Annotated in this window: 60 protein-coding genes and 2 tRNA genes; 50 read left to right on the top strand and 12 right to left on the bottom strand. The window is 66.9% G+C overall.

Annotated features, from left to right (window positions below; all coding sequences use genetic code 11):
* From AS93_RS0114430 to AS93_RS0114400, 7 genes are all read left to right on the top strand, one after another.
* On the top strand, positions 1–651 hold a 651-nt coding region (locus AS93_RS0114430), incomplete at its 5' end, for a chemotaxis protein CheB (protein WP_027591269.1).
* Positions 651–1,391, top strand: a complete 741-nt coding sequence (locus tag AS93_RS0114425; RefSeq protein WP_027591268.1) for a flagellar motor protein — start codon at positions 651–653, stop codon at positions 1,389–1,391. The genes AS93_RS0114430 and AS93_RS0114425, both read left to right, overlap by 1 nt.
* A 9-nt stretch (positions 1,392–1,400) precedes the next feature.
* On the top strand, positions 1,401–2,279 hold the full coding sequence (gene motD / locus AS93_RS0114420; RefSeq protein WP_027591267.1) for a flagellar motor protein MotD: 879 nt from the start codon (positions 1,401–1,403) through the stop codon (positions 2,277–2,279).
* Between the two features lie 24 nt (positions 2,280–2,303).
* Complete coding sequence (locus AS93_RS0114415) at positions 2,304–3,089, top strand: ParA family protein (protein WP_027591266.1); 786 nt, start codon at positions 2,304–2,306, stop codon at positions 3,087–3,089.
* Positions 3,090–3,158: 69 nt separating this feature from the next.
* A complete protein-coding gene (locus AS93_RS0114410; RefSeq protein WP_081798313.1) occupies positions 3,159–4,277 on the top strand; it encodes a chemotaxis protein CheW in 1,119 nt (372 codons plus the stop codon).
* 74 nt (positions 4,278–4,351) lie between these two features.
* Positions 4,352–4,831, top strand: a complete 480-nt coding sequence (locus AS93_RS0114405) for a chemotaxis protein CheW (RefSeq protein WP_027591264.1) — start codon at positions 4,352–4,354, stop codon at positions 4,829–4,831.
* A 2-nt stretch (positions 4,832–4,833) separates the two neighbouring features.
* Positions 4,834–5,271, top strand: a complete 438-nt coding sequence (locus AS93_RS0114400) for a DUF2802 domain-containing protein (RefSeq protein ID WP_027591263.1) — start codon at positions 4,834–4,836, stop codon at positions 5,269–5,271.
* A gap of 12 nt (positions 5,272–5,283) precedes the next feature.
* Here the strand turns inward: AS93_RS0114400 and AS93_RS19450 are convergent, their stop codons facing one another.
* Positions 5,284–5,580: an EscU/YscU/HrcU family type III secretion system export apparatus switch protein gene (locus tag AS93_RS19450; RefSeq protein ID WP_037009418.1), complete on the bottom strand. Its 297-nt coding sequence runs from the start codon at positions 5,578–5,580 to the stop codon at positions 5,284–5,286.
* Positions 5,577–7,070 carry a flagellar hook-length control protein FliK gene (locus AS93_RS0114390; protein ID WP_027591262.1) on the bottom strand — a complete coding sequence of 498 codons (1,494 nt, stop codon included), beginning with the start codon at positions 7,068–7,070 and terminating at the stop codon, positions 5,577–5,579. Before AS93_RS0114390 ends, AS93_RS19450 begins: the two co-directional genes overlap by 4 nt.
* 168 nt (positions 7,071–7,238) lie before the next feature.
* Between AS93_RS0114390 and ccmA the strand changes: the two genes are divergently transcribed.
* From ccmA to AS93_RS0114340, 10 genes are all read left to right on the top strand, one after another.
* On the top strand, positions 7,239–7,901 hold the full coding sequence (ccmA, locus tag AS93_RS0114385) for a cytochrome c biogenesis heme-transporting ATPase CcmA (protein WP_234702668.1): 663 nt from the start codon (positions 7,239–7,241) through the stop codon (positions 7,899–7,901).
* Entirely contained in the window at positions 7,898–8,569 is a 672-nt protein-coding gene (gene ccmB, locus AS93_RS0114380) for a heme exporter protein CcmB (RefSeq protein ID WP_027591260.1), read from the top strand. Before ccmA ends, ccmB begins: the two co-directional genes overlap by 4 nt.
* A gap of 85 nt (positions 8,570–8,654) precedes the next feature.
* On the top strand, positions 8,655–9,410 hold the full coding sequence (locus AS93_RS0114375) for a heme ABC transporter permease (protein ID WP_027591259.1): 756 nt from the start codon (positions 8,655–8,657) through the stop codon (positions 9,408–9,410).
* Positions 9,407–9,583, top strand: a complete 177-nt coding sequence (gene ccmD / locus AS93_RS0114370) for a heme exporter protein CcmD (protein ID WP_027591258.1) — start codon at positions 9,407–9,409, stop codon at positions 9,581–9,583. The genes AS93_RS0114375 and ccmD overlap by 4 nt, the downstream gene beginning before the upstream one ends.
* Entirely contained in the window at positions 9,580–10,029 is a 450-nt protein-coding gene (ccmE, locus tag AS93_RS0114365) for a cytochrome c maturation protein CcmE (RefSeq protein WP_027591257.1), read from the top strand. Before ccmD ends, ccmE begins: the two co-directional genes overlap by 4 nt.
* Positions 10,026–12,002, top strand: coding sequence for a heme lyase CcmF/NrfE family subunit (locus tag AS93_RS0114360; RefSeq protein WP_027591256.1), 1,977 nt, complete (start codon positions 10,026–10,028; stop codon positions 12,000–12,002). The genes ccmE and AS93_RS0114360 overlap by 4 nt, the downstream gene beginning before the upstream one ends.
* Positions 11,999–12,529 (top strand): DsbE family thiol:disulfide interchange protein, encoded by a 531-nt coding sequence (locus tag AS93_RS0114355; RefSeq protein WP_027591255.1) that lies wholly within the window; start codon positions 11,999–12,001, stop codon positions 12,527–12,529. The genes AS93_RS0114360 and AS93_RS0114355 overlap by 4 nt, the downstream gene beginning before the upstream one ends.
* Positions 12,526–12,999, top strand: coding sequence for a cytochrome c-type biogenesis protein (locus tag AS93_RS0114350; protein ID WP_027591254.1), 474 nt, complete (start codon positions 12,526–12,528; stop codon positions 12,997–12,999). Before AS93_RS0114355 ends, AS93_RS0114350 begins: the two co-directional genes overlap by 4 nt.
* Positions 12,996–14,189 carry a c-type cytochrome biogenesis protein CcmI gene (gene ccmI / locus AS93_RS0114345; protein WP_027591253.1) on the top strand — a complete coding sequence of 398 codons (1,194 nt, stop codon included), beginning with the start codon at positions 12,996–12,998 and terminating at the stop codon, positions 14,187–14,189. The genes AS93_RS0114350 and ccmI overlap by 4 nt, the downstream gene beginning before the upstream one ends.
* Before the next feature lie 32 nt (positions 14,190–14,221).
* Positions 14,222–14,638 (top strand): hypothetical protein, encoded by a 417-nt coding sequence (locus AS93_RS0114340; protein ID WP_027591252.1) that lies wholly within the window; start codon positions 14,222–14,224, stop codon positions 14,636–14,638.
* A 141-nt stretch (positions 14,639–14,779) separates the two neighbouring features.
* On the opposite strand, the gene AS93_RS0114335 is transcribed toward AS93_RS0114340, so the two are convergent.
* The 3 genes from AS93_RS0114335 to mobA all read right to left on the bottom strand — a co-directional run bounded on the left by AS93_RS0114335 (position 14,780) and on the right by mobA (position 16,122).
* Entirely contained in the window at positions 14,780–15,001 is a 222-nt protein-coding gene (locus AS93_RS0114335; protein WP_027591251.1) for a hypothetical protein, read from the bottom strand.
* Between the two features lie 350 nt (positions 15,002–15,351).
* Positions 15,352–15,428, bottom strand: a tRNA-Pro gene (locus AS93_RS0114330).
* 118 nt (positions 15,429–15,546) lie between these two features.
* Positions 15,547–16,122: a molybdenum cofactor guanylyltransferase MobA gene (gene mobA, locus AS93_RS0114325; RefSeq protein WP_027591250.1), complete on the bottom strand. Its 576-nt coding sequence runs from the start codon at positions 16,120–16,122 to the stop codon at positions 15,547–15,549.
* A 75-nt stretch (positions 16,123–16,197) separates the two neighbouring features.
* On the opposite strand from mobA, the gene moaB reads away from it, so the two are divergent.
* The 5 genes from moaB to AS93_RS0114300 all read left to right on the top strand — a co-directional run bounded on the left by moaB (position 16,198) and on the right by AS93_RS0114300 (position 20,981).
* The gene (gene moaB / locus AS93_RS0114320) at positions 16,198–16,737 is read left to right on the top strand and encodes a molybdenum cofactor biosynthesis protein B (RefSeq protein ID WP_027591249.1); all 540 of its coding nucleotides are present in this window, start codon (positions 16,198–16,200) and stop codon (positions 16,735–16,737) included.
* On the top strand, positions 16,734–17,930 hold the full coding sequence (gene glp, locus AS93_RS0114315; RefSeq protein ID WP_027591248.1) for a gephyrin-like molybdotransferase Glp: 1,197 nt from the start codon (positions 16,734–16,736) through the stop codon (positions 17,928–17,930). Before moaB ends, glp begins: the two co-directional genes overlap by 4 nt.
* Before the next feature lie 224 nt (positions 17,931–18,154).
* A complete protein-coding gene (yegS, locus tag AS93_RS0114310; RefSeq protein WP_027591247.1) occupies positions 18,155–19,060 on the top strand; it encodes a lipid kinase YegS in 906 nt (301 codons plus the stop codon).
* Between the two features lie 126 nt (positions 19,061–19,186).
* On the top strand, positions 19,187–20,110 hold the full coding sequence (locus AS93_RS0114305) for a chemotaxis protein CheV (protein WP_027591246.1): 924 nt from the start codon (positions 19,187–19,189) through the stop codon (positions 20,108–20,110).
* Between the two features lie 67 nt (positions 20,111–20,177).
* Positions 20,178–20,981, top strand: a complete 804-nt coding sequence (locus AS93_RS0114300; protein ID WP_027591245.1) for an MOSC domain-containing protein — start codon at positions 20,178–20,180, stop codon at positions 20,979–20,981.
* 174 nt (positions 20,982–21,155) lie between these two features.
* Here AS93_RS0114300 and AS93_RS0114295 read toward each other — a convergent pair whose 3' ends face one another.
* Complete coding sequence (locus AS93_RS0114295; protein WP_027591244.1) at positions 21,156–22,028, bottom strand: WYL domain-containing protein; 873 nt, start codon at positions 22,026–22,028, stop codon at positions 21,156–21,158.
* A gap of 120 nt (positions 22,029–22,148) precedes the next feature.
* On the opposite strand from AS93_RS0114295, the gene AS93_RS0114290 reads away from it, so the two are divergent.
* The 6 genes from AS93_RS0114290 (at position 22,149) to thrC (ending at position 27,767) form a co-directional block, all read left to right on the top strand.
* Positions 22,149–22,553, top strand: coding sequence for a hypothetical protein (locus AS93_RS0114290; protein ID WP_027591243.1), 405 nt, complete (start codon positions 22,149–22,151; stop codon positions 22,551–22,553).
* 40 nt (positions 22,554–22,593) lie between these two features.
* Positions 22,594–23,490: a site-specific tyrosine recombinase XerD gene (xerD, locus tag AS93_RS0114285; RefSeq protein WP_027591242.1), complete on the top strand. Its 897-nt coding sequence runs from the start codon at positions 22,594–22,596 to the stop codon at positions 23,488–23,490.
* Between the two features lie 44 nt (positions 23,491–23,534).
* On the top strand, positions 23,535–24,260 hold the full coding sequence (locus AS93_RS0114280) for a DsbC family protein (RefSeq protein WP_027591241.1): 726 nt from the start codon (positions 23,535–23,537) through the stop codon (positions 24,258–24,260).
* 160 nt (positions 24,261–24,420) lie between these two features.
* Positions 24,421–24,894 (top strand): GFA family protein, encoded by a 474-nt coding sequence (locus AS93_RS0114275; protein WP_027591240.1) that lies wholly within the window; start codon positions 24,421–24,423, stop codon positions 24,892–24,894.
* 107 nt (positions 24,895–25,001) lie between these two features.
* Positions 25,002–26,306, top strand: coding sequence for a homoserine dehydrogenase (locus tag AS93_RS0114270; RefSeq protein WP_027591239.1), 1,305 nt, complete (start codon positions 25,002–25,004; stop codon positions 26,304–26,306).
* Between the two features lie 51 nt (positions 26,307–26,357).
* Complete coding sequence (gene thrC, locus AS93_RS0114265) at positions 26,358–27,767, top strand: threonine synthase (protein WP_027591238.1); 1,410 nt, start codon at positions 26,358–26,360, stop codon at positions 27,765–27,767.
* 246 nt (positions 27,768–28,013) lie between these two features.
* Here thrC and AS93_RS0114260 read toward each other — a convergent pair whose 3' ends face one another.
* On the bottom strand, positions 28,014–29,450 hold the full coding sequence (locus AS93_RS0114260; protein WP_027591237.1) for a M48 family metalloprotease: 1,437 nt from the start codon (positions 29,448–29,450) through the stop codon (positions 28,014–28,016).
* A 110-nt stretch (positions 29,451–29,560) separates the two neighbouring features.
* Between AS93_RS0114260 and AS93_RS0114255 the strand changes: the two genes are divergently transcribed.
* Positions 29,561–29,809 (top strand): sulfurtransferase TusA family protein, encoded by a 249-nt coding sequence (locus AS93_RS0114255; protein ID WP_027591236.1) that lies wholly within the window; start codon positions 29,561–29,563, stop codon positions 29,807–29,809.
* Positions 29,810–30,016: 207 nt separating this feature from the next.
* Here the strand turns inward: AS93_RS0114255 and AS93_RS0114250 are convergent, their stop codons facing one another.
* Together AS93_RS0114250 and AS93_RS0114245 are read right to left on the bottom strand one after the other, a co-directional pair.
* The gene (locus AS93_RS0114250; protein WP_027591235.1) at positions 30,017–30,493 is read right to left on the bottom strand and encodes a peroxiredoxin; all 477 of its coding nucleotides are present in this window, start codon (positions 30,491–30,493) and stop codon (positions 30,017–30,019) included.
* A gap of 10 nt (positions 30,494–30,503) precedes the next feature.
* Complete coding sequence (locus AS93_RS0114245; protein WP_027591234.1) at positions 30,504–31,061, bottom strand: glycine cleavage system protein R; 558 nt, start codon at positions 31,059–31,061, stop codon at positions 30,504–30,506.
* 169 nt (positions 31,062–31,230) lie between these two features.
* Here AS93_RS0114245 and dapA point away from each other — a divergent pair, with 169 nt between their 5' ends.
* The 18 genes from dapA (at position 31,231) to AS93_RS0114155 (ending at position 48,693) form a co-directional block, all read left to right on the top strand.
* Entirely contained in the window at positions 31,231–32,109 is an 879-nt protein-coding gene (gene dapA, locus AS93_RS0114240) for a 4-hydroxy-tetrahydrodipicolinate synthase (RefSeq protein WP_027591233.1), read from the top strand.
* Positions 32,110–32,130: 21 nt separating this feature from the next.
* A complete protein-coding gene (bamC, locus tag AS93_RS0114235; RefSeq protein ID WP_027591232.1) occupies positions 32,131–33,216 on the top strand; it encodes an outer membrane protein assembly factor BamC in 1,086 nt (361 codons plus the stop codon).
* An 86-nt stretch (positions 33,217–33,302) separates the two neighbouring features.
* The gene (locus AS93_RS0114230; RefSeq protein WP_027591231.1) at positions 33,303–34,178 is read left to right on the top strand and encodes a phosphoribosylaminoimidazolesuccinocarboxamide synthase; all 876 of its coding nucleotides are present in this window, start codon (positions 33,303–33,305) and stop codon (positions 34,176–34,178) included.
* 100 nt (positions 34,179–34,278) lie between these two features.
* Positions 34,279–34,368: transfer RNA gene (locus tag AS93_RS0114225), tRNA-Ser, on the top strand.
* A 692-nt stretch (positions 34,369–35,060) separates the two neighbouring features.
* A complete protein-coding gene (locus AS93_RS0114220; protein WP_256214780.1) occupies positions 35,061–35,936 on the top strand; it encodes an MSHA biogenesis protein MshI in 876 nt (291 codons plus the stop codon).
* Positions 35,936–36,538 carry a PilN domain-containing protein gene (locus tag AS93_RS0114215; protein WP_027591229.1) on the top strand — a complete coding sequence of 201 codons (603 nt, stop codon included), beginning with the start codon at positions 35,936–35,938 and terminating at the stop codon, positions 36,536–36,538. The genes AS93_RS0114220 and AS93_RS0114215 overlap by 1 nt, the downstream gene beginning before the upstream one ends.
* A complete protein-coding gene (gene gspM / locus AS93_RS0114210) occupies positions 36,531–37,172 on the top strand; it encodes a type II secretion system protein GspM (protein WP_027591228.1) in 642 nt (213 codons plus the stop codon). The genes AS93_RS0114215 and gspM overlap by 8 nt, the downstream gene beginning before the upstream one ends.
* Positions 37,173–37,200: 28 nt before the next feature.
* Positions 37,201–37,494, top strand: coding sequence for a hypothetical protein (locus tag AS93_RS0114205; protein ID WP_037009406.1), 294 nt, complete (start codon positions 37,201–37,203; stop codon positions 37,492–37,494).
* Positions 37,491–39,098 (top strand): pilus (MSHA type) biogenesis protein MshL, encoded by a 1,608-nt coding sequence (gene mshL, locus AS93_RS0114200; RefSeq protein ID WP_027591226.1) that lies wholly within the window; start codon positions 37,491–37,493, stop codon positions 39,096–39,098. Before AS93_RS0114205 ends, mshL begins: the two co-directional genes overlap by 4 nt.
* A complete protein-coding gene (locus tag AS93_RS0114195) occupies positions 39,095–40,810 on the top strand; it encodes a GspE/PulE family protein (protein ID WP_027591225.1) in 1,716 nt (571 codons plus the stop codon). Before mshL ends, AS93_RS0114195 begins: the two co-directional genes overlap by 4 nt.
* Complete coding sequence (locus AS93_RS0114190) at positions 40,810–42,054, top strand: type II secretion system F family protein (RefSeq protein ID WP_027591224.1); 1,245 nt, start codon at positions 40,810–40,812, stop codon at positions 42,052–42,054. The genes AS93_RS0114195 and AS93_RS0114190 overlap by 1 nt, the downstream gene beginning before the upstream one ends.
* On the top strand, positions 42,051–42,533 hold the full coding sequence (locus AS93_RS0114185; RefSeq protein WP_027591223.1) for a type II secretion system protein: 483 nt from the start codon (positions 42,051–42,053) through the stop codon (positions 42,531–42,533). The genes AS93_RS0114190 and AS93_RS0114185 overlap by 4 nt, the downstream gene beginning before the upstream one ends.
* A 36-nt stretch (positions 42,534–42,569) precedes the next feature.
* A complete protein-coding gene (locus AS93_RS0114180) occupies positions 42,570–43,007 on the top strand; it encodes a prepilin-type N-terminal cleavage/methylation domain-containing protein (protein WP_027591222.1) in 438 nt (145 codons plus the stop codon).
* A gap of 118 nt (positions 43,008–43,125) precedes the next feature.
* Complete coding sequence (locus AS93_RS21200; RefSeq protein WP_027591221.1) at positions 43,126–43,569, top strand: GspH/FimT family pseudopilin; 444 nt, start codon at positions 43,126–43,128, stop codon at positions 43,567–43,569.
* Between the two features lie 170 nt (positions 43,570–43,739).
* Positions 43,740–44,177 carry a type II secretion system protein gene (locus AS93_RS19445; RefSeq protein WP_037009422.1) on the top strand — a complete coding sequence of 146 codons (438 nt, stop codon included), beginning with the start codon at positions 43,740–43,742 and terminating at the stop codon, positions 44,175–44,177.
* A gap of 82 nt (positions 44,178–44,259) precedes the next feature.
* On the top strand, positions 44,260–45,084 hold the full coding sequence (locus AS93_RS0114165) for a type II secretion system protein (RefSeq protein WP_027591220.1): 825 nt from the start codon (positions 44,260–44,262) through the stop codon (positions 45,082–45,084).
* A complete protein-coding gene (locus AS93_RS0114160; RefSeq protein WP_027591219.1) occupies positions 45,074–45,472 on the top strand; it encodes a hypothetical protein in 399 nt (132 codons plus the stop codon). Before AS93_RS0114165 ends, AS93_RS0114160 begins: the two co-directional genes overlap by 11 nt.
* On the top strand, positions 45,469–48,693 hold the full coding sequence (locus AS93_RS0114155) for a DUF6701 domain-containing protein (RefSeq protein WP_155956153.1): 3,225 nt from the start codon (positions 45,469–45,471) through the stop codon (positions 48,691–48,693). Before AS93_RS0114160 ends, AS93_RS0114155 begins: the two co-directional genes overlap by 4 nt.
* A 135-nt stretch (positions 48,694–48,828) precedes the next feature.
* Here the strand turns inward: AS93_RS0114155 and AS93_RS0114150 are convergent, their stop codons facing one another.
* The 3 genes from AS93_RS0114150 to AS93_RS0114140 all read right to left on the bottom strand — a co-directional run bounded on the left by AS93_RS0114150 (position 48,829) and on the right by AS93_RS0114140 (position 50,475).
* The gene (locus tag AS93_RS0114150; RefSeq protein WP_027591217.1) at positions 48,829–49,254 is read right to left on the bottom strand and encodes a DUF2141 domain-containing protein; all 426 of its coding nucleotides are present in this window, start codon (positions 49,252–49,254) and stop codon (positions 48,829–48,831) included.
* Between the two features lie 13 nt (positions 49,255–49,267).
* Entirely contained in the window at positions 49,268–49,627 is a 360-nt protein-coding gene (locus AS93_RS0114145; protein WP_027591216.1) for a VanZ family protein, read from the bottom strand.
* Positions 49,628–49,752: 125 nt separating this feature from the next.
* Positions 49,753–50,475, bottom strand: coding sequence for an SIMPL domain-containing protein (locus AS93_RS0114140; protein WP_027591215.1), 723 nt, complete (start codon positions 50,473–50,475; stop codon positions 49,753–49,755).
* Between the two features lie 65 nt (positions 50,476–50,540).
* Between AS93_RS0114140 and AS93_RS0114135 the strand changes: the two genes are divergently transcribed.
* The 3 genes from AS93_RS0114135 to AS93_RS0114125 form a co-directional block, all read left to right on the top strand.
* Positions 50,541–51,482, top strand: coding sequence for a class I SAM-dependent methyltransferase (locus tag AS93_RS0114135; protein ID WP_027591214.1), 942 nt, complete (start codon positions 50,541–50,543; stop codon positions 51,480–51,482).
* 83 nt (positions 51,483–51,565) lie between these two features.
* Positions 51,566–53,194 (top strand): methyl-accepting chemotaxis protein, encoded by a 1,629-nt coding sequence (locus AS93_RS19980; RefSeq protein WP_027591213.1) that lies wholly within the window; start codon positions 51,566–51,568, stop codon positions 53,192–53,194.
* A gap of 197 nt (positions 53,195–53,391) precedes the next feature.
* Positions 53,392–54,576, top strand: a 1,185-nt coding sequence (locus AS93_RS0114125) for a methyl-accepting chemotaxis protein (protein ID WP_037009403.1), incomplete at its 3' end; no start/stop codon positions are given.

The following is a 54,576-nucleotide window of genomic DNA, read 5'->3' as shown; positions in this document are numbered from 1 at the left end:
CCCGCGCGTCGACCGCTGCGCGGCGCAGCGCCCGCCGAGGCGGAGCCGACGCCGAGCGTGAGCGAGCGCTGGCCGGCCCCCAAGCGCAAGGCCTACAAGCTGGTAGCGATCGGCACCTCGACCGGCGGTCCGGTGGCGTTGCAGCGCGTGCTCACCCAGCTGCCGGCCAGCTTCCCGGCGCCGCTGGTGCTGATCCAGCACATGCCGGCAGCCTTCACCGGCGCCTTTGCCGAGCGCCTGGACAAGCTGTGCAAGATCCGCGTCAAGGAAGCCGAGGACGGCGACCTGCTGCGCCCGGGCCTGGCCCTGCTGGCGCCCGGCGGCAAACAGATGATGGTGGACGGCCGCGGCGTGGTGAAGATCCTGCCCGGCGATGACCGCCTGAACTACAAGCCCTGCGTGGACGTTACCTTCGGCTCGGCCGCCAAGGCCTACGGCGACAAGGTGCTGGCCGTGGTGCTGACCGGCATGGGTGCCGACGGCCGCGAAGGCGCGCGCATGCTCAAGCAGGCCGGCAGCCAGGTGTGGGCCCAGGATGAGGCGAGCAGCGTCATCTACGGCATGCCCATGGCGGTGGCCAAGGCCAACCTGGCCGACGGCATCTACGACCTGGACGAGATCGGGCGTCACCTGAGCGAGGCTTGCCAGTAATGGATGTCTTGAGCCTGATCGGCATTCTGCTGGCGTTTATCGCCATCCTGGGCGGCAACTTCCTGGAGGGCGGCAGCCTTGCGGTGCTGCTCAACGCGCCGGCCGCGTTGATCGTCATCGGTGGCACGCTGGCCGCCTGCCTGCTGCAGACGCCGCTGCAGACGCTCAAGCGGGCGGTGGCGGTGGCGCATTGGGTGTTCTTCCCGCCGGCGATCCGCATGGAGGAGGGCATCGAGAAGGTCACCCGCTGGAGCCTGGTGGCGCGCAAGGAAGGCCTGCTCGGCCTGGAGCCGATGGCCGAGCGCGAGCCCGACCCCTATGCCCGCAAGGCCATGCAGCTGCTGGCCGATGGCGTGGAGAGCGAGAACATCCGCACCATCCTGGAAGTGGAGATGTACAGCCACGAGGAGCGCGACTTGCAGGCCGCCAAGGTGTACGAAGCGATGGGTGGCTATTCGCCGACCATCGGCATCATCGGCGCGGTGCTCGGCCTGATCCAGGTGATGGGCAACCTGACCGATCCCTCCCAGCTGGGTACCGGTATCGCCGTGGCCTTCGTCGCCACCATCTACGGTGTGGCCTTCGCCAACCTGCTGCTGCTGCCGCTGGCCAACAAGCTCAAGGCAGTGATCCGGGTGCAGACCCGTTATCGCGAGATGCTCATCGAAGGCGTGCTGTCCATCTCCGAAGGCGAAAACCCGCGCTCCATCGAACACAAGCTCAAAGGCTTCCTGGTGTAGGGCCCAGCCATGCGTCTACGCCGTAGCCGACAGCAGGACACCGAGCCCAGCCATGACCGCTGGCTGGTGTCCTTTGCGGACTTCATGACCCTGATGTTCGCCTTCTTCGTGGTGATGTATGCCACCTCGTCGATCAACGAGGGCAAGTACAAGGTCCTGGCCGACACCCTGGTGGGCATCTTCAACCAGAACGAGAAGGCGATCAAACCGATCCCGGTTGGCCAGGAGCGCCCGCGCACCCGCGACTACGACCTCAGCATGGAAGATGACGGCGGGCCCATGCCCATGGAGGACGGCGACCCGCTGGCGCAGATCACCCGCAACATCGAGCAGGCCTTCGCCGGCTTGATCGCTGAAGGACAGCTGATCGTGCGCGGCACCGAGTCCTGGGTGGAGATCGAACTCAAGTCCAGCCTGCTGTTCCCCAGCGGCGACGCCATCCCCAACGACCACGCGTTCGACATCATCGAGAAGATCGCCAGGATTCTGGCGCCCTTCGACAATCCGGTGCAGGTCGAGGGATTCACCGACAACCTGCCGATCAGCACGCCGCTCTATCCCACCAACTGGGAATTGTCCGCCGCCCGTGCCGCCAGCATCGTGCGCATGCTGAACATGGACGGCGTGGCGCCCGGACGCCTGGCCGCCGTCGGTTACGGCGAGTATCACCCGGTGGCCGACAACGCCACGCCCGACGGGCGTGCCAAGAACCGTCGCGTGGTGCTGGTGGTGTCGCGCTTCCTGGAAACCCGGCGCAGCGGGAGCACCCGTGTGGAAAATCGCCAGGCGGTCACTGGCACGCAATCTGCACTGGCGCCGCACACTGACGCCCGGATCGAAGGTGCTGTCAAAACGCCGGCATTGATGGCCGGTAGTGGTCCGCGCTGAGTCGCGGACGAGAAGGAGCAGTTGATGAAAATCTGGGCAGTAGCCAATCAGAAGGGCGGGGTCGGCAAGACCACCACGAGCGTGGCCCTGGCCGGCCTGCTGGCCGACGTCGGCAAGCGGGTACTGGTCGTTGACCTCGACCCCCATGGCTCGATGACCAGCTATTTCGGCTACAACCCCGACAACCTCGAACGCACCGGCTTCGAGCTGTTCCAGCATGGCGGCCAGGTGCCCGATGGGCTCGCCGCACAGCTTCTGCAGAAGACCAGTCATCCGCGCATCGCCCTGCTGCCGGCCAGCACCGCGCTGGCCACCCTGGAGCGCCAGACGCCCGGGAAGAGCGGCCTGGGGCTGGTGATTTCCAAGACGCTGGCGCAACTGTGGAACGATTTCGACCACGTGCTGATCGACAGCCCGCCGCTGCTCGGGGTGTTGATGGTCAACGCCCTGGCGGCCTGCCAGCAGTTGGTGGTGCCGGTGCAGACCGAGTTTCTCGCCGTGCAGGGCCTGGAGCGCATGGTTCACACCCTGACCATGATCAACCGCTCGCGCCGCCAGGCGCTGCCCTACCTGATCGTGCCGACCCTGTTCGATCGCCGCTCGCAGGCCTCGCTGTCGACGCTCAAATTGCTGCGCGACCGCCACAAGGAGCACATCTGGCCGGCTTATATCCCCACCGACGGGAGGCTGCGCGATGCCAGTCGCGCCGGTCTGGTGCCGTCGCAGTTCGATCCCGGCTGTCGCGGCGTGATCGCCTATCGGGCCTTGCTGAAATCCCTGCTGGCACGCCAGCCGGGACAGCCGGCGTGACGCCCGGCTATCAAGCTGTCGCCCCTGTCGGCCGATAGCAATCAGAGGAAAGACTTACGGATGCAGGATATGAGCACCCAGGACGCCCCTCGGATCGGACCGCAGCAGGCCCTGCAGTCCTATCTGGACGAGCTGTTGCAAGAGGCGACTGATGACCGGCCGGTACGTGCCGAGGATTTCTTGCGCCCGCAGGCGGTGCCTGCCAGCGCCAGGCCGGTGGCCGAGCCGCAGGTACTGGAACCGCGACCGCTGGTATTGCCGACCATCAAACTGACCGACATCAAACTGGTCGAGGCCCCCGTGGCGGTGATCAATGCGCCGGTGCCTGCCGCACCAGTCGCCGTGAGCACGCCGAGCGAGCCGGAGCCGCTGGCGCCGGTCGCGGTGCCTGTGGTCGAAGCCCCCGCCAAGGTCGAGGCACCGGTGGTTGCGGCCCCGCAGGTCGAAGCGCCTGTCGCGCTGCCGGCGGCCGAGGTGCCGGTGGTTGCGTCGCCAGTGGCCGAAAGCCCGGTCGTTGCGCAGCCTGTGGTTGAGGCGCCTGTCGCGCCGCCAGTGGTCGAGGTCCCGGTGGTTGCGGCACCCATGGTGTCCGCGCCTGTTGCTGAGGTCGCTGCGCCGGTGGCTCCGCCGCGTGTGCAGCCAGCCGAGGCGAAGGTCCAGGCACCGCTCGCCGAGCCTGTCGTTGCAGCCGCGGTGCCCCCGCTGCCACCGAAGGTGGTGGCTGGCCGTCCCGAGTGGGGTGAGCAGCGTTTCGAGTGCCTGCTGTTCGACGTGGCCGGGCTGACCCTGGCGGTGCCGCTGGTCTGCCTGGGCACCATCCATTCGCTGGAAGGCCAGACGCTGACCCCGCTGTTCGGGCAGCCGGACTGGTTCCTGGGCATGCTCAAGACCCACAGCGGCAACATCAAGGTGATCGATACCGCACGCTGGGTGATGCCAGAACGCTATCGCGACGAGTTTCGCGATAACCTGTCGTTCGTCATCACCATCCAGGGCTTCGACTGGGGACTGGCGGTGCACAAGGTGGACCGTTCCATCCACCTGCACCCGGACCAGGTCAAGTGGCGCAGCCTGCGCACCCAGCGCCCGTGGCTGGCGGGTACGGTGATCGAACACATGTGCGCGCTGCTCGACGTGGCGTCGCTGGCCGACCTGATTGAAAGCGGTGCGCTCAAGCGCGCGCGCTGAAAGGCGCCCGCCAAGGCGGGCAGAACGGATACGCGCCGCGGGCCGGGCCCGGGCGTTCGACGACGAGGTGGACAATGAAGAATTCGACAGCGCAAAGCTCCGACGATCCGATGCTGCAGTGGGTGACCTTCCGCCTGGACAACGAAACCTATGGCATCAATGTGATGCAGGTCCAGGAAGTGCTGCGCTACAGCGAAATCGCACCGGTGCCCGGTGCGCCGAGCTATGTGCTGGGCATCATCAACCTGCGCGGCAACGTGGTGACGGTGATCGACACCCGCCAGCGTTTCGGCCTGGACTCGGCGGAGATCACCGACAACACCCGCATCGTCATCATCGAGGCGGACAAGCAGGTGGTCGGTATCCTGGTCGACAGCGTGGCTGAAGTGGTTTATTTGCGGCAGTCCGAGATCGAGACCGCGCCGAACGTCGGCAATGACGAGTCGGCGAAGTTCATCCAGGGCGTATGCAACAAGAACGGCGAGCTGTTGATTCTTGTCGAGCTGGACAAGATGATGACCGAGGAAGAATGGTCGGAACTTGAGAACTACTGAAGATGGGACACGGAATCGCCCTGATCGTACTGGCAGGGGTCTGCCTGGCGCTGATCATGACCTGCGTCTGGCTGGCCACTCGCCTGCAGCGCCTGAACAAGAGCATGGAATATCAGTTCAGGCAGCATGCCGAGCGTCACCTCAAGCGTGACCAGAGCATGCAGGAGCTGACCCGTCGGGTGGATACCTACATCGGCGTGTGCGTGAAGATGGGCGATGAACTGCAGGCGCTGCAGCAGCTTGCCGCGCCGCTTCCCGAGCGGCTCAGCAAGCTGGAGCAGAGTGACCCGGCGATGATTTCCTACATCCAGGCCTCGCGGCTGGTGACCCTGGGCGCGAGTGTCGAGGATCTCACCCAGTCCTGCGGCCTGACCAAGGGCGAAGCGGAACTGGTCAGCAAGCTGCACAAGGCCCGCGGCGCCACGCCACCGGCCAACTGAGCGCCACGCCGCTCAGTCCGCCATTGGCAGCGAGTCGTCCTGCCGGGTGAATCCCTCGGGCGCCTTGCCTTTCAGGTACCAGGCGAAGGCGATGATTGCCGCCACGCTGCGGTACAGCGCCTCGGGGATCTCATCGCCGACCTCCAGTCCGGCCAGCAGGCGCAGCAGGTCGGCATTCTCGTAGATAGGCACTTCGTATTCGCGGGCCAGCTCGATGATCGCCTGGGCGATCTCGTCGTCGCCCTTGGCCACCAGGGTCGGGGCGTTCTGGCCGTCGTAGCGCAGGGCAATGGCGCGGGGCTCGTTCATGCGGTCACGTGTATCCAGTGGGTTTCCAGGGGCGTGCTCGGCGGCGCGGGGGGCGTGCCGCGATGGCAGTCGAGTTCGCCGATTTCCAGTCCGGCCTCGCTGAGCGTGCGACGCAGTTCACCCAGCTCCCGATCAATCAGCGCCGCGGTGGCGGGGCGCTCGGCCCACAGCTGGCCGCTGAACTGGTTGCGACATAGCTGGGCCTGCACCTGCAGGGGGCCTAGTGGTTCCAGATCGAAGGCCAGATCGATCTTCCATTGCCGTTGACGCTCAGAACCCTTGCGTTTGCGCGGTTCGCCGTCCTCGCTGCGGATGCGCAGTTGGATCGGGGTGGGCAGTTCGCGTACCGGTATCTCCATCTGCAGCACGGTGGCCGGCTGGCCTTCCGTGCTGCTGGCCTGGCCCTGCGCCAGGCTTGCCAGCTGGTGGCTCTGCACCCGGGCCACGGCGCCGGCGGCGAGCTTCAGCAGCGTCTGCAGGCTGGGGTTCTCCAGACCCTCCAGGCGCTGCGTGGGCAGCGGAAAGCTCAGCCCCGGCTGGCGCTCGGGCCGCTGGCCGAGTGCGCCTAGCACCTGGCGGGCCAGGGTTGGCAAGGTGGCCATCAGCAGGGTGCCGGCGGGGGATTGCAGGGTCGTGGCCGGATTGAAGCTCGACAGCTGGCCGAGCAGGCGCAGCAGGTTGGCCTTCAGGTCGCTGTCCAGTGCGCCGCCCTGGCCACTGAGTACGCGGTGCTCCAGTCCGACGCCGGCGTTGCGCAGAATGGCCGCCAGTTGGCGGGAGTCGCTGAGCTGCGCCGCGCTGGGCTGACTGTTCAACAGGCGTTCGATGCTCTGCTGCAGGCCCGATGGCAGGGGCTGGCCCTGCAGCGAGCGCAGCGCGGTGAACAGTGTGGACAATGGCGACTGGCGGGCGAACTGGCTGGCCAGTTGCTGCAGCAGGTCCAGTTGCTGGACGCGCGCGTCCGGGCTGATGGCTTGCAGGCTGCGATCGTCCAGCACGCGGGCATTGATCAGGCTGCCGACGGGCAGGGGCCTGGCGCTCTCCAGCAGCAGCTGACGGCCGTCCGGCAGCTGCGCGACGATCTGCTGCAGATTGCCGCTGGGCGTGCTGGACAGCACGCGGGCCTGCAACAGGCTGCCGGCGGGCAGGTCGAGGCGGGTCAGCGGGCGGGCCGCGTCGGGCTGAGTAATCAGCAGGCGGTTGTCCGGCAGCGCGGTGAGTTGCAGGCGCGTGCCGGCCGGCAGCTCGGGCTGTCGAGTGGCCAGGGCGTCCAGCGTCACGCTGCGCCCGTCGGCGAGGGTCAGGCGCAGGCTGATCTGCTGTCCCTGGGCAGCCTCGGCTCGGCCCAGCACCTGGGCCTGGGCCTGCTGGCCGGGAGCGAGCAGTCCCTCCAGGGTGGTGAGCGCCTTCAGTGTGTGGGGCGCCAGGCCGCCGGCGGCGCTGGTGGAGCCGGGCAGGGAAGGCGGAAGGGTAAAATTGATCTCGCTCATCAAAAAGGAATTGCCTTTACAACCTGTCGTAATTACCCGTCTTGATAGCCAAGTCACGCATGTATAATGCCGAGCCATTCGCCGGGGCGCCCGTTACTAGATAGCGGCTGCCGTTGGTCCGACTTAAGACGGATCGTCGATTTTCAGCGGCGGCCCGTCTGGCCCTGATTGCATACTGAAGTGGATACGCATGTCGTGAGCCGTCCATTCCTCGAAGCCGTTGCGTTGACCTGCGAGCGTGACTGGCGGCTGCTGTTCGAAGCGTTGGACCTGCGCCTGATGCCCGGTGACATGCTGCAGATCGTCGGCCCCAACGGCAGTGGCAAGACCAGCCTGCTGCGGTTGCTGTGCGGCCTGATGCAGCCGACCGCCGGCGAAGTGCGCCTGCAGGGCGAGCCGCTGGCGGCGCAGCGTGGCGAGCTGGCCCGCAACCTGCTGTGGATCGGCCACGCCGCCGGCATCAAGGGCCTGCTGACCCCCGAGGAGAACCTGGCCTGGCTGTGTGCGCTGCACCAGCCGGCCGAGCGCCAGGCGATCTGGCAGGCCCTGGCTGCCGTCGGCCTGCGCGGTTTCGAGGACGTGCCCAGTCACCGGCTGTCCGCCGGCCAGCAGCGCCGTGTGGCGCTGGCGCGCCTGTACCTGGATGCGCCGCCGCTGTGGATCCTGGATGAACCCTTCACCGCCCTGGACAAGCAGGGCGTGGCCCAGCTGGAAGCGCATCTGGCCGGGCATTGCGAGCGGGGCGGCATGGTAGTGCTGACCACCCACCACACACTGGAAAACAAGCCTTCCGGCTACCGCGAACTGGACCTTGGGCAGCGTGCCGCATGAGTAGTGTCTTTGCCCTGTTGCTGGCCCGCGAGAGCCGACTGCTGTTCCGCCGTCCGGCCGAGCTGGCCAACCCGCTGGTGTTCTTCGCCATCGTCATCGCCCTGTTCCCGCTGGCGGTGGGGCCGGAAAGCCAGCTGCTGCAGACCCTGTCGCCCGGCCTGGTCTGGGTCGCCGCACTGCTGGCGGTGCTGCTGTCGCTGGACGGCTTGTTCCGCAGCGATTTCGAGGACGGCTCGCTGGAGCAGTGGGTCGTTTCGCCGCAGCCGCTGGCGCTGCTGGTGCTGGCCAAGGTGCTGGCGCACTGGTTATTTACCGGCCTGGCGCTGGTGCTGCTGTCGCCGCTGCTGGCGCTGATGCTCGGCCTGCCGCCGCGCTGCCTGCCGGTGCTGCTGCTCTCGCTGCTGCTCGGCACGCCGGTGCTGAGCCTGCTGGGCGCGGTCGGCGCGGCGCTGACCGTGGGTCTCAAGCGCGGCGGCCTGCTGCTGGCGCTGCTGATTCTGCCGCTGTACATCCCGGTGCTGATTCTCGGCAGCGGGGCGCTGCAGGCGGACCTGCAAGGATTGCCCACGGCCGGCCACCTGCTGTGGCTGGCCACGCTGACCGCTCTGGCGGTGACGCTGACCCCCTTCGCCATCGCGGCGGGGCTGAAGATCAGCGTCGGCGAATAAGACATCAACGCGTCGGGTCCGCCCGGCGCCGGACGGTAAACGCACGGGGGCGGCGATCCGGCCCCGCGACACGAAGAGAGCTGCAATGAACTGGACATGGTTTCACAAGCTGGGTTCGCCCAAGTGGTTCTACGAAATCAGTGGTCGCTGGCTGCCCTGGCTGGGCGGCGCGGCGATTGTCCTGTTGCTGCTCGGCAGCGTCTGGGGACTGGCCTTCGCGCCGCAGGACTACCAGCAGGGCAACAGCTTCCGGATCATCTACCTGCATGTGCCCACGGCGATCCTCGCCCAGTCGATCTACGTGATGCTGGCAGTGGCCGGCGTGGTCGGCCTGGTGTGGAAGATGAAGCTGGCCGACGTGGCCCTGCAGCAGGCCGCGCCCATCGGCGCCTGGATGACCTTCCTGGCGCTGCTCACCGGCGCGGTGTGGGGCAAGCCCACCTGGGGTGCCTGGTGGGTGTGGGACGCGCGGCTGACCGCCATGCTGATCCTGCTGTTCCTTTACTTCGGCATCATTGCCCTGGGCAACGCCATCAGTAACCGTGACAGCGCCGCCAAGGCCTGCGCGGTGCTGGCCATCGTCGGCGTGGTGAACATCCCGATCATCAAGTACTCGGTGGAGTGGTGGAACACCCTGCACCAGCCCGCCACGTTCAAGCTCACCGAAAAGCCGGCCATGCCGGTGGAAATGTGGGCGCCGCTGCTGGTGATGGTCATCGGCTTCTACTGCTTCCTGGCCGCCGTGCTGCTGATGCGCATGCGCCTGGAAATTCTCAAGCGCGAGGCGCGCGCCAGCTGGGTGAAGACCGAGCTGCGTGCCCAGGTGGAGGGTCGTCCGTGAGCTTTGCCTCCTTCTCCGAATTCCTCGCCATGGGCAACCATGGCGTGTATGTCTGGACCAGTTACGGCATCGGCCTGCTGGTCGTGCTGATCAATGTCGCTCTGCCGCTGCTCGGACGCCGGCGTTACCTGCAAGATGAGGCGCGCCGTCTGCGCCGGGAGGAAATGAAGTGAATCCGGTCCGCAAGAAACGTCTGTACATCATCCTCGCCCTGCTCGTCGGGGTGGGTGCGACCGTCGGCCTGGCCCTCTCGGCCCTGCAGCAGAACATCAACCTGTTCTACACCCCGACCCAGATCGCCAATGGCGAGGTGCCGGACGGCGTGCGCATCCGCGCCGGCGGCATGGTCAAGGAAGGCTCGCTCCAGCGCACCGGGGATTCCCTTGATGTGGAGTTCGTGGTGCATGACGGCGCCTCCGAAGTGCGCATGCGCTACCGGGGCATCCTGCCGGACCTGTTCCGCGAAGGGCAGGGCATCGTCGCGCTGGGTCGCCTGAACGAAGAGAACGTGCTGGTGGCCGACGAAGTGCTGGCCAAGCACGATGAGAACTACATGCCGCCGGAAGTCGCCCAGGCGATGGACAAGGCGATCCAGGCGAAGGCGGAGAGCGCGCAATGATTCCCGAGATCGGCCATCTGGCCCTCATCCTGGCCCTGTGCCTGGCGCTGGTGCAGTCGACCCTGCCGCTGATCGGCGCCTGGCGCGGCGACCGTCTGTGGATGGGCATCGCCCGTCCGGCGGCCTGGGGCCAGTTCGCCTTCCTGCTGCTGTCGTTCGCCTGCCTGACCTACGCGTTCATGGTCGACGACTTCTCCGTAGCCTATGTGGCGCACAACTCCAACAGCGCACTGCCCTGGTACTACAAGTTCAGCGCCGTGTGGGGCGCCCACGAGGGCTCGCTGCTGCTGTGGGCGATGATCCTCGGTGGCTGGACCTTCGCCGTGGCGGTGCTGTCGCGGCAGTTGCCGGAGGAGATGCTCGCCCGCGTGCTGGCGGTGATGGGCATCATCAGCATCGGCTTCCTGCTGTTCCTGATCGTCACTTCCAACCCGTTCGAGCGCCTGCTGCCGCAGGTGCCCACCGACGGCCGTGACCTCAACCCGCTGCTGCAGGACTTCGGTCTGATCGTGCACCCGCCGATGCTGTACATGGGCTATGTAGGTTTCTCGGTGGCCTTCGCCTTTGCGGTCGCCGCGCTGCTCGGCGGCCGTCTTGACGCTGCCTGGGCGCGCTGGTCCCGCCCCTGGACGCTGGTGGCCTGGGCCAGCCTGGGCATCGGCATCGTGCTCGGTTCCTGGTGGGCCTACTACGAACTGGGCTGGGGCGGCTGGTGGTTCTGGGACCCGGTGGAAAACGCGTCCTTCATGCCCTGGCTGGTGGGCACCGCGCTGATCCACTCGCTGGCGGTCACCGAAAAGCGCGGCGTGTTCAAGAGCTGGACCGTGCTGCTGGCCATCGCCGCCTTCTCGCTGAGCCTGCTGGGTACCTTCCTGGTGCGTTCCGGCGTGCTGACCTCGGTGCACGCCTTCGCCGCCGACCCCGAGCGCGGCACCTTCATCCTGGCCTTCCTGCTCATCGTGGTTGGCGCTTCGCTGACCCTGTTCGCCCTGCGCGCGCCGGTGGTGAAGAGCAAGGTAGGCTTCGCCCTCTGGTCGCGGGAAACCCTGCTGCTGGCCAACAACCTGATCCTGGTGGTGGCCTGCGCAATGATCCTGCTCGGCACCCTGTATCCGCTGCTGCTGGACGCCATCTCCGGCGCCAAGCTGTCGGTCGGCCCGCCGTACTTCAATGCCCTGTTCCTGCCGTTGATGGCCATCCTGATGGGCGCGGTGGGTGTCGGTGTGCTGGTGCGCTGGAAGGACACCCCTGGCAAGTGGCTGGCCGGCATGCTGATGCCGGTGCTGATCGCCAGCGCGGTGCTCGGCGGCCTGGCCTCCGTGCTGCTGGGCGACTTCCACTGGGCGGTGCTGGCGGTGTGCATCCTGTCTGCCTGGGTGGTGCTCACCGGCGTGCGCGACCTGCTCGACAAGACCCGCCACACCGGCCTGCTCAAGGGCATCCCGCGCATGACCCGCAGCTACTGGGGCATGCAGCTCGGTCACCTGGGCATCGCCGTATGCGCCATCGGCATCGTGCTGTCCACCCAGCACAACGCCGAGCGCGACTTGCGCATGGCGCCGGGCGACATGCAGGAGCTGGGCGGCTATCAGTTCGTGTTCGAAGGCGCGCAGCACCATGAGGGTCCGAACTACACCTCCGACCGCGCCACCGTGCGTGTGCTGGAGGAAGGTCGCGAGATTGCCGTGCTGCATCCGGAGAAGCGCCTGTACACCGTGCAGATGATGCCGATGACCGAGGCCGGCATCGATCCGGGCCTGTTCCGCGATCTGTACGTGGCGCTGGGCGAGCCGCTGGAAGATGGCGCCTGGGCCGTGCGCCTGCACGTCAAGCCCTATGTGCGCTGGATCTGGCTGGGTGGCCTGCTGATGGCCTTCGGCGGCCTGCTGTCGACCCTCGACCGTCGCTACCGCATCAAGGTCAAGACCCGCGTCCGCGAGGCGCTGGGCATCTCTGGAGCACAACCGGCATGAAACGCGCATTGCTGCTGATTCCCCTGGCGATCTTCCTGGTGGTTGCCGGTTTCCTCTACAAGGGGCTGTTCCTCGACCCGCGCGACATTGGCACGACCATGATCGGCAAGCCGCTGCCCGCGTTCAGCCTGCCGTCCGTGGAAGACCCGGCGCGCACCCTGACCACCGCGGACTTCAATCCGGGCGAGCCGGCGCTGGTCAACGTGTGGGCCACCTGGTGCCCGACCTGCCGCGCCGAGCACGCGATGCTCAACCGCCTGGCCGGGCAGGGCGTGGCCATCTACGGCATCAACTACAAGGAAACCGGCGACGCGCGCCGCTGGCTCAGCGAGCTGGGCAATCCCTACCGGCTGAATGTCGCCGACCCGCAGGGCAGCCTGGGCTTCAACCTGGGCGTGTACGGCGCGCCGGAAACCTTCCTGATCGACAAGAACGGCATCATCCGCCACAAGTACGTGGGCGCCATCGACGAGCGTGTTTGGCGTCAACAACTGGCACCGCTCTACCAGGAGTTGCTCGAGCAATGAAACGCCTGCTAGCCGCCGTTTTCTGTAGCCTGGTCCTGGGCGGTTTCGCCCAGGCCGCCATCGACACCTACGAGTTCTCCAGCGAGACCGAGCGCCAGCGCTTCCGCCAACTGACCAGCGAACTGCGCTGCCCCAAGTGCCAGAACCAGAACATCGCCGACTCCGACGCGCCCATTGCCATGGACCTGCGCCGCGAGATCTTCCGCATGCTGGAAGATGGCCAGGCCGATGAGCAGATCGTCGAGCACCTGGTCGACCGTTACGGCGACTTCGTGCGCTACAACCCGCCGGTCGAGCTGCGCACCCTGCTGCTCTGGTATGGCCCGTGGGTGCTGCTGGGCGGTGGTCTGCTGGCCCTGGTGGTCATCGTGGTCCGCCGTCGCCGGGTCGAGAACGCCCCGCAGAATGCCCTGCTATCCGCCGAGGAGCAGGAGCGCCTTTCCCAATTGCTGGATAAGAAAGACCCATGATCGATCTCTGGCTTGTCGCCGGCCTGCTGTTGCTGGCCGCCCTGGCGTTCATCCTGGTTCCGGTGCTGCGCGGTCAGCGCGCCCAGGCCGAGGAAGACCGCACCGCCCTTAACGTGGCGCTCTACGAAGAGCGCGTGCGTGAACTGGAAACCCAGCACGCCGCTGGCACTCTGACGGATGAACAGCTGGCCGCCGGCAAGGCCGAGGCTGGTCGCGAGTTGTTGGTGGATACCGAGGGCGATGCGCAGCGCCGCGGCAACCTGGGCCGCGCCGTGCCGATCGCCGCCGCCGTGCTGGTGCCGGTGCTGGGCCTGGCGCTGTACCTGCACTGGGGCGCCAGCGACAAGCTGGAACTGGCCCGCCAGTTCGACCACCAGCCCGCCTCCATGGAGGAAATGGTCGCGCGTCTGGAGCAGGCCGTTAAGGCGCAACCCGATGGCGTGGAAGGCTGGTATTTCCTGGCTCGTGGCTACATGGCCATGGAGCGCCCGGCCGAGGCCGCCAACGCCTTCGAGCGCACCGTGGCGCTGGCCGGTCGCGATCCCTCGCTGCTCGGCCAGTGGGCGCAGGCGCTGTACTTTGCCAACGGCCAGCAGTGGAGCGAACAGATCCAGGGGCTGACCGACGAGGCGCTGCAGAGCGATCCGGGCGAAGTCACCAGCCGCGGCCTGCTGGGCATCGTTGCCTTCGAGGCCGGCCGTTACCGGGATGCCATCGAGCATTGGGAATTCCTGATGAATGGCCTGGATCCCCAGGATCCGAACCGCATGGCCATTGCCCAGGGCATTCAGCGCGCCCGCGAGATGCTCGGTGAAGCAGCCCCGGCCGCTTCGGCCGACGTGGCACCCGTGGAGATGCGCGTGCGTGTGGAGCTGGCGCCGAATGTCGCAGGCCAGGTGCAGCCCGAGGACAGCGTGTTCATCTTCGCCCGCCCGGCCGCTGGTGAGGCGATGCCCCTGGCGGTCAAGCGCCTCAAGGTCGCCGACCTGCCGGCGGAAGTGATCCTCAGCGACGCCGACGCCATGATGGAGCAGCTACGCTTGTCCAACTTCCCGCAGGTGGAGCTGGTAGCGCGCGTGTCGCGCAGCGGCAACGCCACCGCCGGCGAGTGGATCGGGCGCAGCGGTGCTGTCAGCAGCACGGAAGACCGGCTGCAGAGCTTGCGCATCGATCAGCCCGAGAAGCGCTGACGGCCGAACTGACCACCGGCCCTGGAGAGGATATGCAGCGTGCCGCAGGCCGGCTGCTGCTGCTCGGCAGCCTGCTGCTGAGCGGTTGCGCCAGTGATATCTACCAGCTGCCGGGTTCCCGGCAGACACCGCAGCCCTGGCCGGAACCCCGGCCAGCGCCCACGCCCGAGCCATCGCGCCCGGTGATCACCCCGGTGCCGCCGCGCCCGGAGGTTCCCTCGCAGCCGCAAAGCACTGGCACCCACCCACGCTACGCGCCGCCTCCGCATGTGGAAGCGCGCTGGGATGCGCGTCTGGGCGTCTATGTGGTGAGTGGGCGCGAGCTCTACTACCGCGAGCGGCTCTACTACCGCTGGGAAGACGGCTGGCTCTGTTCCGCGCAACCGGACGGTCCCTGGGAGTCGGTGGCCGAGGTCAGTGTGCCGATGGGGCTGCGTGGCCTGCATTGAGGCGTTGTGCCGGCAGAGTAGGGCGCGGTTGAGCGGCGGCTGTGGGAGCGGCGTCAGCCGCGATCAGGGCTGGGGTGGCTGTGAGCTCACCTGTGCGCTCCCACGCGTCGGAAAAGCAGATGGAACGGTGATGAATCAGCCTTACAGGGCCTTGTTGCGGGCGCGTTGAATGACTTGCTGCAGGCGTTCGCCCTGGCATTGCTCCGGATACAGGCGCTCGCTGTGGCGGGCGACACCGTGCTGGTCGACCAGGGTGAAGCTGAAGGTGCCCTTGCGGCCGGGGGCCACGATATAGCAGTGCAGTGGGGCGAAGGCTTCGCGCAATGCGCTGATGGCGTTCTGGGTATGCGAGTGGTTGCTCATGGTTCTTCCTTTTATTGTCTTGGTGGCGCCCGGTTCGCTTGGGGCGGGGGCCTGAAGAGGTCCGCCTGTATGGGAGCGACATCGGGGGCGATGGTTCCGTGCCTGATTTCAAGCAATTAATGGGCCGGAACAGCTGTCAGGGTGGCCCGTGCGGTGCCGTCGAGAGATCAGCTTAGCCGGGTTGCCAGGGTTTGCCGGGGTTCTGGCTGTGTCAGCGACCAGTGATCGCCTGCCAGAATGCTCGGAGAGTTTGACGACTTGATGACTGTTTTCCGGCGTCTCGTCAGGGCGGCGCGGAACAGTTTTCGGAATGACAAAACCCCGCCGTGAGGCGGGGTTTTGCGGGGATTTGGTCGGAGCGACTGGATTCGAACCAGCGACCTTCTCGTCCCGAACGAGACGCGCTACCAAGCTGCGCTACGCTCCGTTTGGATGGCGCGCATTCTACCGAAAAACTTTTGATGCACAAGGGGTTAGGCGAAAATTTTTTTGCAGGGCGGGATGCAGGCGTTTTGCCGCTGGGCACGGCATTCCGTCAAACGGACTCATTGCAGCAGCTCCGGACTGTTGAGATTGGCCAGCCGGTCATCGTCCTCGGTGCAGTCGAGCGCCACGGCGCCCATAGCGGTGAAGATATGCCGGGGGCTGCGCTGGCCTTCCTGCCAGGCGCGCTCCAGGTCGGGTAGCACGCGGGTCGGCAGTAGGCAGAACAGCGGTTGCCACTGCGCACCCTGGCGTAGCAGCAACGGACGGCCTGGCAGGGCGGCCTGCCGCATGCTCGTCAGTAGGGCACTGTCCACCCTGGGTGCATCGCAGGGCAGCACCAGCAGCCAGGGATGCCGTGCCACGGCGAGGCCGGCGCGAATGCCGGCCAGCGGGCCGGGGAAGTCCGGCTCGGCATCCGACACCAGTTGATCGGCAAAGGGCTGGTAGCACTCGGCGTTGCGGTTGCACGAGACGATCAGGTCATCGGTGAGCGGGCGCACGACATCATGCAGCCAGGCGATCATCGGTCGGCCGCGCCACGGCACCAGCCCCTTGTCGCGCCCACCCATGCGCTGACCGCGCCCACCGGCCAGCAGCAGCACGGAGCAGGGCGCAAGAGAGGGAAGCGTTGGCACGATGGGGCTCCTGGGACGAGTGGCGAAAGGCCTGTGATATAACACCGGCATTGTGAACCCTCAACAGGATCCTCCATGTCCCACAAGGCTGCCGTTCCCTTCACTCCGCTGAACATCGCCGTCCTGACCGTCAGCGACACCCGCACCCTGCAGACCGACACCTCCGGGCAATTGCTGGTCGAGCGCCTGACCGAAGCCGGCCACCGGCTGGCCGACCGCGTGCTGCTCAAGGACGACCTCTACCACATACGCGCGCTGGTGGCTGCCTGGATCGCCGATGCATCGGTGCAGGTGGTGCTGATCACCGGCGGCACCGGCTTCACCGCGCGCGACAGCACGCCGGAAGCCGTCACCTGCCTGCTGGACAAGCAGGTCGATGGCTTTGGTGAGCTGTTCCGGCAGATCTCCTACACGGACATCGGCACCTCCACGATGCAGTCGCGCGCCCTGGCCGGGCTGGCCAACGGTACGCTGGTGTGCTGCCTGCCGGGCTCCACCAACGCCTGTCGCACCGCCTGGGACGGCATCCTCGCGCAACAGCTGGACGCCAGCCACCGGCCCTGCAACTTCGTGCCGCACCTGCGCATGGCGGTGGCCTGCGAGAGTCGCGAATGAGCCTGATCAGCGTCGAGGACGCCCTGCAGCGTCTGCTGGCTTGGGCCGAGCAGGCGCCGCTCGATGGGCAGGAAACCGTGCCACTGGCACAGGCCGACGGCCGCGTGCTGGCGGCGCCGCTGCTGGCCGGGCTGGACCTGCCGCCCTGGGACAACAGCGCGATGGACGGCTACGCCTTGCGCCTGGCCGACGGGCAGGGCGAGCCGCTGCCGGTCAGCCAGCGCATCCTCGCCGGCAGCGCGCCGCAGCCGCTGAAACCGGGCACCTGCGCGCGCATCTTCACCGGCGCGCCGCTGCCGCCCGGCGCCGACTGCGTGGAGATGCAGGAAAACACCGAGGTGCTGGCGGACGGTCGCGTGCGCTTCCTCGAAGCCTTGCGCCCGGGACGGAATGTCCGCCCGCGCGGCCAGGAAGTCCGTACTGGCGAGACACTGCTGGCGGCCGGTTCACAGCTCGGCCCGATCGAACTGGCACTGGCCGCCAGCATCGGTATCGGCACCGTGACGGTGCGTCGTCGGCCCCGGGTGGCGCTGCTGTCCACCGGTGACGAGCTGGTCGAGCCCGGGCAGCCGCTGGGGCCGGGGCAGATCTACAACAGCAACCGTCGCCTGCTGGCCGCCTGGCTAATGCGGCTGGGCTGTGAGGTGCGCGACGCCGGCATCCTGGCGGACGACCTGCAGGCCACGCGCGCGGCACTGGCCGGAGTGGGCGAGGTGGACCTGATTCTCTCCACCGGCGGCGTGTCGGTCGGCGAAGCCGATTATCTCGGCCAAGTGCTGCGTGAAGCCGGCGACCTGGCGCTGTGGAAGCTCGCCATCAAGCCCGGCAAGCCGCTGACCTGCGGACATTACCGGGGCGTGCCGGTGCTCGGCCTGCCGGGCAACCCGGCCTCCACGCTGGTGACCTTCGGCCTGCTGGCGCGCCCCTATCTGCTGCGCCGCCTGGGTGTCGAGGCCGTCGAACCGCTGGGCGTCGAGGTGCCGGCCGGCTTCGCCTGGGAGCGCGCCGGCAACCGCCGCGAGTACTTGCGCGCCCGTCTGGAGCAGGGGCGCGCCGTGCCGCACCCGAACCAGAGCTCCGGCGTGTTGCGCAGCGCCGCCTGGGCCGATGGGCTGGTGGAAGTGCGCGAGGAACGCACCTTCGCCGAGGGAGCGCCGGTGCGCTTCATTCCGTTCAGCGAGCTGCTGGGCTAGCGCGGGATGCCGCGCGGCCCCGTTTTTTAGGAGCGGCTTCAGCCGCGATGTTTTCCGCGCAGGTTCAGCATGGCTGGACGGCCCTGGTCGGGCACCTCCCCCCCAAAAAAAAGCTCGCGACTGAAGTCGCTCCTACAGTCGCTCTTACAGGTCCATGCCTGCCTCGAACCATCCTCCCTGCGGTGCTTTCCAATGCTGCGGCAGCACGGAACCAGGAGGCATTCATGCAGCGGCGGGCGTGGCTGATTCTGCACGGCAAGCAGGCGCAGAACGAGGCGGTGCGCGAGGCGGTCCAGGCGTGTCGTGAGCGGGGCTGGGAACTCGCGGTGCGCCTGACCTGGGAAGCCGGCGACGCGCGGCGCCTGGTGGAGGAGGGGCTGCGGGCCGGTTACCCCTGCCTGATTGCCGGCGGCGGCGACGGCACTCTCAACGAGGTGGCCTCGGCGCTGATCGAGCTGCAGGGGGATGCCAGTCTGGCCCTGCTGCCGCTGGGGTCGGCCAACGATTTCGCCCGGGCCGCGCAGGTTCCCCTGGAGCCGGACGCCGCACTGGCGCTGCTGGAGCTGCAACCCACGCCGGTCGACGTGGGCATGGCCAATGAGCGCTTGTTCGTCAACATGGCCACCGGCGGCTTCGGCTCGCTGGTCACCGCCAATACCTCGGAGGAGCTGAAGAAGGTGCTCGGCGGTGGCGCTTACCTGCTCACCGGACTCACCCGCTTCGCCGAGGTGCGCAGCGCCTTCGGCCGTTTCCATGGTCCCGGCTTCGACTGGCAAGGTGATTTCCTGGCCATGGGCGTGGGCAATGGGCGCCAGGCCGGAGGCGGTCACGCCCTCTGCCCGCGCGCGACCATCACCGACGGGATGCTCGATCTCTGCCTGATTCCCGCGCCGCAGGATGTCGGCGAAACCCTGCGGGTAATGCTGAGCGGCGGCATGCTCGGGCTGGATACGGTCGCCGTGACCGCCCGCTTGCCCTGGCTGGAGGTCGAGGCGCCGGACGGGCTGGACCTGAACCTCGATGGGGAGCCTGTGCACAGCCCCCGGGTGCGTTTCGAAGTGCGCCCGCAGCTCCTGCGTCTGCATCTGCCAGTGGATTCGCCGCTGCTGACCGGGGCTGCGGCGGAGTGACGCGGTCGAGCGCTGCCTTTGGTCTGCATTCCTGCGTGATGCCGGTTTGATATTAAACTCGCTGGCGTCGCGGCCGATAACTTTTGAAACGTTGCGCCGCAACTCACTTCGACGTCAGGTAAGCACATGGCGAGTATTCTCGACTCGGTCGATCAGCGCACCCAGCTGGTGGGTGAAAATCGCCTGGAAATTCTGCTGTTCCGCCTCGCCGGGCGGCAGCTCTTCGCGATCAACGTCTTCAAGGTGCAGGAGGTCCTGCACCTGCCGCGCCTCAACCGCATGCCGCACCGCCATCCGTGCGTGTGCGGGGTGATCAACCTGCGCGGCCAGACCCTGCCGGTGATCGACCTGTCCAAGGCCATTGGCATGCGCCCGCTGCAGCCGGAGGCCAACACCATCATCGTCGCCGAGTACAACCGCTCGGTGCAGGCCTTCCTGGTGAGCAGCGTCGAGCGCATCTACAACCTCAACTGGGAAGAGGTGCAGCCGCCACCCGGTGGCAGCGGCCGTTCCCACTACCTGACCTCCATCACCCGCGTGGATGACCAGCTGGTGGAAGTCATCGACGTGGAGAAGGTGCTGGCCGAGATCGTGCCCTACAACGCCCGCGTTTCCAGCGAGCGTCTGGCCGATCCGATTCTCGCCCGCGCCGCCGGTCGCGAGGTGCTGCTGGTGGACGACTCCAGTGTGGCGCTCGCCCAGCTGACGGAGACCCTCAGCCAGCTGAACTTGAAGATCCACACCGCCAGCAACGGCCAGATGGGCCTGCGCAAGCTGCGCCAGTGGGCCGACGAGGGCCACGACCTCAACGAGAAGCTGCTGATGGTGTTCACCGACGCGGAGATGCCGGAGATGGACGGTTACCGGCTGACCGCCGAGATCCGCAACGACCCGCGCATGAAGGACCTGTACGTGGTACTGCACACCTCCCTGTCGGGCTCGTTCAACGAGGCGATGGTCAGGAAGGTCGGCTGCGACAACTTCCTCTCCAAGTTCCAGCCGGAACGCCTGATCGACGTGATCCGCGATCGCCTGCAGCGCGACGCCTGATCCTCGTGCGTGACGGAAGGCCGCCGATTATGCTGGCGCCTTCCGCTCACCACCGATCGAGGCCGTCATGCAGCTCGCCGCGCTATATCGCTACCCCCTGAAATCCGCCATCGGCGAGTCCCTCGACCGCGCCTGGGTCGACGGCCTGGGCATTCGCGGCGACCGCCGATGGATGCTGGTGGAAGCCGACAGCGGCCGATTCCTCACTCAGCGGGTGCTGCCGCAGATGACCCAGTTGCTGGCGCGCTGGAAGGCTGAGCAGGGGGTGCGCCTGCGCGCGCCGGGCATGCCGGACCTCGACGTGCCGGTGCCAGCGGAAGAGGCGCCGCTGCGCCGTGTGAGCATCTGGAAGGACGAACCGTCGGCCGCCGATGCCGGTGACGCCGCCGCCGAGTGGCTCAGCCAGTGGCTGGGGCGTGCCTGCCGTCTCGTTTATCTGCCGCCCGAGCGGGCCCGCCAGGTGGATCTTAAGTATGCCGAGCCCGGCCAGCATGTGGCCCTCGCCGATGGCTTTCCGCTGCTGCTGATCGGTCAGGCTTCGCTCGACGACCTGTCGGCCCGCGTGGGCCGGCCGCTGGAAATGCGCCGCTTCCGTCCGAACCTGGTGATTGCCGGTAGCGACCCCTATGCCGAGGACGGCTGGCGGCGCATCCGCATCGGCGAGCTGATCCTGCGCCCGGTCAAACCCTGCACCCGCTGCATCATCACCACCCTCGACCCGGATAGCGGCGAGCGCAGCGCCGACCAGGAACCGCTGGCCACCCTGGCGCGCTATCGCAAGAGCGACAAGGGCGTGATGTTCGGCCAGAACCTGCTGGTCGACGGCCAGGGCTGGCTGGAAGTGGGCATGCCGGTCGAGCTGCTGGAGTGATCCGGCAAATGCCGTAGGGTGGATCGCGCTCCACCGATCCACCAAACGCGCCGCAGGCGCGCCGTGCCGGCGCGTTGGTGGACAAGAAAGACGTTGTCCACCCTACAGGTCAATCCGCCAGCCGCGCGCCTTCGTAGGGAGGATCGCGCTTCACCGATCCACCAGAGCCGCAGCTCAATACAGCCATTCCCGCAGCCCATCCAGGTTGGCCACCACGATCTGCTGGGCCTCTGCCTTGGTGTGCACCTTGGTCGGGTCGATGTGGTAGCGCTGCAGCACGTACTGCACCAGCGCGCCCCGCGTGTCGATCACCAGCCGGCCGTCGCGCATGCCGAAGTCGTGCTCGATGATCGCCCGCTGCTCGGGCTTCAGGCGCGAGTCCGGCTCGATGATCACCTGCACCTCGGCATTCCAGCCGGCGTCGCCGTCGCGGCCATGCTCGGAGGGCAGGTCGAGCAGCTCCGGCGTGCCGCGCAGGCGACTGAGCACGAAGTCCCGGTAGTCGCGGTTGCGCTCGCAATAGGCGCGCACATGCCAGCGCATGCCGGTGTAGACCAGGGTGTGCGGCGCGATCAGGCGCGTTTCGCCATCCGGCGTGGCGAACGACACATAGCCGCACTCCAGGCGCAGCCCCTCGCGGCAGGCACGCAGCAGCGGGCGCAGCACCTCGGGGGTCACCGAGCGATCCGGCACGCGCAGCACCTCGGTGTGCGCATAGGCCAGCGCCAGTCCCTCGATGTGCGGCGCGCGTTCGTGGTTCTGGTTGAGCAGGTGCAGGTAGGCGCTGGCGCTGTCGTCGATGAACAGCGGCGCGAAGTCGCGGGTCGGCACATAGCCCTTCAGGTGCCGGTCATATGTCAGGTTATGCGGCGCATGCTCGGCGATGTAGGTGTTGATGTCCCTGGAGGCTTGCTGACGGCTGATGCCGAAGCTCTGGATCAGGTGGTTGGTGGTCAGCCGGCCTTCCCACCAGGCCACCGTCTCGATTAGCCGGTAACGCAGCGCCAGGTCCCAGCGCACGGATTCGATCGACTGTTGGCGTTTCATGCTCACTCCATCTGCCTGAAAACTTTACCTGTACAGGTAAACACTCTGGATATGTCGGGTAACGCTACATATCGTTTCGCCACTATTCAAGCGGAACCGGCTGTAATAAGGAGAGTGCAGATGACCCATCAGGTTGCCGATACCGTGCTGTTCGAGGGCACACGCTATCTCAACTGGGATACCCCCCTGGATGGCTATTTCATCGAACGCGGGCTGATGACCCGCATCGTCGAGGAGGGTGCGCGCCATCCGGCTTGCCGGCGCGGCTACGTGGCGCGCTGGGTGGTGGTCGACGGCCTGCTGCGCCTGGCCGAGCTGGAGCGCCACCAGCAGCCGGGTAGCCTGTTCCGCCGCGTATTCGGCAAGGCCGCCGGCCGCCCGCTTGCGGCGCTCTGGTACAGCGGCACGCTGCGCCTGTTCGAGGCCGACAGGCCCCAGCCGGGGCGCTGGCTGGAACTGGACGTCAGCGCGGGGCGGGTGTGCGCGGTGCGGTGGATGCTGCGGGAGGGGTGGGAGAAGGCATAATCCACTGCACCTCGATCATCCGAACAGGCACGCGCTCGCCATGTCCGCCCTCGACCACCCGCTGATCGACCGCTTCCTCCAGGCCCTGTGGCTGGAGAAGGGCCTGTCGGCCAACACCCGTTCCTCCTACCGCAGCGACCTGACGCACTTTCATGGCTGGCTGCATGAGCGCGGTATCGGGCTGACCGGAGTCTCCCGCGAGGCGCTGGGCGATCATCTGGCCTGGCGGCTCGACCAGGGCTACAACGCGCGTTCCACCGCGCGGCTGCTGTCCGGCTTGCGCGGTTTCTACCGCTTTCTGTTGCGGGAAGGGGTGATCGGCGAAGACCCGACCCTGCTGGTCGAGCAGCCGCGCCTGGGTCGCTCGCTGCCGCAAAGCTTGAGCGAGGCGGATGTCGAGGCGCTGCTGGCTGCGCCCGATCTGGACGAGCCTCTGGGACTGCGCGACCGCGCCATGCTGGAGGTGCTGTACGCCTGCGGGCTGCGGGTCACCGAGCTGGTGTCGCTGACCCTGGAACAGCTCAATCTGCGCCAGGGCGTGGTGCGGGTGTTCGGCAAGGGCAGCAAGGAGCGCCTGGTGCCGCTGGGCGAGGAAGCCGTGCACTGGCTGGAGCGCTACCTGCGCGAGGGGCGCGCGGCGCTGCTGGCCGGGCGGCCTAGCGATGTGCTGTTCCCCAGTCGCCTGGGCGAGCAGATGACCCGGCAGACCTTCTGGCACCGCATCAAGCGGCACGCGCGGGTGGCGGGGATCGCCAAGCACCTGTCGCCGCACACATTGCGGCATGCCTTCGCCACCCATCTGCTCAACCACGGCGCCGACCTGCGCTCGGTGCAGATGCTGCTCGGCCACAGCGATCTGTCGACGACACAAATCTACACACACGTGGCCCGCACGCGCCTGCAGGAGCTGCACGCCCGGCATCATCCGCGCGGATGAGCTGTGATAGGCTCTGGCGCCTCGCAACCCATTCCGGAGTATCCATGCGCTGTTCCTCGCTCTTCGCCGCCCTGGCCCTGACTGTCGCTGCACCCCTGGCGCAGGCCGCCGACGCCGAGCAGGCGATTCGCAAGACCCTGAACACCCTGCAGCCGGACCTCAAGGTCGAATCCGTCAGCGCGAGCCCGCTCAAGGGCCTGCATCAGGTGCAGCTGGAGGGCGGCCGGGTGCTCTACATGAGCGAGGACGGCCAGTACCTGATGCAGGGCTACCTGTACCAGATGCGCGACGGGCAGATGGTCAACCTCACCGAGCAAGCCGAGAACGTGGCCGTGGCCCGCCAGCTCAACGCGCTGCCGCGCAACGAAATGGTCATCTTCGCGCCGAAGAACCCCAAGACCCACATCACCGTGTTCACCGACACCGATTGTGGCTACTGCCAGCTGCTGCACAAGGAAGTCGCCGAGCTGAACCGCCAGGGCGTGGAGGTGCGCTATCTGGCCTACCCGCGCGCCGGCGTGGGTTCTCCGACCTACGAGACGCTGGTCAGCGTCTGGTGCGCCAAGAACCCTCAGGAGGCCATGAACCAGGCCAAGGCCCGCAAGAAGGTGCCGGCGGCCACCTGCGAGAACCCGGTGGCGAAACAGTTCGAACTGGGCCAGCGCATCGGCGTGCAGGGCACCCCGGCGATCTTCCTGGCCAACGGCCAACTGATCCCCGGCTACCAGCCGGCCGACAAGCTGGGCCCGACGGCGCTGCAGGCCCGCTGAGGCGTTGCTTCTGCGCGGAACCCCGTAGGAGCGACTTCAGTCGCGAGCGCTTGATGCGGCCTGCACGAACGCATCGCGGCTGAAGCCGTTCCTACAAAGCCTCCCCGGAACCGCCAGCGCCGCAGGTCCTCCAACACCGGTAGGTAAAGGAGGGCATGCGATGCACCTGCACGGCTCCTGTCATTGCGGCGCGGTGCGTTTCAGCGTCGAAGCGCACCAGCCCTATCCGTTCATGCGCTGCTATTGCTCGATCTGCCGCAAGACGGCGGGTGGCGGTGGCTACGCCATCAATCTGGGCGCCGATTACGCCAGCCTCACCGTCGAGGGCGAGGAGCACCTTTCCATCTACCGTGCCCGGCTGGACAACGGTGAGACGAGCACCGGCCAGCGCCATTTCTGCCGGCACTGCGGCAGCGCGCTCTGGCTGTACGACCCCACCTGGCCCGAACTGGTGCATCCGCACGCCTCGGCCATCGACACGCCGTTGCCGCTGCCGCCCGAGCATGTGCACATGATGCTCGGCTCTCGGGCGCCCTGGGTGGAGGTCGCGTGCAAGCCGAATGATCGCTGCTTCGACGACTATCCGGATGAATCCCTGGCCGACTGGCACCGGCGCCACGGCCTGACCGACTGACGCTTCCAACCGCAGGGCCAATTGACTTGACCCCCCTGGCCTTCGTAATGTGCGGCTCTTTTCCGCGCCTTGCGGGCGCGCCACGCCGCACACATGGGGAGTCAAGCGTGAAATCGGTGAAAGTAGGCATCTGTGGGTTGGGCACCGTCGGTGGCGGTACCTTCAATGTACTCAAACGCAACGCAGAGGAGATCGCCCGGCGCGCCGGGTGCACCATTGAGGTTGCGCAGATTGCCGCCCGTGACACCAACCCGAAGTGCGACACCACCGGTACCCCCATTACCGCTGACGTCTTCGAACTGGTGACCAACCCCGAGATCGACGTGGTCGTCGAGCTGATCGGCGGCTACACCATCGCCAAGGAACTGGTGCTCAAGGCCATCGAACACGGCAAGCACGTGGTCACCGCCAACAAGGCGCTGATCGCCGTGCACGGCAACGAGATCTTCGCCCGCGCCCGCGAGAAGGGCGTGATCGTCGCCTACGAAGCCGCGGTGGCCGGTGGTATCCCGGTGATCAAGGCGATCCGCGAGGGCCTGTCCGCCAACCGCATCAACTGGCTGGCCGGCATCATCAACGGCACCGGCAACTTCATTCTCACCGAGATGCGCGAGAAGGGCCGCGCCTTCGAGGGCGTGCTCAAGGAAGCCCAGGCCCTGGGCTACGCCGAAGCCGACCCGACCTTCGACGTGGAAGGCATCGACGCCGCCCACAAGCTGACCATCCTGGCGTCCATCGCCTTCGGCATCCCGCTGCAGTTCGACAAGGCCTACACCGAGGGCATCACCAAGCTCACCACCGCCGACGTGAACTACGCCGAGGCGCTGGGCTACCGCATCAAGCACCTGGGCGTGGCCCGTCGCACCGAAGCCGGCGTCGAGCTGCGCGTGCACCCGACGCTGATCCCGGCCGACCGCCTGATCGCCAACGTCAACGGCGTGATGAACGCAGTGATGGTCAACGGCGACGCCGTGGGCAGCACCCTGTACTACGGCGCCGGCGCAGGCATGGAGCCGACCGCCTCGGCCGTGGTGGCCGACCTGGTCGACGTGGCGCGCGCGCTGTCCTGCGCGCCGCAAGGCCGCGTGCCGGCCCTGGGCTTCCAGGCCGATGCGCTGTCCGCGCTGCCGATCCTGCCGATCGGCGAGTGCGAGAGCGCCTACTACCTGCGCATCCACGCCCAGGACCGTCCGGGCGTGCTGGCCAAGGTCGCTACCATCCTCTCCGAGCGCGGCATCAACATCGAGTCGATCATGCAGAAGGAAGCCGAGGAGCAGGACGGCCTGGTGCCGATGATCCTCGTCACCCACCGCGTGGTGGAGCGCAACATCGACGACGCCATCGCCGCCCTGGAAGCCCTGGACGACATCAGCGGCAACGTCGTGCGTATCCGCGTAGAACAGCTCAACTAATGCTCAGGGCCCGGGGCACAGGCTCCGGGCCCGCACCGAAGGTTTGATGACATGCGCTATATCAGTACCCGTGGCCAGGCGCCGGCCCTGAATTTCGAAGACGTGCTGCTCGCCGGCCTGGCCAGCGATGGCGGCCTGTACGTGCCGGAAAACCTGCCGCGTTTCACCGTCGAGGAGATCGCCTCCTGGGCCGGCCTGCCGTATCACGAGCTGGCCTTCCGGGTGATGCGCCCGTTCGTGGCCGGCAGCATCCCGGACGCCGACTTCAAGAAGATCCTCGAAGAAACCTACGCCGTGTTTGCCCACAGCGCCGTGGCGCCGCTGCGTCAGCTGGACGGCAACGAGTGGGTGCTGGAGCTGTTCCACGGCCCGACCCTGGCCTTCAAGGACTTCGCCCTGCAGCTGCTGGGTCGCCTGCTGGACTATGTGCTGGCCAAGCGCAACGAGCGCGTGGTGATCATCGGCGCCACCTCCGGGGATACCGGCTCGGCGGCCATCGAAGGCTGCAAGGCCTGCGAGAACGTCGACATCTTCATCCTGCACCCGCACAACCGCGTGTCCGAAGTGCAGCGCCGCCAGATGACCACCATCCAGGGCGACAACATCCACAACATCGCCATCGACGGCAACTTCGACGACTGCCAGGAGATGGTCAAGGCCAGCTTCGCCGACCAGGGTTTCCTCAAGGGCACCCGTCTGGTGGCGGTCAACTCGATCAACTGGGCGCGGATCATGGCCCAGATCGTCTACTACTTCCACGCCGCCATCCAGCTGGGCGCGCCGGCCCGTTCGGTGGCCTTCTCGGTGCCCACCGGCAACTTCGGCGACATCTTCGCCGGCTACCTGGCGCGCAACATGGGCCTGCCGATCAGCCAGCTGATCGTGGCCACCAACCGCAACGACATCCTGCACCGCTTCATGAGCGGCAACCAGTACGTCAAGGACACCCTGCACCCGACCCTGTCGCCGTCGATGGACATCATGGTGTCCTCGAACTTCGAGCGCCTGCTGTTCGACCTGCACGGCCGCAACGGCGCTGCCATCGCCGGGTTGATGGACACCTTCAAGCAGGGCGGCGGTTTCAGCGTCGAGGCCGATCGCTGGAGCGAAGCCCGCAAGCTGTTCGACTCGCTGGCCGTGAATGACGAAGAGACCTGCGAGACCATCGCCCAGGTCTACCAGCAGTGCGGCGAGCTGCTGGACCCGCACACCGCCATCGGCGTGCGCGCCGCCCGCGAATGTCGCCGCAGCCTGGCCACGCCGATGGTCACGCTGGGCACCGCCCACCCGGTCAAGTTCCCGGACGCGGTGGTCAAGGCCGGCGTCGGCCAGGCTCCCGCACTGCCGGCGCACCTGACCGACCTGTTCGAGCGCGAGGAGCGCCTGAACGTGCTGCCCAACGACCTCAAGGCCGTGCAGCAGTTCGTCAGCCAGCACGGCAACCGCGGCAAACCGCTTTAAAGGCGAACTGCGCAGGGGCGCAACGGCACCATGATGAAAAAGCCCGCACCTTTCGGCTGCGGGCTTTTTCGTTGGTTAGTCAGACGTAGGGAGGACATCGCCGTTTTGTCCGCCGCAATGTGCACGCCGGGCGGTGGACAACGAAAAACGATGTCCACCCTACGTGGTCGCCATGACCGTCGGGCGGTCGGCGTTTTCCGGCCGCCGATTCGGTGCCGCGGCGGTGGCCAACGTGAACGCTCCGGCCTACCTGAGCATCTCCTCCAGCAGCCGCTTCTCGGTGCGCAACTCGTCCTGCCGCGCTTCGATGCGTGCGGTCAGCGGGAAATTGCCGATCACCCGGCGCTTGGCGTAGTCCAGCTGGGTCAGCGCCTGTCCGTAGTCGCCCACCAGGGCGAAGAACTCGGCGCGGGCCTGGTGCACGCCGATGATGTTGCCCGCCAGGCCGCGCACTTCCGCCACCTGATACCAGATGTCCGGGTCCTTGGGCCGCTCGCGCAGCAGACGGTCGAGAATGGCCTCGGCTTCCGCCGGGCGTGACTGGGCCAGCAGCAGTTCGACCTGCATCTGCAGCAGCGGGTAGTTGCCGGGGTGCGCCTTGAGCAGCCGTTCCAGTCGCTGGGTGGCCTGGCTGTAGCGCTGCGCATCCATGTCCAGCTCGACGCGCGCCAGGTTGTAGACGATGTCGTCCGGGCTCTTGTCCAGCAGCGGTTGCAGGAGGCTGCCGGCTTCTTCCGACTGTCCGGCGCGACGCAGGCTGATGGCCAGGCCGTAGCGGGCGGCGTCGTTCTGCGGGCTTTCCTCCAGCTGCGCACGGAAACGCTTGGTGGCCAGCCCCGGCGTGCTTTCGAACTGCAGCTGGGTGCGGGCGCGCATCAGTTGGTAGGCGAGGCTGTCGATCTTGCCGCCGGCCGGCGTCTGCTCGGCGCGGTTTCGGCTGTCGGCGACGCGCGATTCGGACAGCGGGTGAGTGAGCAGGAATTCCGGCGGCTTGGCGTCGTAGCGGTACTGCCGGGCCAGGCGCTCGAACATGCTCGGCATGCCGCGCGGATCGTAGCCGGCGTTGCGCAGGTTGCTCAGGCCGATGCGGTCGGCTTCCTGCTCGTTCTGCCGCGAGAAGCTGCGCTGGCTCTGGATGGCGGCGGCCTGCCCGGAGGCAATGGCGGCAATCGCGGCATCGCCGGCGCCGGCCGCCGCGGCGACCACGCCGGCGAGCATGGCCGCCATCAGCGGCAGCTGCATGCGCTGCTGCGCTTCCAGACCGCGCGCGTAATGGCGCTGCGACAGGTGGGCCAGTTCGTGTGCGAGCACCGAAGCGAACTCGGCTTCGGTCTGGGCGTGCAGGAACAGGCCGCCATTGACGCCGACGATGCCGCCCGGCACGGCGAAGGCGTTGAGCTGCGGGCTGTCGAGGATCACGAACTCCAGGCGCCGGTCCTGCAACTGGCTGGTCTCGGCCAGGCGGTAGACGTGCCGTTCGACGAAGTCCTTGAGCAGCGGGTCGGACAGCTGCGAGACCTGGCCGCGCAGCATGCTCAACCAGGCGCGTCCGAGCTGGTACTCCTGTTCGGGGGCGACTATGGCCGAGCTGGCATCGCCCAGCGACGGCAGGTCGTTGGCGTGCGCCGCCGGACTCAGGGCCAGGCAGACGGCAAGCAGCAGAGTGGGGCGCGGGGCAGTCATGCGGGTACTCGCTCGAATCGCGGGGGCTAACTGTAGCCTTGTCCCGGCGTCGCTGGCCAGCCACGCCGGGGCTTGGGTATTCTCGCCCGCTCACTGCGCAGAGGTGTGAAATGACTGACCAAGTGCAGGCCCCGGCCTGCGATGCGGAACTGGACGCCAGCGGCCTGAACTGCCCGCTGCCGTTGCTCAAGGCCAAGCTGGAGCTCAACCGCCTGCCCAGCGGCGCGGTGCTCAAGGTCACCGCCACCGATGCCGGTTCGCAGCGCGACTTTCGTGCGTTCGCGCGCCTGGCCGGGCATGAGCTGTTGCGCGAGGAAGAGGAGGCGGGGGTTTTCCGCTACTGGTTGCGCAAGGCGTGACAGCGCCGTGAAGCGGCGCTCAGGTGGCCGGCGATCCGGACCCCGTAGGGTGGTCAACGTTTACGTTGCCACCATCGAGGCCGCGAATCGGCGGCCGGATAAAGCGCCGACCGCCCTACGCCGGCCGGCGAAGCCCAGCTCGGCCTCGATGCATCACCCGCCTCGGGCGGCCGAGATAAACACGGCCCCACAGGTTTGCACGGGGCCTCAGCGCCCTTCGTGCAGCGCCCGGGCGGCGTCCAGCACCGCCTCCACATGCCCCGGCACCTTCACGCCGCGCCATTCCTGGCGCAGCACGCCGTCCTGGTCGATCAGGAAGGTGCTGCGGTCCACGCCCAGGTATTCCTTGCCGTAGAGCTTCTTCAGCTTGATCACCTCGAACAGCTGGCACAGCTGCTCATCCTTGTCGGAGATCAGGTCGAAGGGGAAGCACTGCTTGGCCTTGAAGTTTTCGTGGGACTTCAGGCCGTCGCGGGACACGCCGAACACCAGGGTGTTGGCGGCCAGGAACTCGGCGTGGCGATCGCGGAAACCCTGGCCCTCGGTGGTGCAGCCGGGGGTGCTGTCCTTCGGGTAGAAATACAGCACCAACTGGCGACCCTTGAGTGCACTCAACTGGACGGTCTGGCCGCCGGTGGCCTGGGCCTGGAAGTCGGGGACGGGCTGGTCGAGGCTGACGGTCATGGCGGATTCCTTACGGGTTGTTCGGGCGCCAGGGCTCGATCAGGGCATCGAGGTTCAGGGCATCGGCGAAATCCAGGAACTGGTCGCGCAGCCAGCTGATCTGGGTGCCCGGCGGCAGGGTGACGTTGAGGGTGGCGTTGAGCATGGTGCCGCCGGTGTGCGGCGCCTGGTAAGTGTCGCAGCTCAGGCTTTCCAGCTCGATGCGGTGATCGGTGAAGAACTGGCAGAGCTCGCCGAGGATGTCCGGCCGATAGGCCGCACTCACGTAGGCGACGTACGGCAGCGCCTGCGGGCGGACTTCCAGCGGCACACTGCGCACCACATTGAGGGTGAAGTCGTGACGCTTGGCGATCGACGGCAGGGTCCCTTCCAGGCGAGCCAGGGCGTCCCAGCTGCCGCCGACCTGCAGGGTGAGCACGCTGCATTCGCCGTGGCGGCTGAGCTGCGTGGAGGTCACTGCGCAGCGGCTTTCCTGGCAGGCCCGGTACAACACGCTGGTCAGCGTCATGGGGTTGTTGCCGAGGGCGCTGACAACCAGAAATTGTTCACGAACGGGCGGGGTGGACATGCAGGCTTCCTAACGCAGATGAAGACAACGCCGAAGGCGTCGAAACGAGGGCGAAAGGGTAGCGAAAAGCGCCGCCCAAAGGAATGGCGGGCCCCCGGAACTTCGCTTGTGCGAGGCCGGGGCCGACAGTACCATTGGCCCCTCTCTTTTCTGGCAGGAGTGGTGGTAGATGATTTCGGGCAGCATGGTGGCGCTGGTCACTCCCATGGATGCGCAGGGCGCACTGGATTGGGACAGCCTGAGCAAACTGGTGGACTTCCACCTGCAGGAAGGCACCAACGCCATCGTCGCGGTGGGTACCACCGGCGAGTCCGCCACCCTGACCGTGGACGAACACATCGAAGTAGTGCGTCGCGTCGTCGACCAGGTCAACGGTCGCATCCCGGTCATCGCCGGCACCGGGGCCAACAGCACCCGCGAAGCCATCGAACTCACCGAGCTGGCCAAGGGCGTGGGCGCCGATGCCTGCCTGCTGGTCACCCCGTATTACAACAAGCCGACCCAGGAAGGCCTGTACCGCCACTTCCGCGCCATCGCCGAAGCCGTGGCCATCCCGCAGATTCTCTACAACGTGCCGGGTCGCACTGTGTGCGACATGCTGCCGGAAACCGTCGAGCGCCTGTCCCGCGTGCCGAACATCATCGGCATCAAGGAAGCCACCGGCGACCTGCAGCGCGCCCGCGAAGTGCTCGAGCGTGTCGGTCAGGATTTCCTGGTGTATTCCGGTGACGACCCCACCGCCGTGGAAATGATGCTGCTCGGCGGCAAGGGCAACATCTCGGTGACCGCCAACGTCGCACCGCGCGCCATGAGTGACCTGTGCGCCGCCGCCATGCGTGGCGAGGCCGCCATCGCCCGCGCCATCAACGACCGCCTGATGCCGCTGCACAAGGCGCTGTTCCTGGAGTCCAACCCGATCCCGGTGAAGTGGGCGCTGCACGAGATGGGCCTGATCCCGGAAGGCATCCGCCTGCCGCTCACCTGGCTCAGCGAGCGCTGCCACGAACCGCTGCGCCAGGCCATGCGTCAAACTGGCGTGCTGGCCTAACACACCAAGGAAGCGAAACGCATGAAGCGACTGGCCGGACTCACCGCACTCGCCCTGATCATCACCGGCACTGGCGGTTGCAGCTGGCTGGGCTTCCGCGATCGCGGCAGCGATTACCTGCAGGCGCAGCAGACCGCGCCGATGCGTTTGCCTGAGGGCGTCCAGGCCAAGCACCTGGACCCTCTGCTGCCGATTCCGACCCAGATTCCGTCGCTGGCCGCGCGCGACGACGAGTTCGATACGCCGCGCCCGCAAGCCCTGGCCGCTGGTCCGGACAGCGGCGAGTTCAGCCTGCAGAAGAGCGGTGATGCGCGCTGGCTGCTGGCGCTGCGCCCGCCGGCGGAAGTCTGGCCGCTGGCCCGTCAGTATTTCGAGCGCAACGGCCTGGCGATTGCCGAAGAGCGGCCACAGACCGGCGAGTTCATCACCGCCTGGCAGCGTTACGATCGCCTGTCGCCGGAGCTGAGCCGCCGCCTGGGGGGCCGCGTGACGGTCGCCGCTCCCGATGCCCAGGTGCGGGTGCGGGTGCGCATCGAGCCGGGCGTGCAGCGCAACACCAGCGAGATCTTCCTGGCTGCCGTGGAACGCCCGGCTGACAGTACGGCCAACCTGAGCTTCCCCAGCCGCTCGGCCAACCAGCCGCTGGACAGCGCGCTGCTCGACGAACTACTGGCCGGCCTGGAGCGTGGCGCGGGGCAGGGCGGTTCGGTGTCCCTGGCCGCGCGCAGCGCCGATAGCCGCGTGCGGGTCACCGCCGGCGAGGATGGCAGCGGCAATCCGGTACTGAACGTCGAGGCCGATTTCGACCGCAGCTGGTCGAGCATCGGCCGCGCCCTGGAGCGCGCCGACCTGCGCATCGATGACCTCAACCGCAGCCTGGGCCTGTATTACCTGAACCTGTCCGGCGATGCGCGCAAGCCCGGCGAGAAGCCCGGCTTCTTTGGTCGCCTGTTCGGCAGTGACGAAGCCGCCGGCGAGCGTTACCAGGTGCGCCTGACCCGACTGGGCAATGGCGTGCAGGTCTCGCTGGAGCAGGATGCCGATACCCTGGCACCCAAGGACATCGCCCAGCGCGTGCTGGGGCAGATCCAAAGCAATCTGAACTGAAACCCGCGTTTCAGCTCGAACCCCAGGCGAAACCCCGCAGCGCGGTTTCGCCTGTTTTCTTTCCGATGATGCGGACCTTTTTCGACATGAGCACACCCACCGCCCTGAGCCTGAAGAAACTCTACTCCGGCAAAGTCCGCGACCTGTACGAGATCGACGACAAGCGCATGCTGATGGTCGCCAGTGATCGCCTGTCGGCGTTCGACGTGATCCTTGAGGAGCCGATCCCGGAGAAGGGCAAGATCCTCACCGCCATCTCCAACTTCTGGTTCGACAAGCTCAAGGGCCTGGTGCCCAACCACTTCACCGGCGACAAGGTCGAGGACGTGGTGCCGGCTGCCGAGCTGCCGCTGGTGGAAGGTCGCGCCGTGGTGGCCAAGCGCCTCAAACCGGTGCCGGTGGAGGCCATCGTGCGCGGTTACCTGGTGGGCTCGGGCTGGAAGGAATATCAGAAGAGCGGCACCGTCTGCGGCATTCCGCTGCCGGCCGGCTTGAAGGAGGCCGCCAAGCTGCCGCAGCCGATCTTCACCCCGTCCACCAAGGCAGCCGTGGGCGACCATGACGAGAACATCTCCTTCGCGCGCTGCGAGGAGATCATCGGCGCCGAGCTGGCCGCCAAGGTGCGCGACACCGCCATCGCCCTGTACAGCGCCGCCGTCGATTACGCCGCCACCCGCGGCATCATCATCGCCGACACCAAGTTCGAGTTCGGCCTGGACGAAGATGGCACCCTGACCCTGATGGACGAGGCGCTGACCCCGGATTCCAGCCGCTTCTGGCCGGCTGACAGCTACGCCGAAGGCAGCAACCCGCCGAGCTTCGACAAGCAGTTCGTGCGCGACTGGCTGGAATCCACCGGCTGGAACAAGCAGCCGCCGGCGCCCAAGGTTCCCGCCGAGGTCTGCCAGAAGACCGCCGACAAGTACCGCGAAGCGCTGACCCGCCTGACCGGCGAGGCCTGAACCTTTCCCGGCGCAGTGCAAGCGCTTGAAATGCGAGCGAAAAACTTGCGTCGGGGGTTAGACAAATGCGCCGCAGCTGGTATGATGCGCGCCGACCTCTGGGGAGATGCCGGAGTGGTCGAACGGGACGGATTCGAAATCCGTTGTGTCCTCACGGGCACCTAGGGTTCAAATCCCTATCTCCCCGCCATACATCAAGCCTGAGCCCCTGATTTTCCTAGCGAATTTCAGGGGTTTTTGCTTTCTGGGACCCAGGTGTCGAAAGCCGGCCACTGGATCAACGGGCACCGCATCGTCATGGCCAGCGTGGCTCATCTCTGGACGATCCTCGCCTCGCGTTGTTCGCCATGCGGGGTTGCACGGCAACCGCCCCAGTACCGAGAACATTTGCATCGCGAGCTGCCCTCGGTTTTCCAGATTTGAACCTGTCGACTTTTTTCTTCCGATAGCCAACCTGGCGGGCAGCCTGACCGTTCAAAGGTGTCAACTCGCCATAACCCCTTGATGTAAAAGGAAATTTGCTCATCGCTAATGGCTATGAGATAGCAAATTGACACTTTTCCTCTGTTTTCGAGCTATCGACAAATAACCGGCGCTGAACGAAAATGTGCGACGCTTCACAGTTCGAGGTCTGCGTTGGACGGCTGGAAAGCCCGTTCCAGACGCGTTTGTTGTCGGTGTTGCCGGTCAGGGCAGGCACCAATGGCGAAAACCAGGCCCGGTTCGCTGTGTAGTGGCCCTTTTTCGGTCGCAAGGTTGGCAGGCCGCATCGTCAGCAGTAGTCGCTCGCAGCACGCGCAGGAAGGCGTGGTGCGAAACGGTCTTTGACAGGTAGCCTCAGTGGCGTGGTTGAAAAGGACGAAGCCCCGGCCAGACGGACTGGTGGGCCTGGAATTCAGTCATCAGGGCATTGCGCTTGCGCAGGTGCGCAGGCGTGCAGGCCAGGCACCTGAACTGCTGCATTGCGTGTATCGCGAAGCCGAACTGCCCGAGCGTGCCGCCGTGCTCAAGGCGCTGGTCGATGAGCTCGGCCTGTCCGGCCTGCCCGCCAACCTGGTGCTGCACTCCGCCGATTACCGTACCTTCCTCCTCGAAGCCCCCGAAGTTCCCGCCGATGAGCTGCGCGACGCCATGCGCTGGCGCGTCAAGGACATGCTCGGCGAGCCGCTGGACCAGGTCGTGCTGGATTGCTTCGCGCTGCCGGCCGATGCCTATCGCGGGCGCATGCGCATGGCCTATTGCGCCGTACTGGGCAAGGCGCAGATGAACCAGTACGCCGCCTGGCTGCGTGGCAGCGGCCTGCGACTGACCAGCATCGACATCTCGGAAATGGCCTACCGCAACCTTGGCCTGCTGGCCGGGGCGCCGGACCTTAACATCGCCGTGCTGCGCCTGCGCACCACGGAAAGCATGATCTGCATCCAGAAGGGCGCCGACCTGTACATGGCGCGACGCCTGGAGCAGGGCGCGCGGGGCGGGGTCGACGACCTGGCCAACATGACCCTGGAGATCCAGCGCAGCCTGGATTACTTCGAAAGCCAGATCGGCGCCGGCCGGCTCAACCGCATCCTGCTGCTGCCCATGAAGCACAAGGCCGCCGAGGCCCGCACAGAGCTGACCTACGGGCTGGCCACGCCGCTGCAGGTGGTCGATCTGCGCGAGCTGTTCCCCGGGCAGCCGGCCGCCGAGCTGGCCGAACTGCAGCAGGTGCAATGCCTGGGCGCCATCGGCGCGGCGCTGCGCCAGGATGCCACCTGATGCAGAACATCAACCTCTACCAGCCGGAAACGCCCCAGTCGTCGGGTCCGCGCCCCCGGCAGATGCTGCTGGGCCTTGCCGTGCTGGCGTGTCTGCTGCTGTTGCATGGCGGCTGGACGCTGTGGCGCAGCCACCTCGGCAGCCAGGCCCTGGCGCGCGCCGAGCAGCAGTCCCGTGCCGTGGAAGCCGAGCTGCTCAACCGCCAGGCCAGCTTCCGCGAGCCGCAACTGGACAGCGGGCTGAGCGAGCGGCTGGCCGAGCTGCAATCCGGCAACCAGCGCCTCCAGCAGCTGGCGGACCACCTGTTGTCCCTGGAAGCCCAGCATCGCGCGGGCTTCGCGCCGCTTCTGGCCGGGCTGGCCGACCGGCACATCCAGGGGCTGTGGCTGACCCGTATCCGCATGCGGGAAGGCGGACAGCTGCTGCGTCTGGAAGGCCTGGCGCAGGAGCAGACCCAGGTGCCGCGCTACCTGGCCAGCCTGAGTGGCAGCCCCGCGTTGCAGGGCCGTGAGTTCGCCCAACTGCAGGTGCAGCGTGAAGACAGCGGTCTGCTGCGCTTCAGCCTGGCTTCGCAGGTCGAGCAGGAGCCGGGCGATGAATAGCCTCGTGCAGTTCTGGCGCCAGCGGGCGCCGCGTGAGCAGTGGCTGATGTATCTGGTCGGCCTGGCGCTGGTTGGTCTGCTGTACGTGCAGTGGCTGGCCGCGCCCCTGGCGGCGCGTACAGTTGCCCAGGAGCAACGCCTGCGCCAGGTGGAGCAGGGCATTGCGGCGGCGCAGGCGGCCATGCGCCAGCTGGATGAACGCCTGGCCGCCGACCCCAACCCCCGCTATCGCCAGGCCATCGGCGAGGCCGAGGCCCGACGCGAGGCGATCTTCGCCGGGATCGACAGCGGCACGGCCCGGCTGATCTCGCCCACCGACATGCAGAAGCTGCTGGAAGACCTGCTGCGTCGCCAATCCGGCCTGCGTCTGGTGGAGCTGCAGAGTTTCAGCGCCCCGCTCAGCCTGCCGGATGCGCAACAGGCCCCCTCGGTGCTCTATCGCCACGGCCTGCGCCTGACCCTGGAAGGCGGCTACTTCGACCTGCTCGCCTACCTGCAAGCCGTGCAGGCCAGTGGCTGGCAACTGCACTGGAACAGCCTGGACTACCGGGTCGGCGAAGCCGGACCGGGCAAGGCGAGCATCCGCCTGGAGCTCTATACCCTCAGCCGACATGCGGGGTGGCTCGGTGTTTAGGTCCTGCCTGTCCCTCGCCCTGTCGCTAATGAGCATTCCCCTGTTCGCCGCCGACCCGACCCTGCCGCCGCGCCAGGCGTTGCCGGCCGCTGCCAACCAGCCCGCGCCGGTTCTCGAACCGCTGCGCCTGCAGGCCATCCTGCGCACCGCCGATAGTGTGCGCGCGGTGATCAACGGCCAGACCCTGCGAGTCGGTGATCGCGTCGACGGTGCCCGCGTGCTGGCCATCGGCGCGCGCTCGGTGAGCGTCGAGCGGCAGGGGCGGCGCAGCACCCTGCAACTGGTTTCTCCCCTTCTGACTCCGAGCCGAAACACGCCATGATCTTTTCCTTTGCCCCGCGCTTCGGCCTGCTCGGCCTGTTCGTCCTGATCAGTGCCTGCCAATCCTTCCCGGACGGTGAACGGCGCCTGGCCGACGAGACCGCCCGGTCCTTCCAGGACAGCCTCGCCCACAGCCAGGCTGCCCTGCAGGCACCGCTGCCGGCCACGCGCGGCGCCCCGGTCGAACCGCCCGTGCCCGCTGCGCCGAGCGCCGCTGCGCCGCGTTTCGACGTGCTGGTCAGCGACATGCCGGCGCGCGCCTTCTTTCTCAGTCTGATGGACAGCGCCGGGCAGAACATCCTGGTGCCGCCGCAGGTCAGCGGCGAGATCACCCTCAGCCTGCGCCAGGTCACCCTGCCGGAAGTGCTGGCCGCGGTGCGCGACGGCTACGGCTACGACTACCGGCGCACCAGCTACGGCTACCAGATCCAGCCCAACCAGGCGATCACCCGTACCTACGACCTCAACTACCTGAACGTGCAGCGCCAGGGCATGAGCGACACCCGGGTCAGCTCCGGCCAGGTGACCACCAGCGACAGCATCGGCGCCGGCGCCGCCGGCACCACCACGAGCAGCACCGCCAGTACGGTGAGCGCCAGCCACCTGCTGACCAGCAGCAACGCCGACTTCTGGAAGGAGGTGCAGGCCGTGGTGGCGATGATCATCGGTACCGAGGAAGGCAACAGCGTGGTGGTCAACCCGCAGGCCGGCCTGCTGGTGGTGCGCGCCTCCAGCGCCGACCAGCAGAGCGTGGCCGACTTCCTCGACAAGGCGCAGCGCAACCTGCAGCGCCAGGTGATCCTGGAAACCAAGATCCTCGAAGTCAGCCTGACCGACGAATTCCAGGCCGGCATCCGCTGGAGCGACCTGGGCCGCGAGCGCAACAGCCGCTTCGGTGTGGCCCTGGCCGGCGCCGAGCTGGCCGGCGCCCAGGGCATCGGCGGTGTGTTCAGCGCGGCGCTGAGCGTCGGTGATTTCGACGGCATCCTGCAGTTGCTGGAAACCCAGGGCGACGTGCGCGTGCTGTCCAGCCCGCGCATCTCCACGCTGAACAACCAGAAGGCGGTGATCAAGGTCGGCACCGACGAGTTCTTCGTCACCGACGTGTCCACCACCACCACCACCCTGGCCGGCGGCGGCACCGCCCCGGACCTGGACATCACCCTGACGCCGTTCTTCTCCGGCATCTCCCTGGACGTGACGCCGCAGATCGACGAGCGCGAGCAGGTCACCCTGCACGTGCGACCCACCGTCAGCCGCGTGCAGGACCAGAACAAGAGCATCCAGCTGGGCAGCTCCAGCAACACCTTCCTGCTGCCGTTGGCGCTGTCCACCACCCGCCAGTCCGACTCCATCGTGCGCGCGCGCAGCGGCCAGGTGGTGTTAATTGGCGGCCTGATCGAGAACGGCGCCGACAACACCGACGCGCAGGTCCCGTGGTTGGGCCGCCTGCCCGGGCTCGGCTGGCTGTTCAAGCAGCAGCGCAAGGTCTCCACGCAGACCGAGCTGGTCATCCTGATGCGTCCGCTGGTGGTCGGCGACCAGACCTGGCACGAGGTGCTGCAGAGCAGTGCGCGCTCCTTCGACGAGAGCGGCCGGCGATGAACCAGGATTTCCGCCAGGGCCGCGTGCGGCTCGGTGATTTGCTGATCGAGGCCGGGCTGATCGACGACGCCCAGCTGCAGCGTGCCTTGCAGGAGCAGAAGCGCACCGGCGTGAAGCTCGGCCGCGCGGTGGTCGACCTCGGTTTCATCAGCGAGACGCGCCTGCTCAAGGCGCTCTCCGAGCAGCTGCGCATCCCGTTCGTCGAGCTGCCGCACTACAAGTTCGACCCGGCCCTGACCCAGAGCCTGCCCGAGGCGGTGGCGCGGCGTTTCAGGGTGATCGTGCTGTCGCGCCAGGGCGACGGCCTGCTGCTGGGCATGGCCGATCCGCTCAACCTCTATGCGCTGGACGAGGCCGAGCGCCTGCTGGGCAAGCGTGTCCATCCGGCGGTGGTGCTGGAGGCCGACCTGCTGGCCGCGCTGGACCGCATCTACCGGCGCAGCAGTGAGATCGCCTCGCTGGCCGGTCAGCTGGACGAGCGCCTGGAGGAAGCCAACTTCGACTTCGGCGGCCTCAGCCAGGACAACCAGGACGCCCCGGTGGTGCGCCTGCTGCAGACGCTGTTCGAGGACGCGGTGCAGATGAAGGCCTCGGACATCCACATCGAGCCGGACGACAAGGTGCTGCGCCTGCGCCTGCGCATCGATGGCGTGCTCAACGAGCAACTGATCAAGGAAACCCGCATCGCCTCGGCGCTGGTCATGCGCCTGAAGATCCTCGCCGGCCTGGACATCTCCGAGAAGCGCCTGCCCCAGGACGGCCGCTTCAACATCCGGGTAAAGAACCGCAACCTGGACGTGCGCGTCTCGACCCTGCCGGTGCAGTTCGGCGAATCCGTGGTGCTGCGTCTGCTCGACCAGAGCGCCGGGGTGTTCAGCCTGGACGGCACCGGCATGCCGGTGGAGATGCTCGAGCGCTTCCGCCAGCTGCTGCGCCGTCCCCACGGGCTGGTGCTGGTCACCGGCCCGACCGGCTCGGGCAAGACCACCACGCTGTACGCGGGCCTGGCCGAGTTGAACAGCGCGGAAACCAAGATCATCACCGTGGAAGACCCGGTGGAATACCGCCTGCCGCGCGTCAGCCAGGTGCAGGTCAATCCGAAGATCGAGCTGACCTTCGCCCGCGTGCTGCGCGCCGCGCTGCGTCAGGACCCGGACATCGTGCTGGTCGGCGAGATCCGCGATGGCGAGACCGCCGAGATCGCCCTGCGCGCCGCGCTGACCGGCCACCTGGTGCTATCCACCCTGCACACCAACGACGCGCTGACCTCGCCGCTGCGCCTGATCGACATGGGCGCCGAGCCGTTCCTGGTCGCCAATGCCCTGAACGCCGTGCTGGCCCAGCGCCTGGTGCGCCGCGTGTGCGAACACTGCCGCGAGGAGCACGCGCCCGAGGAGCGCGAGCAACGCTGGCTGGAAGTCATCCATGGCCGCCCGCTGAACGGTCGGTGCTTCGTGCGCGGCCGCGGCTGCCATCACTGCCACAACACCGGCTACCTGGGGCGCATCGGCGTCTACGAACTGCTGGAGGTCAACGCCGCCATGGCCGCCGCGCTGCGCCGTAACGACCCGCAGGCGTTCGTCGATGCGGCGCGCCGGCAACCCCACTACCGTCCGCTGGCCGCGGTGGCGCTGGACTACGCCCTGGCCGGGCTGACCAGCGTCGATGAGGTGTTCCGCGTCAGCGCCAGTCTGGTGGAGGAATTCGACTGATGGCTGCGTTCCGCTTCACCGGTCGCGACGCCCAGGGCCAGAAGGTCAGCGGCGTACGCCAGGCGGCGAGCGCCGAAGCGCTGGCCGGCGAGCTGCTGGCCGAGCGCATCACGCCGCTGACCATCGAGGCCCAGGCCGAATCCGCCGTGGGCGGCGACACCGATGTGCTGCGCCAGCTCAGGCGTCTGCTGGGCCGCGAGCGGGTGTCGCTGGAGGAACTGATCATCTTCTGCCGGCAAATGCACAGCCTTAGCAAGGCCGGCGTGCCGATCCTGCGCGCCATGGGCGGACTGGCCGATTCCACCCGCAACCCCTTTTTCGGCGAAGTGCTGCGCGCCGTGCGCGCCGACCTGGAAGCCGGCAACGGCCTGGGTGTGGCGCTGTCCAGCCATCCCAGGGTATTTACGCCGCTGTTCATCAGCATGGTCAGCGTCGGTGAGAACACCGGCCAGTTGGACCTGGCCTTCAAGCAGCTGGCCGGCTACCTGGACATGGAGCGCGAAACCCGCAAGCGCATCCAGCAGGCCACCCGCTACCCGCTGTTCGTGCTGCTGGCCATGGGCGTGGCGCTGGTGGTCATCAACCTGCTGGTGATCCCGGCGTTCTCCAAGGTGTTCGCCCAATTCAAGAGCGAGCTGCCACTGCCCACGCGCATCCTTATCGGCTTTTCCGAGTTCACCCAGCAGTGGTGGTGGCTGATCGCCCTGGTCCTGGCCGGCGGGTTGGTGCTGTTGCTGCGCTGGCTACAGACCGAGCCCGGCGCGCGCCTCTGGGACCGCTACAAGCTGCGCCTGCCGATTGTCGGCGGCATCTTCGAGCGCATCGCCCTGGCGCGCTTCACCCGCACCTTCGCGATGATGTACCGCGCCGGCCTGCCGCTCCTCCAGGCGCTGGCCATCAACAGCAACACCGTCGGCAACCGCCATATCGGCCAGGCCATCCTCGACATGCGCGACGGCGTGGAACGTGGCGAATCCCTGACCCGCGGCGCGGTGGCCAGCGGCCTGTTCACCCCATTGGTGCTGCAGATGCTGGCGGTGGGCGAGGAGACCGGCGCCCTCGACGACCTGTTCATCGAGGTGGCGGATTTCTACGAGCAGGAGGTCGATTACGACCTCAAGCGCCTGGCCGACTCCATCGAACCGATCCTCATCGTCGCCATGGGCGGCATGGTGCTGGTGCTGGCGCTGGGCGTGTTCCTGCCCATGTGGGAACTCTCCGCCGCCACCAAGGGGGTGCGATGAGCCGGGACGCGCAACGGGGCTTCACCCTGCTGGAACTGGTGGTGACCATCGTCATCGTCGGCCTGCTCGCCGCCGTGGCGCTGCCCCGTCTGATGAACGCCACCGACGACGCCCAGGCGGCCTCGGTCAACGGCACCGCCGGCGCCCTGGCCGCCGGCGTGGCCATGGTGCGCGCCCAGTGGGAACTGAACCGCGCCAGCGGGCGCGGCGGACTGAACAACGTGGCCGGCTTTGGCGACGGCGACGTGGACGTCAACGAACTGGGCTGGCCGGTGGCGACCGCCTCCGGCCCCGGCGCGCAAGGCTGCGCCGAACTCTGGCGCGGCGTGCTGCTCGGCTCCGCGCCCAGCGTGGCCGTGCGCGGCAGCGCCACCTATCTCAGCGAATTCGCTGCGCCGCTGTGCCGCTATCGCTACCAGAACGACACTCGGCGCATCGAGTACGACACCCGAACCGGCGCGGTTACCGTCGCCGAATGACATTTGTTTTAAACACACCCAAAGGGGGAGCTGTATATGAAGAAGCAACAGAGTGGTTTCACCCTGGTCGAGCTGATCATGGTGATTGTGGTGCTGGGCATTCTGGCGGCGTTTGCGTTGCCGCGGTTTGCGGATTTTGGGGGGGATGCGCGTAGGGCCTCGATTGAGGGAGTAGCTGGGGCGGTTCGCTCAGCGTCCGCGATTGCGCATTCGGCCTGGCTTGCCGGCGGGAGTACGGGGACCTCCATCACTATGGAGGGCGAGGTCATTACCTTGGTCAACGGCTACCCGAATGCGGAGGACATCATTGTGGCTGCCCAAATCGATGGCGATTTCACAATCGTTAATACCGCTGGTGCACCGGCTACCATCACGGCAAATGGTGCTGCCACTGCTGCGCAATGTCTGGTGACTTATACCGAAGCTGCTGCGGGTGCCGCGCCTGCTATCGCTGTTGACACCCGTGGCTGTTGATAATTGCTCGCTGGGAAGCCTGTAGGGCGGATAGCGCTTTTTGGGCCACCGTGCGGTCTCGCGGCCGCCACGGTGGCCAAGGCTGCGTCTTGACCACCCTGCGTCGGGTTCATGCCTTATGAACACACAACGCGGTTTCACCCTCGTCGAACTCATCCTGGTGATGGTCGTCATCGGCATCCTTGCCGCCGTGGCGGGGCCGCGTTTCTTTTCCCGTGATGTCTTCGACGAGCGGGTCTATTTCGAAGAGGCCCTGGCCGCCGTGCGCTATGCGCAAAAGGTGGCCGTGGCTTCGGGTTGTCCGATTCGGGTCGAGCTGGACAGTGCGGGCTACCGGCTGCTGCATGACTCGGCCTGCGGCGGCTTGGCGCCTGAGGCGTCGGTCGCCGACCCGGCCGGCGGTCCTTACCAGGCCGGCAACCCACGCAGTGTGTCCGTGGTCCCGGCGCTGAAGGTGGTCTTCGACGCCCACGGCGGCACGAGTAAGCAACACAGCACCACCGTCGGCGGCACCTTCAGGATGACCGTGCACGAAACGGGCTTTGTCGAGGTGACGCCATGAGCACGCGTCCCATAAACCCCACTTGCCAAGGCGGCGCACCGACGCCGGGCCATCCTGTGGGGCCGGGTTTATCCCGGCCGACGGAGGTGGGCTCGGGCGCCGGGTTTGCGGAGACACGAGAGCAATCGCGGCTAAAGCCGCTCCTACTCACGCCCACCGTCCAGCGCGGCATGACCCTGGTCGAGCTGATCCTCACCATCGTCATCGTCGGCATCGCCGCCACCGCGCTGTTCAGCGCCATGGCCTCGATCACCGGGCGCTCCGCCGATCCCATGCTGCGCCAGCAGAGCCTGGCGATTGCCGAGGGGTATTTGGAAGAAATCCTGTTGCAGGATTACAACCCAGACCCCAACCCATGCGCTGGACGACACTGTTTCAACGATGTCCGGGACTATCACGGGTTAAACGACAACCCCCCGCGGGACCTGAATGGGAATGACATCCCCGGCCTGGACAACTACCGCGTATCGGTGTCGGTCAGCCAACTAACCGGAACGGATGGCCTGGGGCCCGCTGGGGCGAAAGTGGATGCCTTGCATATCCGCGTGACCGTAACCGACCCTGCGCAAGGAACCCTGACCCTCGATGGCTGGCGGACGGACTACTGACATGCGACCCCCACACTGTAGGGTGGTCAGCGCTTTCCTGGACACCAATCGGTCTTGCAGCCACCACGGCCAAGGCCATGCCTTGACCACCCTACGCTCCGGGCAGGGCGGCTTCACCCTGGTGGAGCTGGTGCTGGTCATCGCCCTGGCTGGCGTTGTGGCGGTGATGATCTCCACCGTGCTGTCGCGTCCGTTGCAGGGCTTTGTCGATCAGAGCCAGCGCGCCGAGCTGACCGATCAGGCGGCCACCGCGCTGAATCGCATGGCGAGGGATATTCGCGGGGCAGTGCCGAATTCGGTGCGGGAGTCGCCCAACGGCCTGGATTTCGTGTCGGTGCATGAGGTGGGGCGTTATGAGGAAAGCGCCGATGGGCGTTTGCCAGCGTGCGATGCAACCCCCACGCCCACCTGCCATATCAAGGTGCTGACGGAGATGGATGCCGGACGGGTGTCCGAGTCTCGCTGGCTGGTGATCTACAACGTAGGCGCCGAGTCGGGTGGCGAGCCAGTGGAACAGCGAAACCTGTGGCACCCATCGAATCCCGGTGTCGTTACCCCACCAAATGCGTCGTTTGAATGGGATAAAGCTACCCAGCAGTTGATGGTGAAGAACGCCGACTTTTTCCGCTTCTCCTTTTCTTCGCCACAGCGACGCCTGTTCTTGGCCAAGGAGGTCGTGCGCTATCGCTGTGAGTCGGGTGAGTTCTTGCGCGAAACATTTGACACCCTCGACCTGAAATCGCGCACGAGCAGCGTGCTGCTGGCTGACGCCGTGTCCCACTGCGCTTTCACCTACCAGCCCGGCACCCACACCCGCAATGCCCTGGTCACCCTGCGTTTGTCCCTGAGCAAGGGCGGCGAAACCATCAGCCTTATCCAGCAGGTCCACGTCGACAATGCGCCTTGAATTCGCCCCCGCCCAGCGCGGCTTCGGCCTGGTCGCCGCGCTGTTTCTGATTCTGGTCATCGCTGGCGTGATCGCCGCGATGGCCCGCCTGGCTGCGACCCAGCACAGCACCAGCAGCCTGGCGCTGCAGCAGGCCCGCGCCTACCAGGCGGCACGGGCGGGGCTGGAGTGGGGGATTTCTCAGTTCGTGAATCAGAAAACCTGTGCGTTGAGTCCGGAGCTCTTTGCCTTGGATGCATTCGAGGTAACGGTGCAGTTCATACCCCGGCTGCCGGAAGCGGGAGTGGTGTTCTGCACGGTATGGGCCACGGCCGAGTACTCCAGTCCGGGCAGCCCGGACCATGTACACCGTAAGCTGGAAGCTGTTCTGGAAGAGTACGCACCGTGACGACTCGTTCTTTACTCTCCGGCCTTGTTGGCCTGTTCGCCTGCCTGTTCGCCTCGCTCGCCCCCGCCGCCCTGCAATGCACGCAGGTCTTTCCGGGAGGCATCCAGAGCCATTCGCCCACGGGCTTCATCCAGATGGGCTACAAATCGCGGGTCTATGGCAGCGGCCCGACACTGAATGCCCCCGCCGTTACTCACACGCATTCCTGGGAGGATCAGGTGGGGTTATGCGATGGAGTGAAATGCACGGCGACCGGGCAACATGCCGCCAGTTCGGCCCCAACCTTCCAAACAGGCTCCCTGGTACCGGGCACTTTTCGCACTGGCAACGCAGTGGATGGTCCTCTGACTACGGAAAGCGGAAAGGAGCTGTCGAAGACGGCGGGTGACTATGGCGCGGTCACCGTGGCCCAGGAATCGACCCTGCGCTTCACGAGCATTGGCGGAACCTACCTCATGCGTGGCGTGACGACACGCTACAAGTCAGTCCTGGAATTTGCTCCCGGCGAGTACTGGATAGACGGTTCCTTTACCAACGCCGAACAGACTGTCATCCGCCCGCAAGTCGGTAGCGCCGGGGTGGTGCGCCTGTACGTGCGAGGCAGTTTCAAATCCGGCTACATGCGCTTCGAAGGGTTCTCGGCGGGGCAGATCGAACTGTATGTCCAGGGTGATGTGCAGGTTGGCGAGAACTTCCGGTTTCCCGGTCCCATCCATGCCACTGGCAAAGTCGAATTCGGAACCCACGCGAAAGTGGAAGGTGGTGTATTCGCCCGGCAGTTCGCCAAGGCCAACTCGGCGACCATCACCTACCCTGCGGGCACAGAGGATCGCTATATGGGAACCCTCAGGCCTGACTACAACGCCACTTTCGAACTGGGCACCGGCAGCTACTGGATCGACGGCGACCTGGATGCCAGTGTTGCCAGCCGGATTCGCAAGTTACCGGGCGCCGGGACGGTGCGCCTGTTTGTGCGAGGCGACATTCAACTGGCCTATGCCGCCCAGTTCGAGGGCTTCGCACCCGGCGAACTGCTGATGTACGCCAGCGGTGATATCACCCTGAACAGCCAGAAGGATATTCCCGCCTTTGTCTATGCCACGGGCGATGTCCGGATCAACTTTAGCGGCGGCGCCCGCTACCGCGGCGGTATCACCGGACGCAGTGTCTACATCGGGCAGGAGTCTATTGTTGAGTACTTGGATCCGGTGGACTTGGGGGATCTATGTGATAACTCGGGTGGCCATGTTGTCGACCATTACCGACTTTCGTTTTCTACCCCGCAATTCAGTTGCGAACCCATCCCAGTGCTCATCCGCGCCTGCGCCGACGCCAACTGTTCACGCACAGTGTCCGTGACCAAAACCCTGACCCTGACGCCGGCCAATCGCTGGCTGGGCAACGGCACGGTTACCTTTGCGAATACGGATACGGCAACGGCCTATCTGAAACGGATACCCGGCACGCCCCGGCTGGGGGTGGTCGGCGAATCCTATCGCTGCAACAGCGGGGACTGTGGGCTGGAAATTCAGGAGAGTGGCTTCGCGATTCGTGTTCCTGCCCTGATTGCCGGCCAGGAGGTGGCCGCCGAGGTGCAAGCGATGCGCCTGGACGAGAGCAGTGGCGCCTGCGTGGCGGACGGTAGCTTCGCCAGCAGCGAGCGGACGGTGGCGCTCTGGTCGGCCTACAGTGCGCCGGACAGCGGATCTCGGGTGGTGTTGATTGCCGGCGGCAGCATCGGTACGCATGCTGGCGACGCCAGCCTGAGAACCCTGCGCTTCGATGCCCAGGCGCGCAGCGGGTTCCCGATCCGCTATGACGATGCCGGGGCCTTGGATCTGCACGTCCGCTATTTGGGCAGCGGGGCGGAAGACGGGCTCGACATGCAAGGCAGCACGACCGTCGTATCCCGGCCCTACGGGTTCTGCATCGAGACGGGCGCATCCCTTTCGGGGTGCAGCGATGCCGATTGTCCGCTGTTCGCGCCGGCTGGGAATACCGTGCGTGCTGGTGACCCCTTCGACCTGCGTATCACCCCGGTGGCGCTGCCAGCCGATGGCAATCTCTGTGCGGCGCAGCCGACCCCGAATTTCACCGGCCCGCTGGAGCTGCGCGCACTCGTTCAGGAGCTGGACGATGGCGTCGACGGCCCGTTGGAGATCGACCGTTACGCCCATCCCTTGGGCGGGCGTCACGAGCTGCAGCAGAAGCTGCACGAGGTGGGCATCTTCTCTATCGAGGTGCACAGCACCGGCTATCTTGGCGGCTCGGGCTTCATGAGCCAAAGCGCTCCTTTTGGGCGCTTCGCACCGGCCTATCTTCAGGCGCGCCTCAACACGCCGGAGCTCAAGGCCGGATGTGTGTCGGTGACGGGCTCCTTCAGCTACCAGGACCAGCCCATCGAGTACGCGGTGACGCCCGAGCTCACGATCACAGGCAAGAGCAGCAACGGGGCAGTGACGCGCAACTATGACCGGGGCGCTTTCTGGAAGCTGGGGGATACCCTGGCCCCTACCCTGGGTTTTGCGCCGGGCCAGGTGCAGGATGCCTCGCGGTTATCCGGTTCCGGCGACTTCAAGGTGATACCCGATGCTACGTCGGGTGATGGTGAAAAGGCTTACCTGCTCACGGCGGGCCACATGGTCTACCAGCGTGCCGGCACCGGTCCCGCGGCCAGCGATGTGCCCTTTTCGCCGAATCTGCTGATGATGATTGCCGCCGGGCAATTGAGTGACAGCGATGGAACCCGCCACGGTGCGGGCAGTGGTGCGGATTTCGTATCCGAGCCATTCGGCTTCCAGACGCCGGGCGGCGAGATCCGCCTAGGCCGAATCCGTGTGGGTAGCGCCCATGGGCCCGAGCACGCACCGCTGGATCTGCCCTATCAGGTGGAAACCTGGCAGTCCGGCAATGCCTTCGTGCCAGATGGCAGCGATGCCTGCGCGGTGATCACCGGTGTGCAGTTGGGTTCGTACACCGGACAACTGGAGGGCAAAACCCAGGCGCAGGTTTCAGCGCTGGCCCAGGGCAGGGGCGTGATCCGCCTGACCGCTCCCGGCCCGGGTGGCGAAGGGAGCGTAGTCGTCACGCCGCAGGTCCCCGACTGGCTGACATACGACTGGAAGGGCGATGGCTTCGAGAACCCCAGCGGCCTAGCCACCTTCGGCATCTACAAGGGAAACGAGAAGATCATCTTCCGCCGCGAGGTGATCGGGCGCTGAGCTGGGTTGTGAATGAAGTTCGGCAATCCGGCCTGCTTCCGTGGAGTCAACTTCAGTCGCGATGCGCGTGGGCTGGGGCGCACAAAAGCATCGCGGCTGAAGCCGCCCACTAAAGGTCCGGAGGCCGGCACCGCCTTAGTACCTCACCTCCAAGACCACCCGATTCTCCCCACCCTCCACCACCTCGAACGCACTGTCCTCGAAGCTCGGCGGGCCCATCACCGTGGGGTTGTTGGACAGCGCGTAGCCTTCGGTGGGGAACATGCCGAAGCGGCGGTTGAGTTCGCCGTTACCGTCCTCGTCGTGGTAGGCCATGATCGCGTAGCGGCCGGCGGGCAGGTTTTCCAGGGTCAGGGTGGCAGTGCCCGGGGTGGCCGGCAGCTTGTGCACCTGGAACGCCTGGGGTTCCTTGCGGAAGGTCTTGGGGTCCTGGTACAGGCCGACGCTCAGCTCACCGCGGTCGTGCTGGATGCCGGTCAGTTCGATGGTCAGTCGGTTGTCGGCCAAGGCGGTGGCGCTGGCGAGCAGGGCGGGGAGCAGGAGGAAGACGGGGCGGAACATGGTGGTAGGTCCTTCAAGGGTGGGAAACACGGGGGCGCAGCACAACGTAAGCCAGCAGGCCGAGGGCGATGCCCAGGCCATCGGCCAGCAGGTCGGCCCATTCGGCGAACCGGTAGCCGGTCAGGCCCTGCAGCAGCTCGATGAGCACGCCATAGCCGAGCAGGCCCGCCGTGATCATCAGCCGGCGGCCGCGCAGCGCCATGCAGCCCAGAAACGCCAGGCTGGCAAAGGCCAGCAGGTGGTTGCCCTTGTCCCAGCCGGTGCTCAGGCGTGGGTCGGGATCGGGAAGCAGGGCGAGCACCAGCACGGCAAGCAGGCAGGCGGTGAAGGCCAGGCGCCAGAGCGAAAGGGGAATGCGGTGGAGCAGGTGCATGGGTGGTCCTTGCGGTGAAAGCGGAAGCAGCGGGTACAGGGCGGCGGGTGTATTCCGGCCGGCGTGAAGCCGGCCCTACAGGGTAGTGCCCCACAGGGACGGTCGCCCACCGGGGCCGCTTCGCATCACTCCAGGGCGAACTGGAAGGTGCTGACCACGCGCAGGCGCTTGCCGATGGTGCGCGAGCTGTCCATGTCGCTGCCGTCGTCGTCGAGTACGCGGATCACGCCCTGGTTGGCGTTTCTCAGATCGCCCAGGGTGGCGCCGGCGTCGGCGGCGAATTTGGCGGCCTGTTCGCGGGCGTTGCGGGTGGCTTCTTCGAGGAGCTGCGGTTTGACTTCGTTGAAGCCGCGCAGTTGGTAGCGGGGTCCGGCGAAGCCGTCGGGGTTCTCCAGCTGGATGCCGGCCTGGATCAGCGGATCGCTGGCGTTGGCGGCCTTGGCCACGGCATCCACGCGGGAGGACTTCACCAGCACCTGTCCCTGGCCGGTGAAGCGCAGCGCCACGTCGCTGTTGCCCCATTCACGGGCCAGCAGGTCCTGCACCTGCAGTGGGCGCACCTCGATTTCCTCGGCGGTAAAGCCCTGCTCGCTCAGGAAGGCGACCACCCGCTGGCGGTCCGCGGCCAGCTGGCGCTGCACTTCGTCGAAACTCGATCCGCCCCGGCGGAAGCCCAGGGTCCAGATGGCGAAGTCGCTCTTCACGTCCAGCTCGGCCAGCCCCTTCACGGTCACCGAACGGTCTGCCAGGCGAAAACGCTCGATACCCTGGCCCACTGACCAGCCAGCGAAGGCCAACGCGGCTCCGAGGATAAGGGCGGGGACGATTCCGAAACGGGTCACGGGCATGGTGGCTCTCCGGTAGGCAGCGAGGCGAGTACAATGCCGGCTTTTTTTTGCAGGTGCCACCGCCAATGAACCCCGACGCCCTCGCCACACTGGAGCAGTGTGTGCTCGATGCGCTGGTCTCGCCGCCCGCCGAGACTCGCCGCCTGCTGCATGGTCGCGGCCGTTGCTGGCCGGGTCTGGAGCAGGTTACGGTCGACTGGCTGGAAGGCGTGCTGCTGGTGTCGCTGTTCCGCGAGCCGGAGGGCGACGGCCTTGAGGCGCTGCGCGCGCTGCTGCTGCGCCTAGGCGAGTCGGCTGCCTGGCAGGACAGCGGTGCCCGTCATCTGTTGCTGCACCTGCGTTACCAGCCCGGCAGCCCGACCGAGTTCCTGGTTGGCGAGGCACTGGACGGCTGGCAGATCACCGAGGACGGCCTGCGCTACCAGCTGGATCTGGGCCGCAAGCAGAACAGCGGGCTGTTCCTCGACATGCGCTACGGGCGCCGCTGGGTGCGCGACAACGCGGCCGGCAAGCGAGTGCTCAACCTCTTCGCCTACACCTGCGGCTTCTCGGTGGCGGCCCTGGCCGGCGGCGCCGAGCGGGTGGTCAACCTGGACATGGCTGGCGCCGCCCTGGCGCGTGGCCGGGACAATCACCGACTCAACGGTCATGACCTGGGGCGGGTGAGCTTTCTGCCCCATGAACTGTTCAAGTCCTGGGGCCGGGTGCGCCGGGAAGGGCCGCATGACCTGGTCATCATCGACCCGCCCAGCTTCCAGAAGGGCAGCTTCGCGCTGACCCGCGACTACGCCAAGATCCTGCGCAAGCTGCCGGAATTGCTGACGCCGGGCGGTGGGGTGCTGGCCTGCATCAACGCGCCGGACATCGACGCCGGCTTCCTGATCGAGGGTATGGCCAGCGAGGCGCCGAGCCTGCGCTTCGAGGAGCGGCTGGAGAACCCGCCGGAGTTCGCCGATATCGATCCGCACGGTGGATTGAAGGCACTGGTTTTCCGCGACGCGTCGTGACATGCGTCAAGTTTTGCCGTTTGTTTCCGATAAACGCCCTAACGGGCACGCCAGGCCCATTCGCCAGTACAAAAGGGGGAGTGATGGATAACCGCACGCAAACGCTCAAGGCGCGTCTGTGGCTGCTGGGCTGCGCCAGCGTGCTCGGGGTGCTGGTACTGGCAGCGGTGACGCTGTTCTATGCGCAGCGCGCCAAGGATCAACTGGTCGAGTTCGTGGAGCATCACGTGGCGCTCAGCCAGCTGGCTACCGAGACCTATGCCAACGGCCTGCAGATGGGGCAGGCGTTGCGCAACATCCTGATCGATCCCGCGAATCAACAGGCGTACAAGAACCATCAGGCGGCCCTGGAAAACCTTAATTCCGCCGGTGAGCGGCTGGTCGCCCTGTTGGCGAACGATCCTGAGCATGTCGCCGATGCCGAGACGCTGCGGCGCCACCTGCGTGCCTGGCCGCCGCTCCAGGCGCAAGTCATCGAGCGAGTCCGGGTCGGCGAGCTCATCGAGGCGCGCTTGCTGCTGGTCGAACAGGAAACCCCGGCCTGGCGCGCCCTGCGCGGTCCGTTGCTGGAGCTGGTGAAGCAAAGCGACCAGGAAGCCGATGCCGGCTACGTGTCGCTGGTGGCCGGGCTCGATGCGTCTTCGCGCATGGCTCTGTTCATCAGCCTGGCCACCCTGCTGCTGGTGGCTGGCGCCACGCTGCTGGTCGGTCGTGGCGTCTTTCGTCAGGTGGGCGGCGAGCCCGCCGAGGCGGCGCTGGCGCTGCGCCGGATAGCCAATGGCGATCTCACCCAGAAGCTGCCGGTGGCGGCGGATGATCGCAGCAGCATCCTGTTCGCCACCCGCGAAATGCAGGAGCAGCTGGCCACGCTGATCGGACGCATCCAGGGTTCGGCCACCCAACTGGCGTCGGCCTCCGAGGAACTGCACGCGGTCACCGAGGACACCGCGCGCGGCATCGCTCGCCAGAACGACGAAGTCCAGCAGGCCGCCACGGCGGTCACCGAGATGTCCACCGCCGTGGACGAGGTGGCTGGCAACGCCACGCGTACCTCGACGGCGTCCAGCGACGCCGAGCAGGAAGCCCGCGACGGCCTGCGCCAGGTGGCGGCGACCCGCGAAAGCATCGACCAGTTGGGCGGCAAGCTCGGCCAGACGGCGGCGACCGTCGAGCGGCTGGCCGCCGAGGCGGAGTCCATCGGCCAGGTGCTGGTGGTGATCCAGGCCATCGCCGACCAGACCAACCTGCTGGCCCTCAACGCGGCCATCGAGGCGGCCCGCGCCGGCGACGCCGGACGCGGCTTTGCGGTGGTGGCCGACGAGGTGCGCGGCCTGGCGCAGCGCACGCGCAGTTCGACGCAGGAGATCGAACGGATGATCGGCGCCATCCAGAGCGCCACCCAGGCTGCCGTCAGGGAAATGCATGAAAGCAGCGAAGTGGCCGCGCACAGCCAGGGCATGGCCGGGCAGGCCGACCAGGCCCTGGCGCGCATCGCCGAACGGGTCGGGCAGATCAACGAGATGAACCTGGTGATCGCCAGCGCCGCCGAGGAGCAGGCCCAGGTGGCCCGCGAAGTGGACCGCAACCTGGTGGCCATCCGCGACATCGCCCAGCAGAGCGCCGCCGGCGCCCAGCAGACCTCGGCCGCCAGCGACGAGCTGACGCGCCTGGCCACCGATCTGACCCGCCTGACCAGCCGCTTCCAGCTCTAGATCGAGTGGGGGTGCCGAAAATGGACTCAATTTTCGGCATCTGCTGCCGATAACGGCGCGTCGGACCCGCTGCGGCGGGCTACCAGAACCCTATAAACCGACTGCCAGCGCCTGCGTGCCCCCTCTGGGGAAGCTTCCGAGGGCCGAAGCCCCGATGTGCTTCGGCGTTTCGCCGTGTTCACTTCAAGGAGAAGGCCATGTTGCAAAACTGGACCATACGCACCCGTCTGCTGCTGCTGGTCGGCGTGATGCTGCTCGGTACCCTGATCACTGGCGTGGTGTCGCTGGTCGCCCAGCAACGCAGCCTGGTGGGGCTGAACTCGATGTACCTGGACCGCGTCGTCCCGCTGCGCGAACTCAAGGTGGTGTCGGACATGTATGCCGTGCAGATTGTCGACGCCGCGCAGAAGGCCAATCTCGGCCTGATGTCCTACGAACAGGCGCTGGGTGATGTGGACAAGGCCCTGGCGGACATCGACCGGGCCTGGAAGCGTTACCTGGGTACCTTCCTGCTGGAGGACGAGCAGCAACTGGTGGCGCGTATCGAGCCGATGATGCAGGACCTGCGCGCCCCGCTGAGCAACCTGCGCGAGATCCTGCGCAGCAAGAACTCCTTCGACCTGCAGCAGTTCGTGGACACCGAGCTGTATGGCCGCATCGATCCGATCTCCGCGGCCATTAATGCCCTGATGGATGTCCAGCTGCAGGCGTCCCGTGCCGTGTACGACGAGTCCGTGGCCCGTTACGAAACCAACCAGCGGATCACCATCGGCGTCATCGTGGTGCTGCTGGCGCTCGGCGCGGGGCTGGCCGCGCTGCTGCTGCGCAGCATCATGGGCCCGCTGGATACGCTCAAGCAGGCCGCTGGCCGCGTGGCGGAAGGGGATCTGACCCAACCGCTGAACCCGGTCGGTCGTGACGAGATCACCGAGGTGCAGCGTTCGGTGCAGCAGATGCAGCAGAACCTGCGCGATACCCTGCAGCGCATCCAGGGCTCGGCCACCCAGCTGGCCTCGGCCGCCGAGGAGCTGCACGCGGTGACCGACGACACCGCGCGCGGCATCACCCGCCAGAATGACGAAGTGCAGCAGGCCGCCACGGCGGTCACGGAGATGTCCACCGCCGTGGACGAAGTGGCCGGCAACGCCACCCGCACCTCGACGGCCTCCGGCGAGGTCGAGCGCGAGGCCCGTGACGGTCTGCGCCAGGTGGCGGCGACCCGCGAGAGCATCGATCAGCTGGGCGGCAAGCTGGGCCAGACGGCAGCCACCGTCGAGCGTCTGGCGGCCGAGGCGGAATCCATCGGCCAGGTGCTGGTGGTGATCCAGGGCATCGCCGACCAGACCAACCTGCTGGCCCTCAACGCGGCCATCGAGGCGGCG

Origin of the sequence: Pseudomonas sp. RL (assembly GCF_000647775.1) — a bacterium.
Taxonomy (GTDB): Bacteria; Pseudomonadota; Gammaproteobacteria; order Pseudomonadales; family Pseudomonadaceae; genus Serpens; species Serpens flexibilis.
This window is presented reverse-complemented; position numbering and strand designations above follow the sequence as displayed.

Bases quoted from the DNA above. Each gene is read 5' to 3' on its own strand.
- AS93_RS0114425 (WP_027591268.1), top strand. From the start codon at position 651: ATGGATGTCTTGAGCCTGATCGGCATTCTGCTGGCGTTTATCGCCATC.
- motD (WP_027591267.1), top strand. From the start codon at position 1,401: ATGCGTCTACGCCGTAGCCGACAGCAGGACACCGAGCCCAGCCATGAC.
- AS93_RS0114415 (WP_027591266.1), top strand. From the start codon at position 2,304: ATGAAAATCTGGGCAGTAGCCAATCAGAAGGGCGGGGTCGGCAAGACC.
- AS93_RS0114410 (WP_081798313.1), top strand. From the start codon at position 3,159: ATGAGCACCCAGGACGCCCCTCGGATCGGACCGCAGCAGGCCCTGCAG.
- AS93_RS0114405 (WP_027591264.1), top strand. From the start codon at position 4,352: ATGAAGAATTCGACAGCGCAAAGCTCCGACGATCCGATGCTGCAGTGG.
- AS93_RS0114400 (WP_027591263.1), top strand. From the start codon at position 4,834: ATGGGACACGGAATCGCCCTGATCGTACTGGCAGGGGTCTGCCTGGCG.
- AS93_RS19450 (WP_037009418.1), bottom strand. From the start codon at position 5,580: ATGAACGAGCCCCGCGCCATTGCCCTGCGCTACGACGGCCAGAACGCC.
- AS93_RS0114390 (WP_027591262.1), bottom strand. From the start codon at position 7,070: ATGAGCGAGATCAATTTTACCCTTCCGCCTTCCCTGCCCGGCTCCACC.
- ccmB (WP_027591260.1), top strand. From the start codon at position 7,898: ATGAGTAGTGTCTTTGCCCTGTTGCTGGCCCGCGAGAGCCGACTGCTG.
- AS93_RS0114375 (WP_027591259.1), top strand. From the start codon at position 8,655: ATGAACTGGACATGGTTTCACAAGCTGGGTTCGCCCAAGTGGTTCTAC.
- AS93_RS0114360 (WP_027591256.1), top strand. From the start codon at position 10,026: ATGATTCCCGAGATCGGCCATCTGGCCCTCATCCTGGCCCTGTGCCTG.
- AS93_RS0114355 (WP_027591255.1), top strand. From the start codon at position 11,999: ATGAAACGCGCATTGCTGCTGATTCCCCTGGCGATCTTCCTGGTGGTT.
- AS93_RS0114350 (WP_027591254.1), top strand. From the start codon at position 12,526: ATGAAACGCCTGCTAGCCGCCGTTTTCTGTAGCCTGGTCCTGGGCGGT.
- ccmI (WP_027591253.1), top strand. From the start codon at position 12,996: ATGATCGATCTCTGGCTTGTCGCCGGCCTGCTGTTGCTGGCCGCCCTG.
- AS93_RS0114340 (WP_027591252.1), top strand. From the start codon at position 14,222: ATGCAGCGTGCCGCAGGCCGGCTGCTGCTGCTCGGCAGCCTGCTGCTG.
- AS93_RS0114335 (WP_027591251.1), bottom strand. From the start codon at position 15,001: ATGAGCAACCACTCGCATACCCAGAACGCCATCAGCGCATTGCGCGAA.
- moaB (WP_027591249.1), top strand. From the start codon at position 16,198: ATGTCCCACAAGGCTGCCGTTCCCTTCACTCCGCTGAACATCGCCGTC.
- glp (WP_027591248.1), top strand. From the start codon at position 16,734: ATGAGCCTGATCAGCGTCGAGGACGCCCTGCAGCGTCTGCTGGCTTGG.
- yegS (WP_027591247.1), top strand. From the start codon at position 18,155: ATGCAGCGGCGGGCGTGGCTGATTCTGCACGGCAAGCAGGCGCAGAAC.
- AS93_RS0114305 (WP_027591246.1), top strand. From the start codon at position 19,187: ATGGCGAGTATTCTCGACTCGGTCGATCAGCGCACCCAGCTGGTGGGT.
- AS93_RS0114300 (WP_027591245.1), top strand. From the start codon at position 20,178: ATGCAGCTCGCCGCGCTATATCGCTACCCCCTGAAATCCGCCATCGGC.
- AS93_RS0114295 (WP_027591244.1), bottom strand. From the start codon at position 22,028: ATGAAACGCCAACAGTCGATCGAATCCGTGCGCTGGGACCTGGCGCTG.
- AS93_RS0114290 (WP_027591243.1), top strand. From the start codon at position 22,149: ATGACCCATCAGGTTGCCGATACCGTGCTGTTCGAGGGCACACGCTAT.
- xerD (WP_027591242.1), top strand. From the start codon at position 22,594: ATGTCCGCCCTCGACCACCCGCTGATCGACCGCTTCCTCCAGGCCCTG.
- AS93_RS0114280 (WP_027591241.1), top strand. From the start codon at position 23,535: ATGCGCTGTTCCTCGCTCTTCGCCGCCCTGGCCCTGACTGTCGCTGCA.
- AS93_RS0114275 (WP_027591240.1), top strand. From the start codon at position 24,421: ATGCACCTGCACGGCTCCTGTCATTGCGGCGCGGTGCGTTTCAGCGTC.
- thrC (WP_027591238.1), top strand. From the start codon at position 26,358: ATGCGCTATATCAGTACCCGTGGCCAGGCGCCGGCCCTGAATTTCGAA.
- AS93_RS0114260 (WP_027591237.1), bottom strand. From the start codon at position 29,450: ATGACTGCCCCGCGCCCCACTCTGCTGCTTGCCGTCTGCCTGGCCCTG.
- AS93_RS0114255 (WP_027591236.1), top strand. From the start codon at position 29,561: ATGACTGACCAAGTGCAGGCCCCGGCCTGCGATGCGGAACTGGACGCC.
- AS93_RS0114250 (WP_027591235.1), bottom strand. From the start codon at position 30,493: ATGACCGTCAGCCTCGACCAGCCCGTCCCCGACTTCCAGGCCCAGGCC.
- AS93_RS0114245 (WP_027591234.1), bottom strand. From the start codon at position 31,061: ATGTCCACCCCGCCCGTTCGTGAACAATTTCTGGTTGTCAGCGCCCTC.
- dapA (WP_027591233.1), top strand. From the start codon at position 31,231: ATGATTTCGGGCAGCATGGTGGCGCTGGTCACTCCCATGGATGCGCAG.
- bamC (WP_027591232.1), top strand. From the start codon at position 32,131: ATGAAGCGACTGGCCGGACTCACCGCACTCGCCCTGATCATCACCGGC.
- AS93_RS0114230 (WP_027591231.1), top strand. From the start codon at position 33,303: ATGAGCACACCCACCGCCCTGAGCCTGAAGAAACTCTACTCCGGCAAA.
- AS93_RS0114215 (WP_027591229.1), top strand. From the start codon at position 35,936: ATGCAGAACATCAACCTCTACCAGCCGGAAACGCCCCAGTCGTCGGGT.
- gspM (WP_027591228.1), top strand. From the start codon at position 36,531: ATGAATAGCCTCGTGCAGTTCTGGCGCCAGCGGGCGCCGCGTGAGCAG.
- AS93_RS0114205 (WP_037009406.1), top strand. From the start codon at position 37,201: ATGAGCATTCCCCTGTTCGCCGCCGACCCGACCCTGCCGCCGCGCCAG.
- mshL (WP_027591226.1), top strand. From the start codon at position 37,491: ATGATCTTTTCCTTTGCCCCGCGCTTCGGCCTGCTCGGCCTGTTCGTC.
- AS93_RS0114195 (WP_027591225.1), top strand. From the start codon at position 39,095: ATGAACCAGGATTTCCGCCAGGGCCGCGTGCGGCTCGGTGATTTGCTG.
- AS93_RS0114190 (WP_027591224.1), top strand. From the start codon at position 40,810: ATGGCTGCGTTCCGCTTCACCGGTCGCGACGCCCAGGGCCAGAAGGTC.
- AS93_RS0114185 (WP_027591223.1), top strand. From the start codon at position 42,051: ATGAGCCGGGACGCGCAACGGGGCTTCACCCTGCTGGAACTGGTGGTG.
- AS93_RS0114180 (WP_027591222.1), top strand. From the start codon at position 42,570: ATGAAGAAGCAACAGAGTGGTTTCACCCTGGTCGAGCTGATCATGGTG.
- AS93_RS21200 (WP_027591221.1), top strand. From the start codon at position 43,126: ATGAACACACAACGCGGTTTCACCCTCGTCGAACTCATCCTGGTGATG.
- AS93_RS19445 (WP_037009422.1), top strand. From the start codon at position 43,740: ATGACCCTGGTCGAGCTGATCCTCACCATCGTCATCGTCGGCATCGCC.
- AS93_RS0114160 (WP_027591219.1), top strand. From the start codon at position 45,074: ATGCGCCTTGAATTCGCCCCCGCCCAGCGCGGCTTCGGCCTGGTCGCC.
- AS93_RS0114150 (WP_027591217.1), bottom strand. From the start codon at position 49,254: ATGTTCCGCCCCGTCTTCCTCCTGCTCCCCGCCCTGCTCGCCAGCGCC.
- AS93_RS0114145 (WP_027591216.1), bottom strand. From the start codon at position 49,627: ATGCACCTGCTCCACCGCATTCCCCTTTCGCTCTGGCGCCTGGCCTTC.
- AS93_RS0114140 (WP_027591215.1), bottom strand. From the start codon at position 50,475: ATGCCCGTGACCCGTTTCGGAATCGTCCCCGCCCTTATCCTCGGAGCC.
- AS93_RS0114135 (WP_027591214.1), top strand. From the start codon at position 50,541: ATGAACCCCGACGCCCTCGCCACACTGGAGCAGTGTGTGCTCGATGCG.
- AS93_RS19980 (WP_027591213.1), top strand. From the start codon at position 51,566: ATGGATAACCGCACGCAAACGCTCAAGGCGCGTCTGTGGCTGCTGGGC.